This is a genomic window from Paenibacillus sp. J22R56, assembly GCF_056269375.1.
In genome coordinates, this window is record NZ_JBWDNV010000001.1 from 346,030 (window position 1) to 403,700 (window position 57,671).

General features: G+C 51.3%; 43 protein-coding genes (2 of these 43 only partly in view). 8 read left to right on the forward strand and 35 right to left on the reverse strand.

All coding sequences use genetic code 11. From position 1 onward, the window contains the following. The 17 genes from AC0YNT_RS01470 to AC0YNT_RS01550 form a co-directional block, all read right to left on the reverse strand. Positions 1-4,367 carry the 5' portion of an InlB B-repeat-containing protein gene (locus AC0YNT_RS01470; RefSeq protein WP_475803019.1) on the reverse strand. It extends 1,621 nt beyond the left edge of the window, so the window shows 4,367 of its 5,988 coding nt (coding positions 1-4,367); its start codon is at positions 4,365-4,367; the stop codon falls past the left edge of the window. Between the two features lie 376 nt (positions 4,368-4,743). Further along, a complete protein-coding gene (locus AC0YNT_RS01475) occupies positions 4,744-5,913 on the reverse strand; it encodes a glycoside hydrolase family 172 protein (RefSeq protein WP_475803020.1) in 1,170 nt (389 codons plus the stop codon). After that, on the reverse strand, positions 5,900-7,042 hold the full coding sequence (locus tag AC0YNT_RS01480) for a glycoside hydrolase family 172 protein (RefSeq protein WP_475803021.1): 1,143 nt from the start codon (positions 7,040-7,042) through the stop codon (positions 5,900-5,902). The genes AC0YNT_RS01475 and AC0YNT_RS01480 overlap by 14 nt, the downstream gene beginning before the upstream one ends. 55 nt (positions 7,043-7,097) lie before the next feature. Beyond that, positions 7,098-9,197 carry a glycoside hydrolase family protein gene (locus tag AC0YNT_RS01485; RefSeq protein ID WP_475803022.1) on the reverse strand — a complete coding sequence of 700 codons (2,100 nt, stop codon included), beginning with the start codon at positions 9,195-9,197 and terminating at the stop codon, positions 7,098-7,100. Between the two features lie 30 nt (positions 9,198-9,227). Beyond that, entirely contained in the window at positions 9,228-11,120 is a 1,893-nt protein-coding gene (locus AC0YNT_RS01490; RefSeq protein WP_475803023.1) for a heparinase II/III domain-containing protein, read from the reverse strand. Positions 11,121-11,186: 66 nt separating this feature from the next. After that, positions 11,187-12,074, reverse strand: coding sequence for a carbohydrate ABC transporter permease (locus AC0YNT_RS01495; protein WP_475803024.1), 888 nt, complete (start codon positions 12,072-12,074; stop codon positions 11,187-11,189). 21 nt (positions 12,075-12,095) lie between these two features. Further along, positions 12,096-12,995 carry an ABC transporter permease gene (locus AC0YNT_RS01500; protein ID WP_475803025.1) on the reverse strand — a complete coding sequence of 300 codons (900 nt, stop codon included), beginning with the start codon at positions 12,993-12,995 and terminating at the stop codon, positions 12,096-12,098. 72 nt (positions 12,996-13,067) lie between these two features. After that, on the reverse strand, positions 13,068-14,825 hold the full coding sequence (locus AC0YNT_RS01505; RefSeq protein WP_475803026.1) for a type 2 periplasmic-binding domain-containing protein: 1,758 nt from the start codon (positions 14,823-14,825) through the stop codon (positions 13,068-13,070). A gap of 106 nt (positions 14,826-14,931) precedes the next feature. Next, positions 14,932-16,602 carry a response regulator gene (locus tag AC0YNT_RS01510; RefSeq protein WP_475803027.1) on the reverse strand — a complete coding sequence of 557 codons (1,671 nt, stop codon included), beginning with the start codon at positions 16,600-16,602 and terminating at the stop codon, positions 14,932-14,934. 6 nt (positions 16,603-16,608) lie between these two features. Then, a complete protein-coding gene (locus tag AC0YNT_RS01515) occupies positions 16,609-18,402 on the reverse strand; it encodes a sensor histidine kinase (RefSeq protein ID WP_475803028.1) in 1,794 nt (597 codons plus the stop codon). Between the two features lie 201 nt (positions 18,403-18,603). After that, positions 18,604-18,774, reverse strand: a complete 171-nt coding sequence (locus tag AC0YNT_RS01520) for a hypothetical protein (protein WP_475803029.1) — start codon at positions 18,772-18,774, stop codon at positions 18,604-18,606. Positions 18,775-18,958: 184 nt separating this feature from the next. Continuing rightward, on the reverse strand, positions 18,959-21,112 hold the full coding sequence (locus AC0YNT_RS01525; protein WP_475803030.1) for an alpha-amylase family protein: 2,154 nt from the start codon (positions 21,110-21,112) through the stop codon (positions 18,959-18,961). 96 nt (positions 21,113-21,208) lie between these two features. After that, positions 21,209-23,686, reverse strand: a complete 2,478-nt coding sequence (locus tag AC0YNT_RS01530; RefSeq protein WP_475803031.1) for a glycoside hydrolase family 2 TIM barrel-domain containing protein — start codon at positions 23,684-23,686, stop codon at positions 21,209-21,211. Next, on the reverse strand, positions 23,683-23,832 hold the full coding sequence (locus tag AC0YNT_RS01535; RefSeq protein ID WP_475803032.1) for a hypothetical protein: 150 nt from the start codon (positions 23,830-23,832) through the stop codon (positions 23,683-23,685). Before AC0YNT_RS01535 ends, AC0YNT_RS01530 begins: the two co-directional genes overlap by 4 nt. A gap of 116 nt (positions 23,833-23,948) precedes the next feature. Beyond that, a complete protein-coding gene (locus AC0YNT_RS01540; RefSeq protein ID WP_475803033.1) occupies positions 23,949-25,100 on the reverse strand; it encodes a right-handed parallel beta-helix repeat-containing protein in 1,152 nt (383 codons plus the stop codon). A gap of 132 nt (positions 25,101-25,232) precedes the next feature. After that, positions 25,233-26,423 carry a glycoside hydrolase family 88 protein gene (locus AC0YNT_RS01545; protein WP_475803034.1) on the reverse strand — a complete coding sequence of 397 codons (1,191 nt, stop codon included), beginning with the start codon at positions 26,421-26,423 and terminating at the stop codon, positions 25,233-25,235. Positions 26,424-27,028: 605 nt separating this feature from the next. After that, positions 27,029-28,633 carry an alpha-amylase family protein gene (locus AC0YNT_RS01550; protein WP_475803403.1) on the reverse strand — a complete coding sequence of 535 codons (1,605 nt, stop codon included), beginning with the start codon at positions 28,631-28,633 and terminating at the stop codon, positions 27,029-27,031. A 173-nt stretch (positions 28,634-28,806) separates the two neighbouring features. Between AC0YNT_RS01550 and AC0YNT_RS01555 the strand changes: the two genes are divergently transcribed. Then, positions 28,807-29,700: an AraC family transcriptional regulator gene (locus tag AC0YNT_RS01555; protein ID WP_475803035.1), complete on the forward strand. Its 894-nt coding sequence runs from the start codon at positions 28,807-28,809 to the stop codon at positions 29,698-29,700. A gap of 260 nt (positions 29,701-29,960) precedes the next feature. Here AC0YNT_RS01555 and AC0YNT_RS01560 read toward each other — a convergent pair whose 3' ends face one another. From AC0YNT_RS01560 to AC0YNT_RS01580, 5 genes are all read right to left on the reverse strand, one after another. Then, positions 29,961-30,185 carry a DUF6199 family natural product biosynthesis protein gene (locus AC0YNT_RS01560; protein ID WP_475803036.1) on the reverse strand — a complete coding sequence of 75 codons (225 nt, stop codon included), beginning with the start codon at positions 30,183-30,185 and terminating at the stop codon, positions 29,961-29,963. Positions 30,186-30,471: 286 nt separating this feature from the next. Then, positions 30,472-30,684: a hypothetical protein gene (locus AC0YNT_RS01565; protein ID WP_475803037.1), complete on the reverse strand. Its 213-nt coding sequence runs from the start codon at positions 30,682-30,684 to the stop codon at positions 30,472-30,474. Positions 30,685-30,716: 32 nt separating this feature from the next. After that, positions 30,717-31,127 carry a DUF5412 domain-containing protein gene (locus AC0YNT_RS01570; protein WP_475803038.1) on the reverse strand — a complete coding sequence of 137 codons (411 nt, stop codon included), beginning with the start codon at positions 31,125-31,127 and terminating at the stop codon, positions 30,717-30,719. 369 nt (positions 31,128-31,496) lie between these two features. Next, the gene (locus AC0YNT_RS01575; RefSeq protein WP_475803039.1) at positions 31,497-31,919 is read right to left on the reverse strand and encodes a GNAT family N-acetyltransferase; all 423 of its coding nucleotides are present in this window, start codon (positions 31,917-31,919) and stop codon (positions 31,497-31,499) included. 169 nt (positions 31,920-32,088) lie between these two features. After that, positions 32,089-33,540, reverse strand: coding sequence for an ArnT family glycosyltransferase (locus AC0YNT_RS01580; protein WP_475803040.1), 1,452 nt, complete (start codon positions 33,538-33,540; stop codon positions 32,089-32,091). A gap of 235 nt (positions 33,541-33,775) precedes the next feature. On the opposite strand from AC0YNT_RS01580, the gene AC0YNT_RS01585 reads away from it, so the two are divergent. Continuing rightward, positions 33,776-35,119, forward strand: a complete 1,344-nt coding sequence (locus tag AC0YNT_RS01585) for an FAD-binding oxidoreductase (RefSeq protein ID WP_475803041.1) — start codon at positions 33,776-33,778, stop codon at positions 35,117-35,119. A 61-nt stretch (positions 35,120-35,180) separates the two neighbouring features. Here the strand turns inward: AC0YNT_RS01585 and AC0YNT_RS01590 are convergent, their stop codons facing one another. The 3 genes from AC0YNT_RS01590 to AC0YNT_RS01600 all read right to left on the reverse strand — a co-directional run bounded on the left by AC0YNT_RS01590 (position 35,181) and on the right by AC0YNT_RS01600 (position 37,751). Then, positions 35,181-36,473: an Ig-like domain-containing protein gene (locus tag AC0YNT_RS01590; protein WP_475803042.1), complete on the reverse strand. Its 1,293-nt coding sequence runs from the start codon at positions 36,471-36,473 to the stop codon at positions 35,181-35,183. Positions 36,474-36,637: 164 nt separating this feature from the next. Next, on the reverse strand, positions 36,638-37,084 hold the full coding sequence (locus AC0YNT_RS01595; RefSeq protein ID WP_475803043.1) for a hypothetical protein: 447 nt from the start codon (positions 37,082-37,084) through the stop codon (positions 36,638-36,640). Positions 37,085-37,172: 88 nt separating this feature from the next. After that, a complete protein-coding gene (locus AC0YNT_RS01600; protein WP_475803044.1) occupies positions 37,173-37,751 on the reverse strand; it encodes a GNAT family N-acetyltransferase in 579 nt (192 codons plus the stop codon). Positions 37,752-37,933: 182 nt separating this feature from the next. Between AC0YNT_RS01600 and AC0YNT_RS01605 the strand changes: the two genes are divergently transcribed. Continuing rightward, the gene (locus tag AC0YNT_RS01605; protein WP_475803045.1) at positions 37,934-39,196 is read left to right on the forward strand and encodes an MDR family MFS transporter; all 1,263 of its coding nucleotides are present in this window, start codon (positions 37,934-37,936) and stop codon (positions 39,194-39,196) included. Between the two features lie 59 nt (positions 39,197-39,255). Here the strand turns inward: AC0YNT_RS01605 and AC0YNT_RS01610 are convergent, their stop codons facing one another. Next, entirely contained in the window at positions 39,256-40,320 is a 1,065-nt protein-coding gene (locus tag AC0YNT_RS01610) for an ATP synthase beta subunit C-terminal domain-containing protein (RefSeq protein ID WP_475803046.1), read from the reverse strand. Positions 40,321-40,513: 193 nt separating this feature from the next. Between AC0YNT_RS01610 and trpB the strand changes: the two genes are divergently transcribed. Both trpB and AC0YNT_RS01620 read left to right on the forward strand, forming a co-directional pair. Next, positions 40,514-41,677, forward strand: a complete 1,164-nt coding sequence (gene trpB / locus AC0YNT_RS01615; RefSeq protein ID WP_475803404.1) for a tryptophan synthase subunit beta — start codon at positions 40,514-40,516, stop codon at positions 41,675-41,677. A 237-nt stretch (positions 41,678-41,914) separates the two neighbouring features. Then, positions 41,915-43,270: a dipeptidase gene (locus AC0YNT_RS01620; RefSeq protein ID WP_475803047.1), complete on the forward strand. Its 1,356-nt coding sequence runs from the start codon at positions 41,915-41,917 to the stop codon at positions 43,268-43,270. Between the two features lie 77 nt (positions 43,271-43,347). Here AC0YNT_RS01620 and AC0YNT_RS01625 read toward each other — a convergent pair whose 3' ends face one another. Next, positions 43,348-43,749 (reverse strand): hypothetical protein, encoded by a 402-nt coding sequence (locus tag AC0YNT_RS01625; protein WP_475803048.1) that lies wholly within the window; start codon positions 43,747-43,749, stop codon positions 43,348-43,350. A 135-nt stretch (positions 43,750-43,884) separates the two neighbouring features. Then, complete coding sequence (locus AC0YNT_RS01630) at positions 43,885-44,706, reverse strand: MetQ/NlpA family ABC transporter substrate-binding protein (RefSeq protein ID WP_475803405.1); 822 nt, start codon at positions 44,704-44,706, stop codon at positions 43,885-43,887. Positions 44,707-44,928: 222 nt separating this feature from the next. Between AC0YNT_RS01630 and glsA the strand changes: the two genes are divergently transcribed. Next, entirely contained in the window at positions 44,929-45,876 is a 948-nt protein-coding gene (glsA, locus tag AC0YNT_RS01635) for a glutaminase A (RefSeq protein ID WP_475803049.1), read from the forward strand. Between the two features lie 61 nt (positions 45,877-45,937). Here glsA and AC0YNT_RS01640 read toward each other — a convergent pair whose 3' ends face one another. The 6 genes from AC0YNT_RS01640 to AC0YNT_RS01665 form a co-directional block, all read right to left on the reverse strand. After that, positions 45,938-46,729 (reverse strand): HNH endonuclease, encoded by a 792-nt coding sequence (locus tag AC0YNT_RS01640; RefSeq protein WP_475803406.1) that lies wholly within the window; start codon positions 46,727-46,729, stop codon positions 45,938-45,940. 62 nt (positions 46,730-46,791) lie between these two features. After that, positions 46,792-47,748, reverse strand: a complete 957-nt coding sequence (locus AC0YNT_RS01645) for a 3'-5' exoribonuclease YhaM family protein (RefSeq protein WP_475803050.1) — start codon at positions 47,746-47,748, stop codon at positions 46,792-46,794. Between the two features lie 122 nt (positions 47,749-47,870). Next, on the reverse strand, positions 47,871-48,596 hold the full coding sequence (locus AC0YNT_RS01650) for an S-layer homology domain-containing protein (protein ID WP_475803051.1): 726 nt from the start codon (positions 48,594-48,596) through the stop codon (positions 47,871-47,873). 83 nt (positions 48,597-48,679) lie between these two features. Next, positions 48,680-49,897: an MFS transporter gene (locus AC0YNT_RS01655; protein ID WP_475803052.1), complete on the reverse strand. Its 1,218-nt coding sequence runs from the start codon at positions 49,895-49,897 to the stop codon at positions 48,680-48,682. An 18-nt stretch (positions 49,898-49,915) separates the two neighbouring features. Next, the gene (locus tag AC0YNT_RS01660; protein WP_475803053.1) at positions 49,916-51,043 is read right to left on the reverse strand and encodes a Gfo/Idh/MocA family protein; all 1,128 of its coding nucleotides are present in this window, start codon (positions 51,041-51,043) and stop codon (positions 49,916-49,918) included. Further along, the gene (locus AC0YNT_RS01665; protein WP_475803054.1) at positions 51,043-51,861 is read right to left on the reverse strand and encodes a sugar phosphate isomerase/epimerase family protein; all 819 of its coding nucleotides are present in this window, start codon (positions 51,859-51,861) and stop codon (positions 51,043-51,045) included. The genes AC0YNT_RS01660 and AC0YNT_RS01665 overlap by 1 nt, the downstream gene beginning before the upstream one ends. Before the next feature lie 370 nt (positions 51,862-52,231). Here AC0YNT_RS01665 and AC0YNT_RS01670 point away from each other — a divergent pair, with 370 nt between their 5' ends. Both AC0YNT_RS01670 and odhB read left to right on the forward strand, forming a co-directional pair. Further along, positions 52,232-55,111, forward strand: a complete 2,880-nt coding sequence (locus AC0YNT_RS01670; RefSeq protein ID WP_475803055.1) for a 2-oxoglutarate dehydrogenase E1 component — start codon at positions 52,232-52,234, stop codon at positions 55,109-55,111. A gap of 6 nt (positions 55,112-55,117) precedes the next feature. Next, entirely contained in the window at positions 55,118-56,353 is a 1,236-nt protein-coding gene (gene odhB / locus AC0YNT_RS01675; RefSeq protein WP_475803056.1) for a 2-oxoglutarate dehydrogenase complex dihydrolipoyllysine-residue succinyltransferase, read from the forward strand. 486 nt (positions 56,354-56,839) lie between these two features. On the opposite strand, the gene AC0YNT_RS01680 is transcribed toward odhB, so the two are convergent. Next, positions 56,840-57,671: the 3' portion of an ArsR/SmtB family transcription factor gene (locus AC0YNT_RS01680; RefSeq protein WP_475803057.1), read on the reverse strand. The gene runs 83 nt beyond the window's last position; the window shows 832 of its 915 coding nt (coding positions 84-915); its start codon lies beyond the right edge, outside the window — the gene reads right to left on this strand; the stop codon is at positions 56,840-56,842.

Below are 57,671 nucleotides of genomic sequence, written 5' to 3' on the forward strand. Positions count from 1 at the left end.
ATACCGTCCACCGGAGCGTCGCCGTCGAACAGCCTTTGGCTGTCGTTCAAATAAAAACTTGTTCCGTCGATGCCGCTGTCACCCTTAAAGTCATATTCAAGGGTATAGTCGATGCCCGGGTCAAGGCTGATCCCGGGGAGTTGATACAGGTTATTGCCGGCGCCCTGCGTAATTTCTACCGCCTTATCACCCTCGTCACCCTCTGGACGGTCAACGATCGCTGCTCTGTCGCCAGCCCATGCTCCTCCGCCGACACTGTTACTGTCGTCGAAGTTCTCGTCGTACAGGACAGCGTATCCGTCGCCCGGCTCTATCTCGGCGAACGAAGCCGTCACGGTGACATCCTCGCCTGGCATGGTAAACAGGTACTTGTTATCGCCGAGACTGGACAGTCCTGCGGCGCTGCCGTTTACTTTGAGCGAGCCGCTCTGCATTTTGTATTCGGGGTTCGGAGAAACAGTGAGGGTGACCAGCTCGCCCTCTATCGCCTGAGCTTTATTAGCTGTGACGTTTCCGTTCTCCAGCTGGCCGATCGTAATATTGTGCGTCACCGGCTCCGTTGTAGAAGCCTTCACAATGACGAACACCGGCTTTTCAGTAACTCTTACGGTCACCTTTCCGTCAATGAGTTGAGACTTTATAGAGGTGGTGGAACCGGTATCGCTCTTGTCAACCAGCTCGACCAGCGTTACGTCCTCGATATCCGCTTGAGGGATATCGGAAAGATCAAGCTCGTAGTCCACATCGTTGCCGTCAACATCGCCCTTGGAGGTTCCTAGCCAGAGCGCGTAGCCCTTGCCGTTATTTTTGTCTTGCTCGTCTTTTCCGGCGTTCGCGTCCTCGAAGCCAAACTGAAGGACGTTCAACGCGTTCTCGGGAGTGGTATTGTTATTGGTGAAGGCATTGCCCGATGTGTCCCATGCTTCTACTTTTTTGGTATAGGCGGGAGTCTCCACTTCTTTCTCGAAGCGCATATCGCCCAGCCAGTTGCGCATAGCCGTGACATAGTACCATGAAGGTTTCTTAGCGTTTGGACCCTCGCCTAACACTTCTTGGGTATCCAGATACCCGCTGGTATTGAATTTGCCGGCGGTACCCGTTCCTGAGCCGCGCAGCATGAACTGCTGGGCACGATCCACACCCCAGGACGCCAGGAGCAGGAATTCCCTGACGATCCAGCGACCTTGAATCTCAAAACCGCCGACTACGTTTTGCAAGGTTGCCGGATTGTCCTTTCCAGGGAAGCTAGGATAAAGATCCGGATTCAATTCGAGCTCGGCGTTGACGCCGGGATAATAATCCTGATTCGCTTTGGCGGTGGTTGCCGTGCCTTGGGCGCTGTCCCAGCCCAGCTCGGAAATCCACACCTCGGCTTTGGGATAATACAGCGCGCGAAGATTCTTAACCCAATTCATGCCGTACTCAAGGGGAACGTCCTGGCTCCACGTTTGGTTGCTCCATTGGTCTTCCTCGGGCGCGACGCCGCCGATCGATCTGCCGTTCGCTACGTCTTTGGAGTCGGGGGTGTAGTGGTGCACATTCAGTACGTCTACCGGGAACTGCTCGAACCTGTACAAGAAGTTTGCCTGTTCCTCGGGATTTTCCTCTCCCAACAGAGCTTCCTCTCTCGTATAGGGATCCTGCTTCTCAGTATCATGTTTCCTGTAGTACGAACCGCCCTCGAAGAAATAGTTGATATCCAGGTAATCGTCCTCGGTTCTGTAAGTCAGGAACCACTCTGTCATCTCTTCCAGGAATTTGAGGTCGAGACCGCCTACGCCAGCTATGGACAGCTTGGCATTTGGGTCGGCGTTCTTGATGCCCACGCCGGAATAAGGCTTGCCGGTGGCTTTCTCGGTGTAGATGTAATTCCCGCTCCGGGAGTTAACATCGATATCCGTATCATGTATCCACGACTTCATCGAGTTCATATGGCCGTCGTAGTCCGCGCTGGTCATGGCCGCGAACTCATAGCCGTTCACTCCCTTGAGGTTCAATTCGTTGCCGTTCTCATAAGTCTCGATCAGGTTCAACCCGATTTCCTTGGAGGTGCCTGGGGCAACGTGCACCAGATCGGGATCGATGGTGCCGCCCTCCTCCGTGCTCTTGGCGCTTCCATATCTAGCTACGTGCTGCCATAGGCTCATGGCGTGGCCCAGATAGGAATCGGGGTTTTCTCTGTCCCCATCACCCTGGTAATTGGGAATGCTGTACGCGGGATCCGTTCTTTCGGCGTCTCCGACATGCAGATTCTGCACATCCAGATATACCTCCGCACCGGCGGCTTTCATGTTCCTGTAGTAAGCGTCAAATGCGCCCCAGGTGTTGACGAACGCTACCAGTGGCCTATCCGGATCGTCGATCATACGCGGATCGTTATCGCCGGCGTCCAAGTCGTTCCCGGCCATATATTCCGTCCAGGACCAAGTGTGGTATTCTCTCGTCGTTCCGCTGACTGGGACGACGCTGCCATTAAGGTCAGGATCATTAAAGAAGCTGTTGGTGCCGACAAACGTACCGAAGTCCGTGTCCGATTCGGGCACAGTCTGAGGTTCTTTGTCCCAGTCAAGAGGTACGATGTCCCTTTTGCCGGTATCCGCGATCAGCGGTTCCAGCGGAAGGCCGAGAATAACAAACTCGGATAAGTTGACGTCGCGGTCAACTGTAATGATATCGTCCGCGAAATTAACATATTTGTACGTACCGCCGCTCAGCTTTTCGATTTTAATTTTCGTGGCGTTCTTAATCTGATCGTAGTTGTAGCCGCCTCCGAAGCTGGCGGGGCTGGTGAGGTCCATTCGCACCCAGCTGTCGTCGTTGTTCATGGCGTAGGTGAACAGCTCCTCATAATGGCCATCCACATAAGCGGACACCTTGACAGAACCGCCCGCGACCTGCCACTCACTGGTCTGGTTCGCTATGGCGTCTGATGTGGCACCATACTCCGCGCCGTCAAAGAACCAGATCTCCTGAAGCGTATGCTTCTGATTGAGTGCGATCTCTAGCGTGCTGCTGCCGCCCTCGCCCGTTCTCCATACGCTGTCATTAGTCGGAAGCGCTTTCACTTCAGCGCTGAGTTTGGGTGAATAACCGTTCGGCGCTGCGGCGCTGATCTGCTCAAACGTCTTGAAGTCCTTATAGTGCTCGTATCCGTCAAACAGCAGGTAAGGCGATCCGTCGCCCTCAGCCTTGCCGTCGTTACCCAGCCAAGACCTCTGCACCGCCGCCACCTTGCTGCGGGTGATGGGCTTGCCGACCATGATAAAGCTAGAAAGGTTTACGTCGGTATCGAAGTTTCTGTATACGTCAGCGCCTTCCCACCAGTTGTATTTATCCTCGCTCACCTTTTCGATTTTGATTTTCGAGACTCTTTTGATCTCATCGTAGGTGAGGCTGGTATGGTTGGCTAAATCGCTGAGATTCCTAAGGTCTACCTGCACCCAGCTATCATCGTTGTTCATATCATAGGAGAACAGCAGCTCATACTTCTCCTCGTCTTCCAGATAGCCGTACACATTAATAGACCCGCCAATGACCTCCCATTTGCTGCCTACGCCTTCAGGATCGTTCGGAACGTCGGGAACAGGGTTATCCGGATCCGTAAAGTTCCAATATGCCGAGGGGCGGTATGCTCCGCCGTCAAAGAACCATATTTCCTCAAGCTCATGCCGCTGTTTAAGATCAATCTCGAGGACTCTGTTCGTGTCCCATGCCCCTCCGGCCCCCGATCTCCATAACTTGTCGGTATTGCCGTTCGGGATTAACTTGTCCTCTTGGCTTAGGATAGGCCAGTAGCCGGACGGACTCGCTGCGCTGATCTGATCGAACGTCGTGAAGTCCTTATAGGTCTCATATCCGCTGAACAGCAGATACGGATTGCCGGGGGTCGTATCCTCGCCTTTCGTGCCCAGCCAGGATCTATCCACGTCGACAACCTCTTTGTCGCCTATGGTGACCCATCCGTCGGTATCGCCTTCGACAGCGCTCGTCACATTAACGGTCAGCTTGCCGGACTGGGAGATCAGGTCGCCTTTTTTGTCCTGCGCTTTGCTTATAAGCGTGTATTCTCCCGGCTCGTTATAGGCGGTTTTAAAGGTAAAGGTTTGCGAATTGCCTTTTTTGATCTGTTTGATAGCCCAGGTGTTCTCTCCCGCAACTATGCTGATATTGTTGTATGTACCCTTGCTGCCATTATTGGATGCGGTAACCGTATAAGTTACCGTCTCGCCCGGTTCTACGGATGTTTTATCCGCATTCATGGACACGTCGATCCCCGCCGCAGTGCCCGCAAAAGCCTGGACCGGGATGCTTGTCGACAACATCATAATTATCGTAATCATAACTGCCAATAGCCTTCGTTTCATCATTTTCCCTCCTTATAAAAATAGTGAATCCAGGTGTGCCCTACAAAACGCCTTTTTTGGTGACCCCGCGGAAACAGACCGGGCTAACGATTCCGGGATAAGCGGGAACATACGCAGCGAACTTGAAAACACCCTTCCTTCCTGTGAAAATGATGACTGGCCCGGTGCGTATAAAGTAACACATTCTATTGGTGGTATATATGGCATTTCATTGCCTTTCGTTTACTTTTTATAGCTTTACGGAAATATAGCCGGAAATCACACTGACAAGCACGAACGATCAAAAAAAAAATGCGGCGACCGCTCTTCGGTTGAATACCGAAACTCGATCGCCGCATAATGAAATAACTATTTTCACTTGTCCGTTGTTCGTCCGTTGTCACCGCGCATCCAATCCGGCGATTCTCGACTTCACGTCCGCGAGCTCGGGCAGATTGGAAGCCGGGCTGTCCAGGTAGAAATACGCGCAGCTCGACCAATCGTCCTCCCGCTCGAAATTGCCGTAATCCGGAATGCTCTCCGGCGCGTCTGCAGCAAAGTCGATGATCCGCTCGCCTTCGCGAGCCGCCATCGCTCGTACGCCAGACTCCTTGAACTTGTCGCGCGTCTGCGGATCCCAATAGCCGATCTGCTGCATCGTTACCTTAATATCGCGCTGGAAGTAGACCGGGTCGGGCACGTGATAGCGGTAAAAGCAGAATGCCATGCTCATCCTGTCAGCTACATGGCAGCCTTGATACAGGTTGTTGAACGTCCCCTGCTCCCAGCCGGTGCCGATGTAATCTTCCGTTCCTGTGCTGCAAAGGCTCGGGTAGTCATCGTCTCCATCCAGGTAGATTTTGCATTCGCCTTCGCCCCACCAGGATAGGCCATACCGGGATGTATCGGGCTTAACGCCGATGTTCGTGCCGAGGAAGCGGCCGCGGCCCTGCAGCTTCGGCAGAATCTCATAATCCCGCCGCTGCTTCGTCGGATATTCCCTCCGAAAGTGCGCGTGGAAGTACATAACGTCCGCCGCATGGCGGTCTCCCACCGTATAATCGACATCGTAGAAAAACATCCTCAGCGTCTCGTCGCCATCATTGGTCACCGCGATTTTCATCCCGGTACGGAACGGCATCGGAACGGCACAGTTAAAACTCCTGCCTTCCGGACTGCTGAACAAAGCCGATTGGAACGGTGTGACGAGACCAAGACCGGTGCCGAAAAAATCGCCGAGAGGGGCGCTAACCGCAGACTTCACTGAACCGTCCCAATACATGTCGAGTCGGAGCGAACGCAGCATGCGCGGGCTTCTGTCGTTTAGCGTGATCCAGATGCGCCGGACGATACCGCTGACCCCTTGCTCCTCGGCCAGTACGACTGTCTCTCCGGGAGCGATCGGCAGGAACGGCGAGCCTTTGCGACCGCTTCCGGCGCGGGCTGCGGAACCTTTGGCACCCGTCCGGTTCTCAGGGCACGCCCAGCGCGTCTCCACCCCTTCTGGCATCGCGTAAAGCGCATTCTCTCCAAGCGCACCGATTTCCGTTCCCATCCTATTTTGTATCATCCGACGTCTTCTCCTTTCGTTCATTGCCCCACAGACGCGTGCCGGCCCCTAGCGCTTGCCGCCATTCGTGACGCCAGAGATGGACGTCCGGAATCGTAATTTCCGGCATATTCTGGCGCTTATCCTTTGCCGGGAACGCCGGGAAAGGTTTATGCGGCTCCACCTGGTACCAGTACGAAACTGTGCTCAAATCGAGCGTCAGGTTGTTGTCGTGTCCGTGCTCGATGCTCGCGCGCAGCGACTTTTCGAAGTAGACCGGTTCCTCCAGCATGAACCGGTAACAGTGCGTCCTGCCCATCCAGCCCAGCTTATCTGGCACGCGGGCATAGCCGAAATACGGATGCAAATAAACTTCGTTCGGGCACCAGGAGCTGTTGAAGAAATCTTCCGTCCCCGTACCGTGCAGCGAGCCCGGCCAGTCTTCGCCGTCGACGAGCCACATGTCATCGCCTTCGCCGTACCACATCGGGCCTGGATTTTCCACGAAATAGTTGACCCCGACGAAATGGCCTTTGCCTTCGATATCGGCGAACAAATAATTGCTCGCGTCGCTCGGATTTTTGCCTTCCGGCGCGACGATGCTCCATTCCGTCTCCCCGGCTTCCGGATGCACCTCAGTCAGCTCGCGGTTCCACCAAGTGTGGAAACGGCCCATCGAAGCCGGCATCTCGCGGTGCTCCTCATAGTCAATGTAGTAATAGAACGACCGGATCGGTTCGTCGGATTCGTTCTGCAGGGTAATCCGCGCGCCGCTGCCAAAAGGCATCGGGAAATAGCAGTTCAGCGCTTTTCCCTTGGCAGGTGCGGCCGCCAGCGGCAGAGAGATGAAATTGTACTCTTCGCCCCAGCCTTGGCCGAAGAAGTCGCCGAGAGGCGCCTCCACGCTCGGCTCCGTTTCTCCGTCCCAATACATGCGCAATACGGCATTGCGGCGGATCATCTTATCAAGCGTGTTGACCGTAATCCAAATATGCTTGATGATGCCCGCGCCGGGAATGTCCGCCAGCACGGCCGTCTCGCCCGCCGGAATCGTTACGTAATCCTGGTTGCCCCCTGTGCGGTCGTAGCTCGATACCCGTTTGGTGCGAATGCCGTCCTTGATCTTGTAGATATCGTTAAGTAGGCTCATCCTATATCGCTCTCCCTTTACCTCGTTATTGTGTCCGTCAGCAAGGTGCCCGGCGCTAGCCGCGCTCGACTCCGACTCGGTCCAGGAACGCCTCTCCGTAATGGGCGACAAGCCTCATAAAGCTTTCCGCCGCGGCGCCGTTCCCCCAATCATAAATCGTGAATTCGCCCATGTAATCGTCGGAGGCGCTCGTCCGGCCTCCGTGACCGTAATTTTCCATCATGAATCCGTAGTCCGCTTCTCCGAAAAAAGGCCATGCGTGCTCCCAGCGTGCCTTCGCTGCCGGATTCTCCGGACAGTACATCAGCGCGAACGAGACGCGGAGTGCCGCGATTCCCCGCTCGACATACTCCTCGGCTCCCAGCTCCAGACCGTAGCGGATGATCGTCTCGGAGAACAGGCTTTGGCGAGCGTCATTCCACTCTCCGTCTGCATTCATGACGCCGAAGCCGCCGACCGCCGGAACGAAAATATAGGGCGGCTGCCACGAAGCCTGCGTCATCAGCAGCTCGTCAAGGCAGCGACGGCCGAGTTGCAAATACGCGGGATCGCCGCTCGTTCCGTAGCTGCCCAGCAGCGCCTCCGCCGTCCAGAACATCGAGAAGTTGCACTGCTTATACATGTTGTTGCGCGCAACCTTCCGGCCGATCAATTCGTCACGTCCGAACGGGCAGCAGGAATAATAGGTTTCGAAATCCTCCCAGCGCCCAACGGGCACCACGTGCACAGCGACCGCGTCCATCGCCTGCAGCGCAGCAGCGCGATACGATTCATTGGCTGTCATTCGGTATAAATTCAGTAGGAATGTAACGGACATCGACGTCTCCGGGCTGTCATCGAGCACACCGTAAGGCTCGTGCGTCTTCTCGTCGATCCAGCCAGGGAAGAAGCCGCGCTCGTCCTGCAGTCGCAGCAGCGCGTCGCCGTACCGGACAGCGTATTCGAGCAATCGCCGGTCAGGCTCCAGCTCTTCATGCCAGCGAAGCATCTGCAGGGCGGTCCAGCTCATATCGAGCACGTGCAGAGGCGCGTCCTTAACGACGCCGGTAAACGGATTGCGATTCGAATTGCCCCAGTAATGAGTGTGCCAGCCTTTGGATCGATTGATCTTCCTGCCGTTCTCTTCCACAAACTCCATCTCCGCGGCGAGGACCGATGGGAAGAAGCCGCCGTTCTGCGGAGCAGCAAGCGCCAGCTCCTTCGTTTGCCGCGCGCGCTCGACGTAGTCCTTGTTGCCAGTACGCTGGCCGAAGCGGAATAGCCCTTGCGCCGAGCGCAGCGAGCTGAACCATGCCTGGTTCCAGACGGAGCGGAGCTCCCGTTCGCTCGCCTCCCCCGGATAGTTCGGACTTTGCGTTACGTTAACGATGAAGGCCGGCGCTCCTACTTTGCGATCGCCGAGGTCGATGCTTTGCCAAATGGCGTCTTGCCAGCCGCGGAATGCCCACTCATACGCGTATTTGGCGTACGGCTCGAGAGAGCCTCGCAGCGGTTCGCCGGAGCGATACAATTTGCCGCCCCAGCCTTCCCATAGGAACGCCAGCGCTTGTCGCCACGGGTTCGCGAGATCATCGGCTTCGGTCGACACATTCACATAGAAGCCGAATTCGAGCTCGCCCGCCGGGAATACGGCGCCCGGCCGCCGAACGTACAGCACGTGCTCCCGCACGGCGGTGGCGGACAGACCAAGCGTCAGCTCATTGCGGGGAGCATCCAGATCCATGTACCAGCGCGGCGACTCGGCGGCGCCGGACGCCAAAGTCTCCGGCATCACCAGCATCGCGTCCAGGTCAGGGACGATCGTCAGCAGCCGTTCGCGGTCGCCCGCGATCAACGCCGGTGATCGGAACGAATGCTGATCAACTACGTGATCACCCGTCGGCGTCAGATGCGGCGACCAATGAAACGTCGGCGCGAACGCCGGGCGGATCGTCACGCGCCAATCGTCCTGCCGGATATCCTCGGTCAGACGGAAGCTCAGGCGGATCTTCGCCCGCCCCGGCTCTATATAGACGATGGACGTCCGGGGAAGCTCTCCCCCGAGCTCACCATATTCAATCGAACCAATAAAAGGGGCGTATTCCGGGGCGAGCATAAGACTAACTGACGCGTGCGATGCACCATCGCCTTGCGATCGGTCGGATAAGTTCGACATCAAGTTTTCCTCCTGTTAAGCGCGATCGGATCAGCCCCGATCAAGCGTAACGGCGATCATTCTCTCGCCGCCAGCGATCGGCTGCCGTTCCTCCAATACGATGCGGTACATACGGTCGCCCCAGTTTCTTCGCAGGCGGCTTTCCATGTTATCGATCTTCTCGAATCGCGCGCGAAGAAACTCGGCGTCGTAGCGGACGACCGCCTGCTTGCCTGGCGCATAAGTCAGCCGGATCTCGCCGCTGTCTTCGCCGTGAGCCGCAGGTTCGCATGGCGTGATTAACGAATGGAAAATCTCCGCCGGAGCGCCGTCCTTCATGACGAATACGTCTCTGACCGTCACTGCCGCGACGCCGTCCCGATCCAGCCGAACCGTGCGCTCCCAGGTTGCGATGCCGGCCTCTTCCGGATACGCTTCGGCGATGTCCATTCGCAGCTCGGAGCAGCTGCCTTGCAGCGAATATTCCGCATTTCGCGCCTTGTACCGCTCGCCGCTCTGCTGCAGCACCCCTCGCACCGTCGGCAGGTTATGGTACTGCGATTGCAAGTACCACAGTTCGTAGCGCAGCGCGCTGAACGTCTGCGCCTTATATTCCTCCGTGCCAAGATCGATGAGCAGCGGATAACCGTCGGCGAAGACGAGGAAGCTGCCGACGTCGTTATGATTGTGGGCTTCCCCGTTATTGCCGCCTTTGGCCGCGACGTACAAGCCTTGCTCGGTGCCTTCCCGCTGCCTTGCGGTCATCACTTCGGTAACGTTGAACCAGGCATCGCGAAGATAGGGAGCATTGGCTCTCTGCGCGAGCCGCTCTTTCTCGACGAACAAATCCCGCGTATAGCCATACAAGTTAAACCAAATTCGCGTGCTTGGATCGCCGCTTGGCGGCAGGCTGGCGCCAAGACGAACGAGCGAATCATCTCCCGCGCTGAGGCCGTAGCGATACACGCCCCCGCCTCCCGGACTCGCTTTTACATCGCAATCAGCGAAGGCGACATAATATTCTCCATGAATGTGAACTTTGGGCATATAAGCGCCAATATCCTTAACGATCTGCTCCCCGAAAATGTCGAAACGTCCTTGTGACGCCAGCCACAGCATCTCCAGACATTCATACAAACCTCCCGCCGCCGCGCTCCAATAAGACGGTCCTTCGTCGCAGCAGCCGTCGGCCGGATAAGAGGCGATGAATGCGTCGAGGCTTTTGAGCACCTTGGCAATTCCCGCTCTTCTGACGTCCGGGTCCTCCTCGATAAGCAGAAACCCCGCAAGCACCGGGCCATTACACCATGGATTCCAGTTGTTGACCCGCTCGCCCGGGGTGAAGCCTTGCCACCAGTAATCGTCGTGCTCGAGGTAAGGCTTCAGCATCCGATCCTTCGTCTCCGAAACGATGCGCTCGTTGATTCGCGAGCTGATTGCGTCAAATTTGCTTCCTAGCAAATAGCGGGTCCATAGCAGCAGCCGAGCCGTTTCCACAGAGGACAGCTCGACTCCGTATTCTGTACGACTAGGAAGGCTCTCTTGCTTATCGAATTCCTTCCAGTGGCTCCGATGGCCCGGGAACACCCAGGTCGTCTCCTCGCAGATGGCGAAGATCCCGTTCATGATTTGATCAAGGTACTTGCCTTCACCTTCCATGCATTCGGCGATCACGAGAATGCCAAGCACACTTCTCCGTTCGAAATAGGCGAGACTGAGGCGCGACAGGTCGCCGCTTGTCCAATAGGCACGATAGTCCGACACTTTAAGAACCGGCCAACCGTAATTTGCATAGCCGTCCGCAAGTCGAAGCCAATTCTCTCTCTTCTCGCGCGAGATTGACCCCCAGGCTTCACGGTCTTCCTCTTTCGGAAACGGCGCGTAGGGGGCCTGGCCGAAGCCAAGCTCCTCAAGCCGTGCTGAGCCGTAACGTTCATATAACACCCTTCTTTCGCCTCCCCATCTCTGTTAGAAAACCGTCCTGTTCTGATGAACAGGACGGCTTATCGGCTATTCCTTGACGCTTCCGAGCGTCATGCCGCTCATGAAGTACCGCTGCAGGAACGGATATACGCACAGCACCGGCACCATGCCGAGGAAAATTTGAGCCGCGCGCACCGATCGATCATTTAACTGCGACAACAATAGCAGCATGGAAGGATCGGATATGGTAGACATATCCATACGGACGATAATCGTCTGCAAGTAGCTGGCAAGCGGATAGTGGATCGGATCGTCCATATAGATCAGTCCATTGAACCATTCGTTCCAGTGCGAAACGATCGCAAACAGCGTTACCGTAGCAATCGAAGGCATTGAGAGCGGAATGATGATCCGCCAGAGCGTCTGCCAATGTCCGGCGCCGTCGATGAACGCCGACTCCGACAACTCCTTCGGCAACCCTCTGAAGAAGTTGAGCATCAGAATGACGTTAAAGATAGGCAGCGCACCCGGCAGCACAAGCGCCCAGATACTGTCGAGCAGGTGCAAATTACGCACGATCATATAGGACGGAATCAATCCGCCTGAGAACAGCATCGTGAAGACGAAGAACCAGGCATATCCCGTTCGGAACTTCAGACTCGCTGCTTCCTTGGACAGCGGATAGGCCGTAAGCACCGTTAGCAGCATGTTAATGCTGACGCCTAACAACACGCGCTGTACGGAGACGCCCGTCGAGACAAGGAACTCATGCTTCTCCGCAACGAACTTGTAAGCCTTCCAAGAGAAGTCGACCGGCCATAGCGTAACTTTGCCCGCTTCAATTGCGGCGGCCGAGCTTAAGGAGACAGAGAAAAGGTTCAATAAAGGCAGAATGCTGATAAGAGACAAAACGGCAAGGAAGGTATAGTTGAAAACAACGAACAGCTTGCGACTCCATGAGTAGGGTTGAACCATGACAATCCTCCTTGCAGCTGGTCAGAAAATGCGATAATTTGCGAAACGATAAGCCAGGAAATAGGACAACGCAATGAGGACGAGCGAGATCACTGACTTAAATAGTCCGACGGCGGTCGCCACTCCATATTGAGCGCTGGCCAGGCCGATCCGGTAGACGTAAGTATCGAGAATGTCGCCGGTCGAATAGACAGATGGGTTATAGAGATTGAAGACTTGGTCGAAGCCGGCATTCAGCACGTTCCCGAGCGCGAGCGTCGTAAGCAATATCGTAATCGGAATGATCGCGGGAATCGTCACGTGAAGCGTTTGTTTCCAGCGGTTCGCGCCGTCCAGGACGGCTGCTTCGTACAAAGACGGATTTACGGCAGTGATTGCAGCCAAATAGACAACCGTTCCGAAACCAAATTCCTTCAACACGTCGGTCAAAGCCAGCACGTAAGGAAACCACTTATCATCGCCAAGGAAGAACACTTTATCGAATCCGAGCCACCCGATGAATTGATTGACGATCCCGGAAGTTGGAGAGAGCACGTCAATCAAGATGCCGGCCATAATGACCCAGGACATAAAGTGCGGCATATAGATAATCGTTTGGACGCTGCGCTTATAGTACTTCTTCCTGATCTCATTCAGTAGAAGCGCGGTGACAAGCGGCGCGAAGAGTCCACCGATAATTTTCATGAAAGCAATAAATACCGTATTCCGTAGCACTCCTCTTGTCTCGGACAAGTTATAGATATATCGGAAATGATCCAATCCGACCCACTCGGAGTGAAAAATCCCTTTAACTGGGATAAAGTTCTCAAAGGCGATGACGATGCCGACCATCGGGCCGTAGCTGAATAACAGCACGATAATAATACCCGGCACCAGCATAAGGTGCAGCGGCAATTCCAATCTCCAGTTTCTGCGGCTCAATAGATTTCCCTCCTGCCTGGTTACAAAGAGGGGATAGCGGCTAGCGGCTAGCCCCTATCCCCTTGTTGCGTATTATTGAACCATGCCACTGGCGTTGACTTCGTCGAGAATACTTTGACCGCCGGAAGCAAGCCAATTCGCTGCCCACTCATCGAAGTAATCAAGCGGCTTGGAACCCATGATAATTGAAGTCAACATCTTGACTTCTTCGTCGCGAAGCGAAGGACCTTTCGCGATCATCGTCGGAGTCGGGTTGCCCACATACGCCGATGTGAACACTTGCTTGTTGTCTACGTATTGGCCGAGGAGGCTGAATACGCCGCCTTCCGCCCACAATTTGTTCGCGGCCCACATTGTTACGTCGCCCGCCTCGAATTTAGCTACTTGATCGTAGTAATTCTTCTGTTCGTCATTCAGCGCCGATGTATCGCCGGATTTCTTCGCTGCTTGAACCGCGGCAGCCGCCCTCGGATTGTTGCCCGGCAAGCCCCCGTTGATCGGCGCAAGTCCGAATTCGCCGTAGTCTTTGCCATCCACGGTAACCGTATGGTAATTCTTATCGAAATGTCCGTAAATTTTCTCAATATACGTATTGAGCAACAAGAACGGAGCTTCCGGATGTTTAGACTTCTTGCTAACGACAAAGTAGTGCGAAGGCAATCCGCCCATGCTTTGCGAGAGCGCCGGCTGATCGTCGGACGACACGAGCGGATAGATGCCCCAATCCGCGCCTGGAACGTCCTTGTACATATTGTTGATCGGCCATGTCGGCACCCAGAATGCGCCAAACGTTATTCCGACTTTTCCAGACGTAACGAGTTCTGCTGACTTATTGCCGTCGATGACGCTGAATTCCGGATAGATTGCGCCTTGCTTGAACAAGTCGGCCAGCTTGCCGAGAGCGGTCTTCACTTCCGGTTGAACGTCGGCCCACTGCACCTTGCCGTCCGCGCCTTTGATGAAGTTCAGACTCGTGCCCGTACCCTTGGTCGGATTAAACGGATATGCGTGGTAACCGTTGAAGAAGCCGTCAAGACCGGACCAGCCGTTGAACAAGTTGTTGTCGAGGCTTAATCCGTACGTATCGTTCTTGCCGTTCTTGTCCGGGTCGTTCTTCGTGAATGCCATGGCGATATTGATGACATCGTCCATCGTCTTCGGCGGCTGAAGCCCCAGATTGTTAAGCCAGTCTTTGCGAATATAGATGAGCTGGGTATCGGCGGCTTCTCCGCCGTCTGCCGGAATCCCCATGATTTTGCCGTCCACCGTCGCCGCTTTGAGACGCAGGCTATTGCTTCCTTCGAACGAACTCTTCGTCAGACCGGAAGCGTACTTCGCGTACACATCGGTCAGATCCGCGATCGTGCCGGCTTGTACGAGGATCTGGAACTGCTGAGCGTCGACATTCATGAAGTCAGGCATATCGCCTGAAGCCATCGTTACTGCGATCTTGTTCTGATATTGCTCAGCATTTACTTTCCAGGTATTCTTCACCTTAATGCCGAGATCGCTTTCGAACGTTTTGGTCCAAATGTTCTCGTCGTACGTTTCACCAGGCGCAAGTTCAGCTGCCTGATTGAGGGAGCGTACCGTCGTTACTTCGATCGGAGGATCGTACTTGCCCTCCGGGCCGCTCGGAACGGAATTTCCAGGCGTTGCCGCCGGGCTTTCTCCCGTGCTCGTCGATGCGCTTGGCGAGTTGCCGGCGTTGGAGACTGCGTTGCTGTTATCGCTGTTAGTGCAAGCTGTTACAGTTGTCATAAGAAGCAGCAATGAGAGCATTGCCGAGCCCTTCACTTTCGCTTTCACTTTCGCTTTCTTCAACACCATCTGTATGCCCCCCTGTTTCCTGGGTTAAATGTGGTACGCTTTCAGTATGAGGCAGATCCGACACAGCGAATATAATAAACCGTTTACATTCCTTATCCTTTCATATCTACTTGAGCGAATCGCGGTATTCCTGAGGCGTCAACGATGTCGTTTTTTTGAAAAACCGGGTGAAATAGGATGCAGAATCGTACCCAATCCGCATGCCGATCTCATGAATTTTAAGGTTGCTCTCGCCAAGCATCCGCTTCGCTATTTCGATTCTCCTCCTCGTGATATAGTCGCTGATGGTATGGCCCGTCTTCTGCTTATACAATCTGGAGAGGTAAAAAGGCGTCAAATAGACGTGCTCAGCCAGGCGGTTCAGCGACAGATCCCCTTCGATTTGCTCCTCCACATATTGATGAAGCTGCTCGACGACTTCACTCGTCTCCTGCTCATTGCCGCCTTCCATGCGTTCGAACAGCAATTCCGCCAGCTCGCGGAAAAAGCCGGAAGCCTCCCTCCACGAACGATGCTCGCGGATAGAGAACAGCTTGCCCGGGATGGCGTGGCCTCGGACGTCACCGAGCGCTTCGAACCGATTCAGATGCGGGATGAAGATCGCGGACAGCTCATAGAACACCTCGAGCGGCAAGCCCGCCGCAAGCGTCGCCGGCTCCCCGACGGCTTCCGTAATCTCGTCGAACAGCTGCTCGAATTTCGCCCGTTCCTTCTGCACCAAGTATTGGTCGAGCATCCGGATGCGCTTGACCTTGCTTCGCGCCTTCTCGTCCCCGCTTTCCTTCGCCCGGTCGTCCGACAGCAGCATCTGGCTGCCGAGTCCAAGTCCGCGGCCGAACAGCTGCGACAGCCGTTCGTATTTGGACGAGAGCATGTCCCACTCGAACGGCTCGCTCGAGACGACGAACGAACACGCGAGCTTCAAATAGCGGCTGCAAGCGTCTTGCACCGATTCGAGCATCCCAAGCAAGTAAGCGTGCAGGCCGGCTTCGGGATCGACTTCCGCGGACGTGCGCAGCGCCGAATTGCCGACGATCGCCTGGCGGTACCCCGACTCCGCCTTTGGCTGCAGCAGCCAGATCAGCCGCTCGTGATTGCCTCTGAAGGACGTCAGGTGGAATTCCAGCGCTACGAATTCTTCGAAGATGTTGTTGATCGAATAAGCGAACAACACCTTATCGCCTACCGTCCTATCCTCCCGCCAGCGGTCGATCCGGGCGACGGCCATGACGACCGGCAAGTCCGGATCGAGCGGCACTTCAAACTGCGCGAACCGCTCTCTCCGCGCGGCGGACGACGAAGCTTCCCCTTCCAGCAGCCCGGTCAAATACTCCTTGCGCAGCGCCGGCAGCGCCAGCTTTAGGGAGGAGCGAGCGCTTTCAATCAGGCCTTCGTAGGTCACTTCCTCGGCAATGACGCGAATCGCCTTCTTGACAGAGGCGACGATCGAATCGTCTCCTTCCGTCTTCAGCACGTAATCGATCGCTCCTCCGCGAATAGACGACTGGATATAGCCAAACTCGTTATAGCCGGTCAGGAAAATCGACTTGCAGCGCGGCCAAAGGCGCAGCACCTCCTTCTGCAGCTCGATGCCGTTCATCTCCGGCATTTCGATATCCGTCAGCAGAATGTCGATGCGCAGCTTCCGCGCGACCGCCAGCGCTTCCAGTCCGTCAAACGCTTGATAGACCTCCAATGGATAGTCGGACTGCGAGAATAGCTCGCTTAAGCCTTCGACGATAATCGGTTCATCATCTACGATCAACAACCGGTACATGGCTTTTTAATCTCCTTTCGCGTCTAAAGTATCTGAAGGTTCCACAGGTTTGCCCGAGAACTGAGGCATCGGCAGCCTCAATGTCGCTTTCATGCCGCCCATTTCGCTGCGGGCGACGGACACGCCATACTCGGCGCCGAACCGGATCTGCAGCCGGCGGTGAACGTTCAGCATGCCGGTATATTCCATACCCGCGCGCTGTTTCTCTAAATTCGCTTCGAGCTGCTGAAGGTCGGCGTTCGTCAGCTGCTCGCCGTTATCCTCGACCGAAATGAGCAATTGTCCATCCCGCTCAGTCATCTTCACGGCGATTCTGCCATCCCTGCGCTTAGTCTCGAGCCCGTACTGGTACGCGTTCTCGATGAACGGCTGCAGGATGAGCCTCGGTACCCGCATATCCCCGCAACCTTCGGGCAGTTCGCTGAAATCAACGGTAATGCGGCTCTTGGCGAAGCGGATGCTCTGAATTTCTACATACGAACGGGAGTGCTTAATCTCCGCTTCGAGCGGCACATCATCGGAGCCGTTGCGGGTTATGTATTGGAAATACTCCCCAAGATGCTGACTGAACCGAATTACGCTGTCATTATCGTGCATCTTCGCCAAGCGGTATAGGATAAAGTAGGTATTATACAGAAAGTGCGGATTGATCTGCGACTGCAGCTGCTTCAGCTCCGACGTCTGGGCGCGCAGCTTCTGTTCGTAAACTTCCTGGATGAGCACCTTCAAATTGTTCGTCATCATATTGAATCGTTGGAACAGGTATTGGAACTCATCGCGAGACTTGGGGAGCGGAATCGGCTCCATCATTCCCGCCTCTACCTTCCGGAATCCGGTAATCATTCGATGCAGCGGCTTCCGGATGAGCTGATAGAGCCAGTAAGAGTAGGCGACGATAAAAACGAGCGAGACAAACGACAGCAGCCACAGCAGTATCCGGTATTTGTAGATCGGACCGAGCATTTCGACCGATGGCACGTAGGCGATCAAGTAGTAACCAAACGTAGGCGAACGCTTATAGGCGACGAAATATCCCGCTGAAATTTGCTTATAGCCTTCATCTGCGCTGTCCTCTGGACGGTTTTTCAAGTAGTTCAAAAGCTCTTTCGTAATTCCTTCGTCTGTTTGGTTGCCGAGGCTCCAGCCGTTCTCCGGATTGACCAGCATCGCTCCCGCGTTCTGGTAGTCGGAGAAGTTCTGCAGCGACTGCTTCATCGCCTCCTGGTTGATCTCGATCGAAAGCGCGAACGTTTCCTCCATGTTCGGCAGATCGGAACCGGGATAGGCTACCGCCATGAACAGCCGGTCTTTCCAGTAATAATTGCCTACGCCCCGGAGTTTAGCTACGGAGGCAACAGCCTCATAATCGGGATTGATCGTGTCGCTGATCGTTTCGTTGCTCGATATCGTGCGCTTCAGTGTCAGAATGTGAGCACTTACGTTTTTGATGTAGAGGCTCGAGTACTTGATCTGCTGGAGCTTGTCCTGGATGCGCTGCACCGTCTCCGTCCATGCTCCGATCGACATCGTATTGCTGATAAATGCGGCGTGTTGGATGTCTTTGTCTATAGCATATTGCTGCAGCAGCCCACTCATCTGCTCATTTCCTGCCTCAAGCGAGCTCAGGTAGAAATCGACCCGCGACTGGAGCGATTTCGACAGCTCCTCGCGGACGCTCTTCTCGCCTAGCTGATTCATCCAAAGACCGATTCCGTAGATCGGAGCGACCACAAGCAGAAAGGCTATGATCAGCTTCGGAAATATCGTCATTCTCCACTGTTGTTTTCGAAAAATCTTCATTTCGAGCCGCCCCTTGCGTATAAAATTCGGCATCTTATCTGTGGAACAAGCATAAAAGCTTCCTCTGCGAGAAACTTCGATCAATTAAGCTTTGTCCGAATCGCGGATCTCGCCGTTCGGCAGCACGATCAGCGTAGGTACGCCGGCCCGTATGGCTCCATCCGTTACTTTTGGCAGGGCCGCCCGATACCCAGAACCCGTTCATAGACAGCCGATATCGGCTGTCGCCGTCACATCTACTGTAAGCCAGGATTTGCCCGAATCCGAGATGCGGAACGTTCTGCGCAAATATGTTCGCTCTTGCCTCGTGCCGGACGCCGCGTTCTTATCCAGCCATATCCATTTGGCATGCCATTCGCGATTCTCCTCCATCCCCTGTCACCCCTCTCAAAAGTCCAGTATTTGTGATTGTATACAGATCGTACCACCCTATTATAAAGCGCTTTCAAAAAGATTACGACCCATCCAAGTGTGCGAAGTTCCAAAAAATCAATGATAGGATTTTGTTGATAGACATGACGAAAGGGCTGCCCGCCTGGACAGCCCCTGCCGTTTTTTATTGTCGTACGAACATAAATCCGACGATCTCATTAAGTTCATTACCGCTTATGCTTACGGTCACGTTTCCGTTATGATCGGAAGTCGAAGCCATACTCGTTTCACGCTCTTCTTGATGACGGAATTCAATAACAGCTTCGAAGGCTCCCTCAATGGTAAGAGCACCGGGAGAAAACGGGATACAGGCGAGCTTGGAGCATTGCCAGATGTCCTCATTGTCTTGAGCGATAAGCGCCCACTCCCCCGTGAAACGAATACCTGACACTTGTGGAAAAGCCGTCTCATCGCCTGACGTATGCCGTAATGCGAGAGCCGTTATCCTGTCACCGCCCTGATGGGTTTCCACCCGTCCCCATGACCGGATGACCGGCTCGCGGCTCACATCTCCGAAATCGGCGTCAAGCCATAACGGAGACCAGCCGCTGCTGGGCCTGCGCCACCTGTCCAGCGCAAGCCAGCGGAGCCGCTGTGAATCGGTCATCGCCTTACCGGTACGATCGATAGCTCCGAGCGTTAAGCCATTGGTGCCGACAACGGCGGTGTTGAGTAAAATCTGCTCCAACGTCTCCCAGTAATAGCCTGTCGATGTATTGATCAACATGCCATGGCGCGCCGCAAGTGCCGACCACATGCAGCGCTGATTGTGCCCAAGAGCCTCATATTCCGCACTATCTCCAGCGTCGCCTAGATCATCGATATTGATCACGTCGAAGTGATAATGCAGCAGCGGATGCAGCCCGTAATAGATTATCGCGATATCCGGCTTTGCCTCCTTTGCCGCGTCCGTAATGATCTTGAGCAGCTCCGAGCAAAGCCGTTCTCCCCGCAATTCCGGACAACGCGGCACGCTTACGTCCGGCCCGGGCAAGCCATAGCCGAAATCCAGCTTCAGAGCTGCAGGCTTCAGCCGGTTGATGACGGTCCTGGTACGTTCGGTTAGAAACGATCTGGTCCGCTCCGAGCTGGGATCCAGGCAGTAATGATAGGACTCGCCGTATATCGGATCGCCCGACCATCGCCAGAGCCTCGGCTTCCCGTCCATTCCGCATAACAGATCCCAATCGGTCAGGCCAAACGCCTCAGGCTGGTCAATCCAGCCGATTGACTGCCATACCGCAATTTCGAAGCCTTCTGCCCGCATATGCGCAATGTCCCTGTCAAACTCCGGAAACCGGTTATAGTCCGGAATTCCGCTGCTGTCGCAGGTCTCCCAATATTCGTCGAGCACGATCATATCGGCAGGGGCCGATCGCGAAACCCGTTCCGTAATGGCCTTTAGATCAAACTGACCTTCCTTGAAATCGCCCCATGTACATACAAACGATTTTGCTTGAAGGGGCGATTTAGGACCACTTACCGGAAAGGTTTGATACAGCCGGTCATAGGCATCGTATCCATTCATCCCCCAGGCAAGTCTGAGCGGTTCACTCCATCTTCGATTCAGCAGGTCAGGCGCTTCCCACAAATCCTCCCTGTATAAATACTGCATACAAGCAGTGGCGGATTTTAACTGCAACGATAGCGCCGCATCCGGGATTGCTCCAGGTCCAAACGACAGCCATCCGTCACCGCCACCCATCGCCGCAGCATAAAGCGGCCTCGGATAAGCAGCCGCATAAGACGTTCCCATCGCATCGCCAAAGCTTCCGAGAGGCAGCAGCGAATCGCCCATATCAAAAAAACGCCAAAAGCTGCGCGTCGGATTCGTGCCTGCGCACGGCAGGCAGTACCCTTCCGCTTTCCAGTTCGGCCAAAAGGGCTTGGCAAGCGATGGTGCGCACCGGCGTTGTATGTCCGTCATTTCCTTCGTTCCAAAATAGAGCGCTATGATAGAGGTCGGCTGATGCCATACGACTTCCAGACTGGAAAATCGGATTCCCCATGCTTCGGTGTTCACCTGAAGGGAGCCTCTTCCTAATTCACCGAATTCAAGCGCGATCTCAGAGCGAGAATTCGAAAGCGTTGACACATTCGAGATAATCGCATCCGTATAAAGAGTCTGTCCGTTTTCATCCGAGAGCTCAAACGAAGGCAGCAGACTTCCTTGCCACACGATGCGGCCATCCCGTTCAAGTACGGCCTGGTCGTTATCCGTATTCCAACAAAACAACATTTGTTGCGCAGCGATCTTAAAGTCCGGCAATAGGTTCACCTTATCCTCCCATTTCATCTCACGCATATGTATATTGCTCTACCTTGACGGACGCGTATGCGATGGAATCGCTGGTTGTTATCGGCTGGAGCAAGCCTATTCATGCTTGTCACAAGGCAACATCCAACTCGCTGAAGATAGCCCTGGTGCCGAAGCTTCAATGGCAATCGCTCCCGGATCCCGTCCCGCTTGCACGATGGCGGCAGCGATTCCGCGGTAGGCGCGGCAGCCCGAAGAACGGTAGCTCTCGCTGCTCGTCACGTCCGCCGAGTAAACGCCGAGCAGGCTTCCGCTGCCTTGTACCGTGACGGAAATCAAATGCGCAGCGTCAGGCACAAGGTGGCCATCCTTGTCGACAACAACAATTCGCAGCTCCGCGAAGTCCCGTCCGTCCGCGGACAACCCTTCACTGTCGCAGCTCAGTTCCAGCCGCGCCGCGCCTCCTGCAGTGACCAGTGTGTCCTCGCATATTCGCTGCCCTTCGTTCAGGCCCACGGCAGTGAGCGTTCCGGGAATATAATCGACGTCCAGCTCGATCGCGCGGTAACTCTCCGTATCCTTCGCCAATACTCCGAGCGAACGCCCGTTCAGGAACAGCTCCGCCACATCGCAGTTGGTGAAGACATATACAGTCTTACGCTCGCCTTCGTTCCAGTTCCAGTGAAACTGTGAATTCATGTAAGCGTACGTTTCGCCGGCAACGGGAACGGGTTGCTTGACGGCGAGGCGAACGAACGGCTCATCGTCCCAGATGCTTCTACGGAAGTAGTACTCTCCTCGCGGTGTGCCGACCGAATCGATGAGCCCGAACCCCCAACCGCGGCGCCCTCCCGCAAGCGCGGAGATATCGAACGTATAGCCCAGTGCGGAGTCCTCGCCGAGCACGTCGGCGCCTTCTCCCAAATAATCGATGCCGACCCACAGGAATTGGCCAATGACGTAGGGATTCTGCATAATGCGCTTCCAATGCTCTGGCTCGAACTCAGTCTCTGAGCCGAGCAGAGCCAGATTCGGACGCTCGGCATGTAAATGTTCGTAGTACGCGTCGCCTTCCCGGCTGGCGACATAGTTATATCCCGGCACGTCCACCAGATCCATGATGCCTTCCCGCAAGCGCAGCAGGTGATTGCCTTCCGCGCATACGGTCACGGGCCGGGTGTCGTCCTCCTCCTTGCAAATCTCAACCATCCTGCGCAAGATTGGGATTCCTTCGTCAAAATAGAGATCCGGAATTTCGTTGCCCACGCTCCACATGATGACGCTCGGATGGTTGCGATCCCTCCGCAGCATCGCCCGAAGATCTGTCTCGTACCATTGGTCGAAGTAAAGATAATATCCGTAGGCGTTCTTGCCATATGGCGAGTCCGAATAACCACGGTCCCAGCCTAATCGCCATTCATCAAATGCTTCGTCCATGACCATCATCCCCAGGTAATCGCACACATGATAAAATTCCGTCGGAAAAGGGTGATGCGACGTGCGGACCGCATTGCAGCCGGCTTCCTTCAGCATGGCCAGCCTGTTCGCCCATGTAGGCGTCTGAACTGCCCCGCCGAAAATCGCCGCGTCCTGGTGCAGGCAGACGCCTTTGATTTTCGTCTCGACTCCGTTCAGCTCGAAGCCGTTCCCGGCAGTAAACGATAACGTGCGAATGCCAAGCGGGGTCAGCGCATCGTCAGCCGGCTCGTTCTCGACGAACAGAACGGAGTGGACCCGGTACAGATTCGGCTGATCCGGACTCCAAAGAGCGGGTTTGGGCACACGCATCCGCTGCTCGAACCGATGTTTGCCGAACTGCGGCACGATCATCTCCGACTCGGCTACGGCCACCTCGCGGTCTTCCGGATCGAGGATCGCCGTTCTTAATCGGCAGCTCTTGCTAATCTCGTTATTGTCCGCCATTCCATTCCCTTGCCAGACAAAAGCGTTCCACTTCGTCTCGGGATAACGGCCCACGGAGATGTTCGTTGCGACCGATATCGCGGCGCCCTCGGAGTCGATGGACTCCGTTCTGGCGACCACGCCCCATACATCAATGTGCAAGGGGGCCGTGACAATCAACTGCACGCGGCGAAACAGCCCGTTTCCTTGATAGGATCGGCCAAATGGCTGCAGAGAAGCGTCCACCTTGACCGCAAGGACGTTCTCCTCCCCGGCGGGACGAAGATAAGGCGTAAGATCATACCAGAATGGCGTAAATGCGTAGGGATGCGTCCCCAGACAGCGGCCGTTCACCCACACCTCGGCGTTCATCGCGGCTCCATCGAACATCAGGTAACGTTTGCCGCCGACATGCCGCTGCGGAGAAGCGAACGACGTTCGGTACCACAAAACGCCCGAGCGAACGTACCCGTTCGTCGGATAGGCGGCATTGAAATCCGACTCCGCCGAATCATCGTGCGGAAGCTGTACGATCCGCCATGCCGAGTCGTCATAGAAGGCAGCTTGCGCGCCTGGAGCGTCTCCCGCATGGCAGCGCCAATTTTCCATTAAAGATGTAATGCTGCGGTAATCGGTGCCGTCAAGCATCCGCTCCACGTACGAGATGGTCGGTTCTATTCTTCTATGTGTCATGTTCCACAAGACTCCTTCGCAAGGTCTCTCTCGTAATCCGCTTCTTTTTCTTCGTTATTCCATATCGGCGATCCGCACGAGATCCCGCTTCTGCGCGGAACGCTTCGCACCGGGAATGCAGGAGTAAGCGCTGATCGTATTTTCACCCATACCTCCGCAGCCCGCCTCGGTAATCTGCAGTTGTCGTAATTCGCCTATCGTTAATCTCCTATGCCCGTTCCGCCAGTGAATGGGTCAAGCGTCTACCGCACTTTTTTCCAGCCTACTCCACATTCGCCAGGAAGCGATCTGCTCCATCCGCCAGCCAGATGTCCCCCGTCTGCCTGCCCGCTCCCGTATCGCGGATAAGATTGTCCTTCAGCTCATTGTCGACGGACCCAGCGTTCACGATGAATCCGAATCCGTCGTTATTCTCGATCACGTTGCGAAGCCACTTGTTGCGGTTCGCACCGTTGGATGCTTTCTCCGTGCGGTAATAAACGCCGCCATTCCCATTGCAGCGTATGACGTTATCGGCGAACCAATTGTCAGAGTCCCTATGTCCGATCGAGATGCCAGACACGGCGTTATGCTCCAGCACGTTGCGCTCGAACTCGCCGAACTGGACCCGCCAGCAGACGAACAGCCCCGTCGTGCCGTTGCCGCTGCACGTATTGTCCTTGACGCGAGAGGAGTGCGAGCCGGCACCGGGATGCAGCCCCGATCCTTTGCAGCCTCGAACGTCGCAGTGAAGCACCGAGATATTCTCGGTAATCTGCCAACTGATACCATCACCGTTGAAGTCGTGCACGAAGACGCGCTCGATCATGCAATCGCGTGCCTTCTTCAAATAGATCCCGCCCGCTCGGCAGCCGCCAATCGGCTCGTTGGCTGCCTTGTTACCGTCGATTGCAAGGTCGCGCACGCGAACCTGCTCGACGTCCACCGCCTCGATAATCGAGCAGGCATTCGTTGCCATGCCACCGTCGTCCGATCGGTAATCGCGCTCCAGGTGCCGGTCAAAGCGCAGCACATGGCCGTCCACCGCCGTAATGACCGCCGTGCTTTCATCCCAACCCCATTTTTGCGACTCGTCGAAAATTTGTAGGCCCATCCCGACGTGGAAGCCGCTCGGGTCCGCCACTTCTACGCGCAGCTCGCCGTAGTCGGCGTCGACGATAAACGGGCTCTTGAAGCCGTCCGTCTTACGCAGTACCGTCTCCGGTCCGGCGCCGGCCAACGTGACCCGATCCGTCAACCGAATCGGTCCGTACACGTCATACACTCCTGGGTCCAGCCGCACGATGCCGCCGCCATGCCGGGTCGCTTCATCTACCGCCGATTGAACGGCCATAGACGTGAAACCCGGATAGTTGCTTTGCGAACCTCCCGCAGTCACTTCAATCGTACGATTGCGCAGCATCGGATCTCTCATCCCCTACATCCTCTCGTTATGAAAATATCAATTGCAGCTCCGCAGGCTCAAGGAGCCCCTGATCGAGCAAGTCGTAAGCTTCCGCCGCAGGCTGCCCTAGCATCGGCGCCCTTTTATCTCCGATTTCTTCGTTTACCAGAATAGCTCCTTGCGTCCCCGCAGCTTCGCGAGCGCTTCAACGAAGAAATAATCACCATAGATCAGCGATTCGTCTACATACACGCCTCGTGAGTAATAACCTGTCGCATGCAGCAGAAGGCCTTCATGCTCGTCGCCCCATTCCGCATAGAGGTCGCACAGCGACCGGACGATCCGCTCGGCTGATATCCGGCACCAAGCGGCGTCTTCGACTCCCGCTCCTTCGCCTGCTTTCAACAACTCGGCCAGCTCCAGCAGACCGGACGCCGCGATCGCCGCGGCGGACGAATCTCTCGGCATCGACTCCCGGCCAGCTTCCGGCAGGAAGAAGTCCCAGTAAGGGACGGCGTCTTCCGGCAACCGTGCGACGAAGAACCGAGCGACCCGCAGCGCGGCTTCGCAATACCGCGCCTCGCCCGTGTACCGATAGCTGAGCGCGAAGCCGTACAGTGCCCAGGAAGCTCCGCGCGCCCAAGCGGAATCCGCCGCGTAGCCTTGCCCGGCCAGCGCCTCAATCGGCTCTCCTGTCTCCGGATCATAGCGGAAAATATGGCAGACCGAACCGTCTGGGCGAAGAAAATCGCGCAGGACGGAGTCGGCGTGCCGGATCGCGATATGCTTGTACCGCGGATCCTTGATCTCGCGACCGGCCCAATGCAGCAGCGGCAAATTCATCAGACAATCAATGATCGCCCAGCCAGTATGATCCTCTTCGTCCCAATTCGGCCAGGCACGGATGAACTCGCCTTGCGGATTGTACCTTCCGGCAAGGAGGTTGGCCGCGATGAGTGCATGCCGCTTCGCGTCCGCATCTCCCCCGCGCCCTGACGCTTCGGCCAGACGATGCTGGGCAACGCTGCTCAAGCTGAACATGAAGCCGACGTCGTGATGCAGCAGGTCGTAGGTCTGCAGCGTATCCGCTAGCTGCCGTTCGCACGCTTGGGCGACTCGTCGGAGTTCCTCATCACCGTTCTCGCGGTACGCAAGCCACAACAGTCCCGGCCAAAAGCCGGCGACCCAGTCATGCTCAGGTCCCCTGACATAACGTCCGTCTTTCGTCCCGTTCGGAAAGGCGACTCCGATCGTCCGGGCGCTCCGGCTGATTTTCACTTCCGCCCTGCTCCAAGCCTCTTCCGCCCAGACCAAATCCAATTCCACGCCAGGGTACAACTTCTGCTCTGACATGCTTCCATCCCTCCCGCAGCTTCCCTGCCTTCCAGCGAGAAGCGCAACTTTAATTCTCCTTCCACCATCTGAGACACTAGCTTCAGCACGATCCGGTGAACTTCCGGCCCCAATTGTCCCGGAGATACCCGTGAATATCGCCAGCGCGTTTCGAATCCATTCAACGATCCATGCGCAGCATCGGCCAATTGAAGTCCTGGTTCCCCGCAGCAAGCGATGTCCATCTTGCCTTCAATTCGGGAGCAAGTTTCTCCCAGGCTGCCCGATCCGCTGCCGGCGGGAACGGCCGAATGGACTCCGTGCCAAGCAGCGCTTGATCTTCCTTGCCTAACTGCGATGATTATCTTAATTTCTCTGGCTTTGCCGTATTCGTACTTATTATAAAATCGCTGAACTGCCGTACCTATAGTAATCTTTATTGAATCGCTGTCTTTTCATATCCTTTTAACGGACTTTGAAACAAACGCGGGCTTGCGTATTGGCAGGAGATAACCTCCCGATAATCGCAAGCCCGCGTTCGTTTTTTTAGTGAATCTTATCCTTTACAGCCTGATCGAACAAAGCCCCTTCGTTGAACAATGCCGACGGGAACCCTTGCTCCAGCTTCACAACCACCAGCCGTTGTCTTTCTCCTCCAACGTTTCCCCTGTAACCTGGTTCCAAGCGAATGTCGTCTCTTCTCCGTTCAGCAGCCAGCGGCTCGGGCATGTCGTGTGCAGCCAATCGAGCGGTTCCGCCGCCGGCCGTTCGACTGCCGCCAGCTCGAATGCCCGCCGAAGCTCGGTCTCCTGCTCCTTCGTCAAGACGGACGGATCCGCCGAGACGAACAACGGCGTGCCGCTGCCAGCCAGCAAGCGAAGCCACTCGCGATTCAGCTCCCATGGCACGTCGGCCGTGAGACCGACGCAATCCGCGTCATGGCTGAAAAACGTTCCGTGCTGCGGCATTCGGAAGCCGAGCGTATTGACGCCCATATAGCGCGTCCTCTCCCACCACTTGCCGCTCGTATCGTCACCGGTCCGCTGAATCGAGAACAAGCCCGCTGCCAGATGGCCGAGCGTATTGCAGCCGATCACGTCGGCCTCTCCAGCCGCTTCCGCAATCGTCCGGTATAGCTCCAACGTGATCTCCGCGGTCGTCCTCGATCGGTCACGGAACGGGTACGGCAGCGTGTTCGGCCTGGAACGCATCGTGAATCCCCATTGGCCAAGCAGGTCGTACGTCGTAAAATCGTGCTTCAACAGTTCGAAGCCCCATCCAACCATCGTGCGGACCGCCTCACGGATCGATTCGAGCGCTCCGGTAACGGTCGGATCGAGCACATGGCCACCACTCGACGAATAGCGAATCCATTCTGCCGGCACCTCCTCCGCTGTCAGTAGCGGCCTGCACCAAAGTCCAGGCTTGACGCCAATCTCCTTCATCTCCCGTGCCAACCGCTCCATATCCGGGAACTTGCTGTTACCCGTCCAAGGCCCGCCATTGCAGGCTCCCCCTCCACTTTTCGACTGCCAGCCGTCGTCGATGACCATATAGGGTCGATTGACGACGTTCGCCGACAGAGAGGATATGAATCGCGAATCCTCGAGAATATCCCGGTGCGAGCTGTTGCCATAGGCGTAGTACCAGTTGTTTCCGCCATAGACCGGCTGCTTCGGCATTCGGGGACGGTCGCACAAAAGCGAGCAAAACCGTCGCGCCGCCACAATGGGCCGTTCTCCTTCCGTTCCCGGATCCGTGACGATCTCGGCGATTGGCAGTATGCGATTGCCTAAGCGGATGCCTTCGCTGCCGCAGGAGACGTCGGCAGTCAACGTCAGACCATCGGGATCAAGCTGCCAGAAGCAGAACGCTCCCGCTCCCGTTTTCACCCCACAGCCTGCCGTCCGGACACCGTCATGAGCTAGAAAATACCAAGGCAGGACCCTCTCGGGCACCAGCCCGCGCCATTCCAAATCGCCGTATGCCCGCTCCCAATGATCCCCCAAAACGAGCCAATTCCCTTCGACTCGCTCGTCCCACCGGAGCTTGACGGCTCTCGGCGCAGCCGCTGGCGCCTCCAAAGTCACTGCTATGAGGCCATCATCGTTCGTTAGACGAACCGTAACCCCTTCGGACTCCCATGTTCCAGGCTGAACCTGCGTCAGCGCCCGCCATCCGCCGTCCAGACGAACGAACGCGGCGGAAGGGCTCTCCATTCTTTTAAACATCTTCACGGCTTCGACCTCCTTCAAATGTTGCGCAACTGCTCGCAAAAGCGAATAATAGTAACGTATCCCAAAAGTATAAACGGCTTTGGTAACAGTCGTTAGGACGAAAAGGGTCCGATCGGGGAGCAAGGTTAACCAACTGGGACATGATTCGGTTCGAAGGAGATATTGCAATGGCAGATCACCATTGGGAGGACTATGTGCCTTTTCCAAACAGCAAATCGGAAGCGTACCTATATGGAGCCCACTCCGCCGCCGTCCCTGCGGGCTGGACCTGCGGGAGGCACCTGCATCACCTAATGTTCGAGCTCAACCTCGTTCTCGAAGGGACACAACTGGCCGAAATCAGCGGAATCCCCTACCGCCAGGAAGCGGGAGACCTCCTTCTCGTGCCCCCGATGCGACTACACTCGTTCCGATCCGAAGCACCGCTCCGCTATTTCGTCCTTCATGTGCAGATCGACGACCCTGCCTTCCTGCAACGGTTGGCCGAATCAGGCCTGCTGCTCATTGATCGCGGCCACCCGTTGAACCGCAAGCTGGTCGCAGCCGTGCAGGCCCTCCGGGAGCGCATGACGCAGGGGGCCTCCCGAATCCGCCTCTATCGATCGCTGTACGAGATGCTCGATCTGCTAGAGAGCGAGCTCAACCGCATCTTGCCGGTACCTGGCGCTTCGAAGGAAAACCTTTCCCTTCCCGCTCGAATCGCGAGGGAGATCGAAGCGTTCGTCGCCGTCCAAGGGGACGAGGACCGGGAGAAAGAAGAGAATTGGATGGAATCCATCGCGCGCCGGCTCGGCTATAGCCGCAGGCATTGCTACCGGTCATTCATGGGCACGTTCCGTATGTCCCCGCGCGATTACTTGTTCGTACTGCGACAGCAAGAAGCGATGCACCTTCTGCTCAGCGGAGGGGATTCTCTGGAGCGAATCGCCCTCCGTATCGGTTACGATAATGTTCAGAGCTTCATCCGGCAGTTCTCCAAGTGGACGGGGACGACTCCCGGCCAGTTCCGCAAACAGAAGCAGGATGAGCTTGTCTATTTGACGCGTTTGGAAGTTCGTTAACATTCCTGAAGCCAGCTCCGAGAGAGCATTCCTTTTCTAAGAGAGATTGATATAGCTCGGAGACCCGTTGCGAGATGTGATGCCATCCATGAACGGCATCCGGACGTCCTTCAGGAACAGGTCGGTATGAACCATTTTATGTACTATGTCATTCGCGAAAAAGGCGAAGTCTATAACGCCCTGAAGTCCTTCTTCCGCAAGCCGGAAGGCGTTGTGGGGTAAAAGGAAACCGGTCGTCCTGGGGACGACCGGTTTTTAGTTTAGATAAAAATATCAAGAATTTCTGCTCCAACAAGGGGAATTCCAATTAACAAAAAGAAAGCACCAAATATTCGATGAAGGAGAATGACAAACTTGTTAGGTTCTGAAGTAGCAAAAACAAATTTACCATCTTTCATTCTTAACATGAATTCACTAATATACCATACTTTCTTCGGCCAAAATACATTCACTGCGCCCACAGTTGCAATAATTAATCCGATCATGAAGTTTTCCTTTTCTAATCATGTTCATTCAACTCTTTTATTTCAGTTGAAGTATAATTAAGATCCCCATCCCGACGATTAAAAAAATAACACTACTGATCCGAACTATTTTCAAACGATGCTTTTTCGCCATGGATTGAAGTGATCTAATATCTTCCCAGCCATTACTCCCGTCATTAATCATATTGGATGTCCCGAATCTCCAGATCAATTTAGGAAAGATTAAAAGTATAATCGCAATAAGTAAGAGAACGATGGCTGTAACCATCTCTTGAGCCCACCTCTTTTATACATCTCGAATTTTCCTCTCTTTTTCTTTCCAATTCATGCTGCCAAATATAAGTCCCATAGCGATTCCAGCGACATAATCATAATAATCCCAAGGTCTATGAAAAATTTGCTTCGCAATGAGCATGAAGATGATGTAGAAAATCTGGCCTACTATTGCTTTTCGAAAAAGATACTTATATTTCTCACGCCTCAAGTCACTAGCCCCCAATACTAGCCTCCTCCTAACCTCTTATTACTACATTACTGAGTTCTAAAATCATATTTCTCATACGGTAAATTTAATTCATGCCCGTTAATTTCTACCGTATCATTATCAATCCAGACCATTTTTGCGGATTGCTCATGGTAATTCCAATAAATATTTTTAACTCTATGTGCATTTGTATTAGTAACCAACTCTGCTCTTACCGCAAAATCGGTCGTCGCCCCACCATTAGACAAATAAGCTTTAATTGTATAGTGTCCGTCCGGCGAGCTCGATTGCGAGATAAACTCACCTTTCGGCAGTCTATTTATATCCCAAAATGTCCAATAGATCCCATATCCAATGAAACATATGACTAGAAAAACAATAGAAAACAGCACTACATGCACTTTTCGTTTGTTTCGTTGCATTTCAAGCTTTGCAGCTTCATCATCAAAATAATCCATGTTTCCTCCGGATTTCTATATAGGATCATAGGCAATTATTCGGCTGCACAATCGTCATAGCATAAGAGGCGGATTCAAATAATGTGATACCACCACATAGTTCATAAAATCTACGAAGGTCAGCTGGTAGGATATGATTATACTTGAAAAGTATCGGCTGATTTGATGGAGGTAATACTTTACAATCTTCTATACGCTTTATATCCTCAATTAGTTCATTAATCAATAATGTCACATCCTTTATCTGTAATTCAGTTTACAGTAACTAACTACACTAGGGACAAAAAAAAAGACGGCACCAATTCATTCTGGCACCATCTTAAAAGTAAAAGTTTATCAATAGAAAATCACCCTGTTCAATCAAAGCGATTATTCAAACACCGTAATCATCCCCGTCATCCCAGGAGAATGATCTTTGAATCCAAACTGTTCATAAAACTTATCATTGCCATGGGAAGCAAATAATCCAACGAAGGCAAGCCCATCCTTATGGCGGCGTTCCTTTATATAATCTAGCAAGCGCTCTACAATTAGCTTTCCTAAACCATTCTTCTGATGCTCAGGTGCAATCGCCACGTCCTGGATATAGAAGTACATGGCTCCGTCACCAACAATCCGTCCCATGCCAACAATCTCTTCCTTACACACGACAACGACGGCGTAAAGAGAATTGTCAATTGATTGCTTAGACATTTCTATATTAATGTTTCCCCACCCGACAGCTTCCCATAAAGTCTTGTGTTCGAGTACAGTAGGGAAACGCTCAATGATTTCATATTTGTTTTTAGTCATATTTACCACCCTCATCAAATGAATTGGTGGCTGTCCTAAACAACCACCTGTTATGGTTGGATCCCGCGGTTATACTCCATGTTTTTCATCTCCCATCCATATTCCTATATGACACTTTACTTTAATATTAAGTAGAAAGAAACCCTTTTAGGTATTATAGAGCAATATTCTATAGTCCAACTCCGCGCTCTTTTTTACGGTTGTAAGCAATCCCCAAGCGCCTATCTTGTATCCAGCTGAACACCTGATAAGCCCCATAGCTCTGCAACAAAATGAGTACTGGTATAAAATCCAGCCGATAACGTGGTTGATTTTCCACTAACAAATGTGCGCCTATGTAGAAAAGCAATAAACCCAAATACAACAATGCCCCGTTCCCCTTACCTGTTCGCCATAAAGCCATCATGCTAATAACACCAAATGCGCACATCAACACATACATAGGGCCTTCCCATCGTTGCAGTTTTTGTTCCAGCTCCCAGTTGTCCAATCCCCGCAAGCTCCAATAGGCGGCTGAATCCGAAGAACCCCACATGATGGAAAGCTTTCTGCCGAGGAGTGCCGCGACTTCTGACTTATCTTCCAGACGCTCTTTAATCTTAATAAGTTCCGCTTGATAGCGCTCTTCCCCATATGGATATTGATTTACATAATTCGCATCCTCTTTATTCCAACTGCCGTTCGTTTCAGCATTTAAACCAACCATAAACTTCCAATATTTTTCTCCTTCAAATAAGGAATGCTGGGTGACACCAGAGGAGATCAGCGATGCGCTGGCAAGCAACTGCACCAAATAATAAACAATGATTAAACTGCCAAGCCTGCCCGCCATCATACCTGCCTGCCTCTTAGCGGAACGACGCCATAGCTGCCATAACATCGGCAAGACAAATAAAGCAGCCCCCGCCAAGTAGACAATTCCTATTGGCCGCATGAGATTCCCAAGTCCGATAGCTAACCCCGCAAGCAACCAATGGATGAACGACTCCCTGCCTCTAAGCAGTAAGAGACATCCTAGCATAAACAGAAACACCGATATATGCTGATTCGTCAATACCGAGCACATAAGTATATTCGGTATATAAAAGAGATAAATAAGTGCAGCAACTCTACCGTAATTCTCGTTATTAAATACCTTTTTAGCCGAATAATAGAGAATGGCAGCTGTCCCAATGCTGAACAGAACGTTAAACAACTTGAGTACAATCAGGTGATTGCCAAACAGTTTAATAACCGCAGCCTCATACATCGTAAATCCATGCTGGTAAGGAAAGCTGATATAGTAGGGCGAATCGCTATAGGCAAAGTTCCCCGAAGCCGCCTCTTGAGCCGCATTGTACATGAAAAGAAAATCTGATTCCGGTAAGGCTGGATTCCATAGGATCCAAGCTACGCGGCAGGCCAAACCAAGCGTTAGAAAAACAATAAGGAACATTTTTCTGCTCAAATGTTGGGTTGCCCAATAAATCACGAATACAACGACAATAAAAGTTACAGCTAGTGCCGCGAGCATCTTCCATACGGAATCATAGATACTCCGTGTATTTGCAAATGATGAGACCAGAATGGTCAGAAAAAATACTCCGCCTGCTGCAGAAAGGATACGTGTGCGAAAAGTCATAATTACCCCTTATCTCATTTATGATTATCCGAGTATGTTACCATATTTTGCTTCTCGTGAGTATGATTGTAACGAACTACTTTCATTAGGATGCCGGAGAGGCGTCCATGCATTAGCGTGATTTTTTAAACGTTTGCGTTACTTTTGCCTATACCATCCGCTAATCTCCCTCATACGCTATACGGTACCTGCCTAATCTCAAATTATCGTCATTTACTTATAGGGAGATGGACACGTGAAATCAAAGACGGGGCTTACCGGGCGAGTGATTTTTAAAGGAGATCCAGGTTATAATGCGGCGCGTAAAAACTGGGATCCTCATACAGACAGATTTCCGAAGGTATTTGTTTTTGCACAAAGAACACAAGACGTAGCAAACGCGATCAAATGGGCTCGTAAGAACAATGTCCCTATTCGTCCAAGAAGCGGCAGACATGCTCTGGAGACCAATCTTTCGCAGGTTAACGGAGGCATTGTCATCGATGTCAGCGAAATGAAGAAAATTACGTTGAATAAAAAATGTAGAACTGCTGTGGTAGAGTCAGGTAATCAAGTAGGCAGAATTGTTGATACCCTTGCGCGGCAAGGCTTTATAGCTCCCTTTGGCGACAGTCCGTCTGTCGGGATCGGCGGCATCACAACTGGCGGGGGTATCGGTCCGTTGCAACGGACGACTGGTCTGATCTGCGATAATCTTATTGCAGTGGAAATGGTTGATGCGAAGGGCCGAGTGATTCGCGCGAGCAAAAAACGCAACTCCGATCTTCTATGGGCTACCCGCGGGGGAGGCGGCGGCAACTTTGGCGTATATACCAAATATAAATTCAAAGTACTGCGCGCTCCAGCCAAAGCTACCGTATTCAGCGTTACTTGGCCATGGAACCAGTTCGAAGCCGTCGTCAAGAAATGGCAAAGGTGGGCTCCAGGCACCAGCACCAAACTTGGTAGCGAGTTATCCATCGGTCCGAAAAAAGGCGGCAATGTAAGTATGCTTGGGCTGTTCCTGGGATCTAAAACAGAAGCTCTTCGCTTCTTAAAGCCTATCCTAAGCGTTGGAACACCTACGCCAACAATCAAGTATCTTCCTTACCTTGAAGCCACGAAATTTCTACTTGCTCCTGACCCTGTACTTACTCAAAAGTACAGCAACCAATTCTCCAGCGGCTTCGGAAATCATCCATTCCCTGATAAAGCATTTAAACCTATACGTGAGTTCTTAGAGAAGGCTGAGGCAGGAACTCCAGCCGGGTTCTACTTCCTCAACTGGGGTGGAGCTATTCGTAAAATCGCCCCTAGAGCTACCGCCTTCTATTGGCGTAAACCAAAATTCTATGTCGAGTGGAACAGCTCATGGGTGAAGCCATCTCATGCTGCGAGAAATATAGCCCTAACTCGCAATACACGCAAGAAGCTGCAGCCTTATATCGTAGGATCGTATATCAACGTGCCTGACCAAGGCATCAAATGCTCCGGTCCGGTCTACTACGGCAAGAACTATCCTAGACTGCGCAGGGTAAAAGCGAAATACGATCCGCAGAATGTGTTTAACAACCCGCAAAGTATTCCTCCTGCAAAATAACAAAAACAGCGGCTCGACTAGAATTAGTCGGCCGCTGTTTTTTTGTGCTGCGTTAGTTCCATTAATCCGTATTATTCCGGATGATAATGATAACTTTAATTTTTGTTATATTTTTAGCATTCTTAGGCTTTACCTTAATGCTGACTGTCGCTTCTTCTGAAGTCAACTCACCATTACTCACCGTAAAGGTAAAGCTGTCCTGTCCGGTATAACCAGCAGCTGGCTTGTACGTATAAGCTCCAGTAGCGGCATTCACTTTTACCGTGCCATGCTTAGGCTTTGTTGCTATGGCAAAAGTCAGCGTTGTCCCTGGATCCACATCCGTTCCGCTTAATGTACCCTTTAATGCTTTGCCCTTCTTGGTCGAAGCCCTTGCATCATTAGCTATTGGAGCATGGCTATCAGAGTTAACCATAATAGTTACTGTTGCAGGCGATGATATGCTGGAACCATCACTTACCGAGAAAGTGAAGCTGTCCTGTCCGGTAAAGTCAGCTGCAGGTGTATAAGAATATGCCCCTGTTGCCGTATTTATAGTCAAGATGCCGTGTGCTGGATCTGAGACTTTCATGAACGTTAAATCATCTCCATCTGGATCAGTACCGCTCAGTACTCCTTCCAACACAGTATCTGCCTCCACCGTCGCTTCTGCTGGAATCGCTTCGGGTGGATCGCTCAAGGCAGTTACCGTAATTTTGATGGTCACAGGTGCAGAATAAACCACTCCATCATATACCTTAAAAGTAAAGCTATCCGAACCGCTATACCTTGGATTTGGCGTATAGGCATAGTCACCTGTAGAGCTGTTAAGTGATAGAAGCCCATTAACCGGAGCTGTTGCTACCGAATAAGTCAATGTCGTTCCCGCATCCAGATCAAGTCCGACAAGCTTACCAACTATTTTGGTATCTTCAATCGTAGAAACAGATCTGGCAACTCCCCATGGCACATCATTGATGGAGTTTATTGTAATCGAAACAGTCGCTGCAGCCGATAAAGCTGTACCATCCTTAGCTATAAAAGAAAAGCTGTCACTTCCGTAATAATTCGGCAGAGGCAAATAGGAATATGTACCATTAGATTTAAACTCAATGGAGCCGTGAGATGGTCCAACTGCTACTTCAAACGTTAAAGGATCACCATCTGGATCAGAACCATAAACCTGACCTCTCAAAAAAGTATCTTCATCAATGGTTTCACTTGCCGGTGTTGCGGTTGGCGCACTACCCGCAATTGTTTCTTGCACGGTCTCCTCGGCCGCAAAGGCGTACTTGCTCTGCAATGTGAAGCCTCCTGAAAGCAGCAAGGTGCTGAATATGAACAGATAAGCGATGTTTCGGATAGAGCTTTTCATAATCTCTTTCACTCCTCTCTTGACTCACAATTATTCTAGAAGATTATTCCATTTCATTCGTGAGCCATTTGCCGCAATTCAGTGATTCAGCAGACACAAAAAAAGCAGCCTCCCGACTGCTTCGGATGGACTATGTCCACTACTGCATTTATGTGCTTTGTTGGTTAGTTTCGAAAATAACCATCGAGCTTCTTCAATTTAGAGAACTTCTTATCATAGGTACTTCGTTCGAGAAAATTGTAGTATAGCTCTTTTGCCCGATCTTTTTGATTAAGATGCAAATAAGCCATAATGACATGAAGAAGTTCCGAATTATAATAAAATTTTAACGGCAGTGCGATTTCGAATGATTGATCAAAATAATGTACCGCCTTGCTATACTCTTTCTTTCGGTAATATCTCATGCCAATCATTTTAAATAAGCTGGCTTTTTCCTTATCATCTTTCATTAGATCTACTGATTTAATGAGATACGCGAGCGCCTTATCTTTCTGAAACAGCTTATCCCAGGTTAGCGCTCTCATCAAGGCTTGTTCAGCTGCCTTAACCTTTCTGATTCTGAAGTATAGAAAGCAGATTATTGTAAAAACAAAATAAACTTTTAATAGCATTAGACCTATCCCCTCAAATCTGATTTATAGCATGAGATATCTGCAAATTATAGAGGGAAATATATCCACTAAATTAAGTCCAAAATATTTAAAACTCCGCTCCCCGAACCTTCGCAAAAATCATCGTATCCCTGAGCGAGCCGTCATTTGCGCATTTGTCATTTCTCAGGATACCTTCCAGCGTAAAGCCTGCACGTTCGGCTACTTTGGCACTCCGCTGGTTACGGGCATCACAAAGAATCTCGATCCGGTTCGCCTCTAGAACTTGGATAGCGAAATTCGTAATCGCATCTACCGCTTCCGTTATGTAGCCTTGTCCTGCATAGGACGTACGTGCCCAATAACCAATCTCGAATGAACGTGCCTGCCAATCCATCCGGTGAAGACCGCTACTGCCAACAAGCTGTCCTGTTTCTTTATGAATAAGAAGAAGACGTAAATCTGTCCGCGCCAGATATTCCAGCCGTGACTTCCGAATACCAATCTCCGATTCTTGGAGGGTAGGTATGTTTTTCGCCCAAGGCATCCATGGCAACAGCTCTTCCCTGCTTTCAATAACCGCTTCATTAACGGCCTCACCATCTCCGTACAATGGAGCACGGATTACAAGTCTCGCACTTTCAAAGCTTTCAGGTATTGATAGTAAAATTGGATTAACTAGGCTCATCTTATTCCTCTCCTTTATTACTTGGATAAGTGCTATATCCTTGCCATCGATTCTATATTCACACAATTATAGGTCCTGTTATCCGACGTCGCAATAATTCCTTTTTGCACCACTTGCTCCCTATTCCAGCAAACAGTTATGATGGTAGGATTGACTATCACAACTAGAGGGTTCAGGACATCATGAGAATCAAACATTGGGACAAAAATTTAAAAGTCCGCTTAATCGGAGAATCAAGCTTTAACATTATTTTTTGGGTGTTCTTTCCGTTCTTATCCATTTATTTCGCACAGTCGTTTGGCAAGGGCTTAACCGGTCTATTGCTCACTCTGTCACAGGTTTTATCCGTTCTTGTTAATTTGTTTGGAGGCTATTTCGCAGACCGGCTTGGACGTAAAACCGTCATGGTGTTTGCCGCCAGCGGGCAGGCTGTAGGTTACGGTATCTTCGCGTTAACGGCATCTCCTTGGCTGACGATCCCACCGATCGGATTCATAGGATTTACATTTGCTAGCTTATGCGGCACCTTGTACTGGCCTGCCAGCCAAGCGATGGTTGCAGATGTGGTGCCGGAGGAGCATCGCTCCAGTGTGTTTGCCGTCTTTTACACTGCGGTCAATATGGCTGTCGTTGTTGGTCCTTTGGTTGGCGCTGCCTTCTTCCTTAACTCTCCATTCATCATTCTGCTTGCTGCAAGTGCAGTATGTCTGATGGTCGCATTATTGCTGGCCCGGTTCACGCGAGAGACTTTAACGCCAGAAAGTATGCTAGCCAAACGAAGCGGCAGCGAGCCTTGGTATAAAGCTGCTTCCACCCAGCTGCAAGACTATAAGGTTATTGCGTCGGACCGCGTATTCCTGCTCTTCATTATTGCTGGTGTACTTCTGTCGCAGACGTTCATGCAGCTAGATCTGTTGTTCCCTGTATTTCTTAAGGAGACGATTCACTCCACCACCGTATTTGCATTTGGAGACTGGGACCTGCAATTATCCGGCGAGAAGCTGTTTGGTTTAATCGTCTCGGAAAATGGACTATTCGTCGCGCTGTTTACTGTAGTAGTGACCAAATGGATGATGCAGTTCACGGACCGATTTGTTTTTATCGGGAGCGCTCTCTTGTATGCAGCAGGTATTGCGATGTTTGGCCAAATGTCCACATTCTGGGGCTTAACGGGGGCAATTGTTGTCTTTACTCTTGCCGAGCTTATGACAGCAGGACCTCAGCAGACGTTTGTATCCCGGCTTGCACCTGAGCATATGCGCGGGCAATATTTTGCTGCCTCCAGCCTGCGATTCACAATTGGACGTACACTAGCCCCAATGTCTATTCCACTTAGTGACTGGATAGGTTATGACGACACCTTCGCCTTATTAACTGTACTTGCCGTTGTGTCAGCAGGAATCTACTACTTTATGTTTAAGCAATTTGATAGACAGCACATCTGAAAACACAGCATAAAAAAGGTTGAACCCAAGATGAGGGTCCAACCTTTTACAATTATCTATTAACTTCTAACCTCGAGCCGTCCTTTGAAAAACAACTCCGAAGCTTCGGTATCGTCCAATTCGCCATCCAGAATTCGCTTGACGTCCTCCAGCGTATCGTAGAGCGGCAGCCACTCTCCAGGTTTCTGCGTATACGGCTCGGAGACAAAAAACGGCTGAGCTAGATAGGATTCCAGTCTTTCTCCACGGTTATATAACTGCACATCGGAGTCCGCTATTTTCTCAATTCCATGTACACTCACAAGCGATCTTAATTCCCGATAACGACGAAGCAGCTTTCTTGCACGTTGTTGTATGGTAAGGTGTACAGCATCTAGATAAGAGCCTTCCAAAATGGTTGAGGTAGAAACAATAGGATCAATAGCAGGATAAATACCTCGGCTGATTAAATCTGAATCAAAACGTAAGAACGTATCTAGCGGGCCATATGCGTCTGCTGCTGATCCATCCGCAGCCTCATATGCCATATCGACTAATGCAACTGTGATTGGTCTTGCACCTGCTTCTTTCAAGCTGTCTCTTAAAGTCAATAATTCACCCGATAGAACCGTACTGCGGTCAACGCCAAGCAAAATATCCTTCTCTTCACGAAGGTTTACGATCTGTTTGTACACATCATCTCTTGACGAGAGAACAAATTCAGATTGTTCTTTCACATGGTTAATTCCCGGTGCATCCGTGCCAGGATCCCAGAAAATTGTGGCGTATCCACGTTTGTTCAGTCGATGCATAAACTCCGCAAGTAAGACAAGCTGCCCCATATTTGGCCTTGCTACAAAACCTACCGTTCCGCCGCGCACGACCGGTGCCAATAAATCCAGTGCCTTAATTCCGGTTTCAATCATCCTCATCCCGCTCCCTCTAATAATGAGTTCATCAAGACTTGCGCCTGCTAATGTTGCTAAAGCAACCAACGTTCGAACTTCTGCACGACCAACAGGAATCTTCCCTGTGCAAAGATTAGAAACGGTTGCTGCTCTTAGACCAGCTGCCCGTGCAGCTGAGGTGAGATTGGGAACACGACGACGTAATAGCGGAACGTTAAGCTGTAACTCTTCATCCATTTTTTAACACCCCCTTACTCTATATAGTAATCACAGTTACTCTAAAGCGCAACTATAATTTGTAAAATATTGTGAACATCAGTTGAACATCTTACTCTCAAACTGCCTTTTTTAACAAGCCATTTCCTATCATTTATGCTACGATAGGATTTGAATTGGTAGAGTACATATTCGATCGGAGGCGCTTTCAATGATGAGTCAAGAACAAGTGGCTGAAGGATATTTTGGAGAGTTTGGGGGCAGCTTTGTTCCACCTGAACTGAAGGAAGTACTAGACTATTTAAGCGCGCAGTTCAACAAGTTTAAGGACGACCCGGAATTTAAAGAAGAGCTCGAATACTACCTCAAAGAATATGTTGGCCGCGAGAATCCGCTGACTTACGCGGAGCAATTAACGGACGCTTGGGGCGGGGCGAAAATCTACCTGAAGCGAGAAGACCTGAACCATACCGGTGCTCACAAAATCAACAATGTTGTTGGGCAAATTTTGCTTGCTAAACGGATGGGTGCCAAACGCGTTATTGCCGAGACTGGCGCTGGTCAGCACGGTGTTGCAACGGCAACTGCTTGCGCCATGTTCAACATGGACTGCGTTATCTACATGGGTGCGGAGGATACTCGCCGCCAAGCGCTGAACGTGTTCCGTATGGAGCTGCTTGGAGCAACCGTTATACCTGTAGACAAAGGCCAAGGCCGCTTGAAGGATGCAGTAGACGAAGCGCTGAATGATCTCGTTGAAAACTATAAAAATACATTCTATCTCCTTGGCTCGGCCGTAGGACCACATCCCTTCCCTACGATGGTTAAGCATTTCCAATCGATTATTAGTGAAGAATCGAAGCGTCAGATTTTGGCCAAAGAGGGTCGTCTCCCTGACGCCGTTATCGCCTGCGCAGGCGGCGGAAGCAACGCCATAGGCGCATTTGCTCATTACATAGATGAACCATCCGTACGCCTCATTGGCGTTGAGCCGGATCAAGCTCCAACCTTGACCGAAGGCGTGCCGGGCATTATCCACGGCTTCAAGTGCCTCGTTCTGCTTGATGAAGAAGGTAATCCAAGAAAAACATACTCCATCGCTGCTGGACTCGACTATCCAGGTATTGGACCGGAGCACAGCCATCTAAAAGTTAGCGGACGTGCAGAATACGTAACAATCAGCAATGAAGAAGTACTGGCAGCGTTCCAGGAGCTGTCCCGTACGGAAGGCATTATCCCTGCGCTCGAAAGCGCACATGCGGTTGCTCATGCGAAGAAACTGGCGCCTACGATGAGCAAGGACCAGATCATCATCGTCAACTTGTCCGGCCGCGGCGACAAAGACGTTGAGCAAGTGTTCCACATGCTGAATAAATAAGATGTATCTTATAGCAGCTTCTGCCCATCCGGCAGGGCTGCTTTTTTTTGGCTGCCGTGAAGCGTATACTGTAACTAAGCTTTGGTAATTGAGCTTACGAAGTATGAATCATACGATTGGCCCTAGAAGGCCAATTAGGTATTAATTCATTTGGTCCATGCTTACGAAGCATGAATCATTACGATTGGCCTCTATAAGGCCAATTGGGTAACAATTCATTTCAGGAGGTACATATCGATGAGTTATGAAACGTATTTTAAAGAATTAAGAGAACAGCAGCTGGGGGAGCTTAAAGAGTTTTTAACTATTCCGAGCATTTCAGCACTGTCTGAGCATAAGCAGGACATGATCAAAGCCGCTGAGTGGGTGGCTGGCAAGCTTGAGCAAGCTGGACTCGACAATGTGAAAATTCATCAAACAGCCGGACATCCAATCGTTTATGCCGAGCATCTGCATGCTCCTGGCAAACCAACTGTGTTAATTTACGGCCACTACGATGTGCAGCCGGTTGATCCACTCAACTTGTGGGAGACGCCGCCATTTGAGCCAACGGAACGCAACGGTAAGCTGTATGCACGTGGGGCAACCGACGATAAAGGTCAGATTTTCCTGCATATCAAGGCGATTGAAGCACTGTTGAAACAGGAGCAACAGCTGCCTGTAAACGTGAAGTTCTGTATCGAAGGCGAAGAGGAAATCTCAAGCCCAAGTCTGTTAACGTTCCTGCAGGAGCAGCAAGATAAGCTGTCAACTGATGCTGTACTGATCTCGGATACTTCTCTCATTGAAAAAGGTAAGCCGGCCATCTCCATTGGCCTGCGTGGACTTTGCTCGCTGGAGCTGACCATCAACGCTTCGAATACAGACCTTCATTCTGGCACTTATGGCGGCGGCGTTCCGAATGCTCTTCATGCCATGGTTGAGCTCCTTGCTTCTCTTCATGATAAGCAGGGTCGTATTACAGTTGAAGGCTTCTATGAAGGCGTGCCTGAATTGACGGCTGATATGCATGCAGAATTCGAGAAGCAGAACTTCAATGAAGAACAGCTTAAGCAAACGCTTGGCCTTAGCACCACATATGGTGAAGAAGGCTACTCTTTTGTGGAACGTACTGGTGCCCGTCCAACCCTTGAACTAAACGGCGTATACGGCGGCTTCCAAGGCGAAGGCACAAAGACCGTTATCCCGAAAGAAGCACATGCCAAAATCACCTGCCGCCTGGTTGGCCAGCAGGATCCACAGGTTACTCTTGACCGCATCATTGCTCACCTACATGCGAATGTTCAGCCAGGTGTAACGTTGAAAGTGAAGCCAGGCGAAAAAGCTCGCGCCTTCGATATGGATCCATCAATCCCGCTTCTCCAAACAGCTGCGGACGCGTATGAAGCTGTCTACGGCACTCGTGCACTCTTCACAAAAGACGGCGGCTCGATTCCAATTGTGGAGACGTTCTCCCGTCTTCTGTCTGCACCTGTTATTATGATGGGCTTTGGTCTGCCGGATGAGAACCTCCATGCTCCTAACGAACACTTCAATCTGGAGAACTTTGATAAAGGCCTTCTGACGATTGTGGAGTTTTTGAAAAGAGTTTAATAATGAATAAACAAATGCCGTCCCATTAATTAATGGGACGGCATTTGTTTTAAGGGTAGCAGCTTAGCGTATGCATTTTATTTCAACTTCTTAATCGCTTTCATCTCTGCTTCCGTATAGCTAAAAGATACAAACATGACGTTATGTGCATACAACGCTGTTTCCTTCATCCCATAGGTGATATCTTTGTTCAGTTCCTCCTGGTACTGTTTCAGCCCTTTCTTCCTTTCATCATCAGATGTATATAGGTACACTTTGAGTCCTTCTTCTCGTAAATCATCATCTGTATGCAGAATTACAGCAGGAGCGGTGCCATTATACACAACACTCTTTTTCACCTCAGAGGGGCCAAGTTGTTCCGTGTATTTCACGCCAGCTTTAGTAAAGGATGATTCAATATCGTTTATCGTGAGGTTATGGGATTCTGAACAACCTGACAAGAGAAAGAGCAAACCTATTGCACCATTCGCGTATCTCACCAACAATCATCTCCCAGCCCATTAACATCAGCTTTTTAATTAACAATGACGACTGCTGATTAGAGCTTGTTACATCCTTTACAAAACAAACAAAAATGGCGTACAAATTGATCATCAATTCGTACGCCATTCCATTTATTCAAATGCTGGCAATGCAATATCGCTGTAGTTGTCTTCGAGGAATTTCTTCACTTCTGGACCAGTCATACGTTCAGCAAGCTTCTGGATCGGAGCAGAATCCACATTGTCTTCACGTGCTACCAACGTGATGACGAAGTCGGAGTCTTTACCTTCCGTAATTAGAGCATCATTCTTTGGTGTAAGCCCTAGCGGCTTCGCGTATGCCGGTGTCATGAGGACCATATCGACGTCTTCAATAACACGGGCCAACATGAGCAGATCGACTTCCTGGAACTTATACTTATGCGGATTATCAACAATGTCGGCCTGTGTTGCTTTGATGCCAACGCCTTCTTTCAGCTTAAGCAAGCCGTTGTTCTCCAGCATAACAAGCGAGCGTCCGATATTGGACGGGTCGTTTGCAATCGCGATTGTTGCACCTTCTGGAAGTTCTTCGATTTTTTTATACTTTTTCGAATAGCCGCCGTATACCGCATTATAGATCGCTTTTACCGGCACAAGCGTGCCTTTGTTTGTGGCATTAAAATCATTCATATACGGAACATGCTGGAAGAAGTTCGCGTCTACCTCTTTATGTTGAAGGGCTGTGTTTGGCTGAACGTTATCCGACAGCGTCACAATCTCCAGGTTAATACCGTCTTCTTTCAGTAAAGGCTTCACCAGCTCCAGGATTTCACTCATCGGCGGAATAAGTACCGCTACCTTCAGGTTCACTTCCTGCCCATCTTTTCCTTCGTTTACTGCTTGATTGTTCTGCTTGTCTGCATTATTATTTTGACCGCATCCTGCGATAATCGCCACAAGAAGTGCGAGCATGACGAGCCCTGTTCGTTTCTTTCTCACTTTCCATTCCTCCCGCTTTATCTATCCGGCTAGCTTATTATCTCTCTATGCCAAATTTGGCAGTCAGCAGCCTGTAAAATCATAGTCTAAGCGAGTCCAAATCATAAATCAATCTATAGATTCGCTCGCACTGTTCGCAATTTGGAATATGAAATATAATTGAAGGATTACACAACGGATTGGAGAAGAGTGGCTATGTCATTCACCGAGCAAGAAAAAGAAATATTAAACCGCCAGCTCCCGACTTGGGTCGAGGCGAGCAAAGTACGTTCCGCCTACGGCAAGACGGCCGCTTATATTCCTGAGCTGGCGAAAGCCCCTCAAAACGCGCTTGGTATCCATCTGATCGATACAACTGGCAATACCATTTCGAGCGGTGATTGCAGCCTTTCTTTTACAATGCAGAGTATTTCCAAAGTGTTCACGCTTATCCTCGCATTGATGGACAATGGGGAAAAAGCGGTGTTCGAGAAGGTCGGCATGGAGCCAACTGGTGATAACTTCAATTCAATGCTGAAGCTTGAACTTGTCCGGCCGGGAATCCCGTTCAACCCGTTGATTAACGCCGGCGCTATCGCCATCTCGTCTTTGATTCATGGCCAGAATGCAGCTGAGAAATCTTCACGAATTCTCTCCTTCTTCCAATCACTCGCAGGCAACGATACATTGACCTATGATATGGAGGTTTATAGGTCGGAATCGGATACGGCAAACCTGAACCGATCGATGGCTTATCTACTGAAGGATAATGGGGTTCTGGAAGGGCAAGTCGAAGAGGTGCTGGATGTTTATTTTCATCATTGTTCTATACAAGTGAATTGCAGTGATCTTGCGCGTATGGCCCTTGTGCTGGCGAACAACGGAACAGACCCCATCACAGGAGCCTCCCTTATTCCGCGCCGTTATGTACAGATTGCGAAGACGTTTATGGTTACATGTGGGATGTACAATGCATCAGGCGAATTTGCGATTCAAGTCGGTCTTCCAGCTAAAAGCGGGGTTTCTGGCGGGATCCTCACGATGGTGCCAGGTCGATTTGGTATTGGTGTCATTGGCCCAGCTTTGAACACCAAAGGCAACAGTATTGCAGGCGTCCATCTGCTCGAGACGCTGTCTCGTGAGATGGATTGGAGCTTATTCTAGAACGCAGAACAGGGAATACGGAACGAAGTCAATCCTTCGGTTTCCTTACTCCCTGTTTCTTTTACAGATCACGCATAAATTCCTCAATATCTTTATCTGCTTTTGACTGATTGCAATCATTACACGCGCATACACAATTGTCCGGTGTTGTATGGCCGCCCTTTGCCCTCGGCAGCATATGGTCAATCGTATCGCCGTATTGTCCGCAGAAATGACAGGTGTAACTGTCCCTCGTCAAGATATAGCTTCGGAAATCCTTGTTGCTGAACAAACGCCGGATCGTTGTCCGGTTTACAATGACAGCAGCCCGCTCCTTCACAAGCGTAACAGCTAATTCCAGCTCAATCTCCTGATGCCAGCGCCGCCCTTTATCCGTTTTGCCGCGCATCCAGACCGTTCCTTTACGTGTTGTTCTCAGCAGACTAACATCTGACGGAGAATGGTTCGCCGGCAAAGGACGGGGACGGGGCTTTAAAATATTGGCTGCACCCCTAGGCGAAGTTTTTGACCTCGGACGTCTAGGCGCAGTTGCAGTTGGTGCAGTAGGTGCCGGTGCTGAAACAGCCGTCCCCAAATCGGGTACGGTAAGAGAAGCAGCTTGGCTGACTGCTTTTGCAGCTTCAGCTTCAGATACCAGCGAGTGCTCCATCTGATTATTAGGCGGCAAGGCAGATTCTGCATGCGATATCGTCGCAGCCGGAATTCTGCTAATATGCTTACGGCAGGATCGGCAAGAGCCACGCCGCGAGCCTGTTCCGGAACGTCTGCCCGTTCGGCGTAGGAAATCCGTTACCGGCTTTTGCTCCATACAATGCACGCATTGCTTATATCGGCTTTGTTCGTTATCGGTCATCGGCTGTACCGGTGCTATCACCGGTGTTTCACCCCATTACCTGTTTATAATAATACGGATTCTTACAGTTTCATCCGATAGACTGGCTTGTTCTCCAGTCCACGTATAACAGGGGTCCACGGTTCACTTTCCGGTGTCGTTAGCAGAGCATCCTCTACCATTTGCAGCTTGGCATCCATGGCATCAATATGATGCAGCGCTACCGCCTCGGCCGTCTGCGGCTGAACGGGGCTTCCCCACTCTCCCAGATTATGATGAGACAGCACCATATGTTGCAGCCCGAGCACTTTCTCCGACTGTAAATTTATATCGCAGCGAATCGCTGCCTCCGTAATCCATGTCGAAGCAAGCGAAATATGTCCCATCAGCTTACCCGAAAGGCTGTAGTCGGATACGATGCCAAGCTGCGCGATCATCTCCTCCGGCTTTGCAATATCATGAAGAATAATACCCGCCTTAAGCAGATCAGCATTTAGAAACGGCCGCTGCTTACATAGGAACTCCCCAATCTCCAGCATTCTCGCCATATGATAGGCTAGACCCGCAAAATACGCATGATGATGCGTCTTCGCTGCTGGGTAATGCGTCAGCTTCTCTTCGACCTTAGCTACACAATAGTCCACTATGGTTTTAATCTCAGAATCCTGTATACTGTCTTTCGCTTGATTAATCGTATCAATGAGTTCATTAGAAGCAACGGGTGCCGAGCGGATGAAATCCGTCAACGTAACGCCGTCTTCTGGTGCTGCAGGACGCATCCTTGAAATCTTAATTTGCAGCTTCTCCCGATATAAATGGACATTACCCTGAACTTTAACAAGCCCCATCGGGAAGAAGGTTTCTTTATCCTGCTGTGAGACATCCCAGAACTTTGCCCCCAGCTGCCCGCTGGAATCCCCTAGTACGATATCGAAATAATCCTTAGGTGTCGTTGCATTAGTCTGCTTTACATCCAGTTCCTTCAACAAATAGAAGCCGGTAAAATCATCTTGATTACGAAGATCTTTAATTTGCGTCATTCGTGTTCCTCTCTCCAACTGTTCATGATGCTCCTATTATACTATGAAAGTATGCATTGCGGAGCGGCAAAAGAAAGAGGCTGCCACTAGACCTGAAGTCTAGTGGCAGCCTCTGTTCATATTTATTGTAAAGCTTCCGGAGTTGCTGAAGCTTCTGGTGTATTTGGAGCTTCAGGAGTCTCAGGGTCAACCTGACCGTTATCCTTATGCGTCTCAACAAACTGATGCGCATCGTACAGCATTGCTGCCGCTTCTCCACGATCTACAATCTCCTGCGGATGGAAGTTGCCTTCCTCATCAAGCTTTGCAATCTTATACAGCAACGCACGCTGAATCGTTCCCTGATAATCTACCGTAATATCCTTCTCATCGAGAATGTTAATGTACATCTTAATGAGCGGGTATTGGCCGGTCTTCTCCAGAGCCTGCACCAGATAATGCGTGAACTGCTCACGGGTAAGCGATTTCGACGGATCGATATCAGCAGGAAGATCCAGCCCGTTATAATGAGCGATTACGAAGCTCTCTGCATACCAAGCATCGTTTTTCACGTTTGTGAAGAATCCTTCTGCCGTAGGAGCTTTCTTGAAATCGATAGCAGCAAGACTTAATTGCATGGTCCGAACAATAAGTTCGATCCCTTGCGCACCAGTCAGGCTTTCTTCCGGATGGAATTCCGAATTGGATACCCCTTTCACAATCCCAAGCCCTTGTAGAGCCTCGATCTGTGCCCGGCTGCTCGAGTTCGCAATATCCTTGAAGCCTGAATCAGCGGCAAAAGCTTGACCCGACAAAGACCCGAACAAGACAGCGGCCGAGATTGCCGCAGCGGTTAAACGTTGTTTCATTGTAATTGTCCTCCTTCTGTCTCTAAGCTGAATGTGTAGAGTAGTGTTCAGAGATTTGGACGAAGGTACCTCGGAAAATGTTGCTAAAAACTTATTTCTCGACTTGTCTCTTTTGACGCAGTCATTCTCATATACACATACAGCAGGGCAAAGCCTGCTACACCCACCAGCGCCATGCCCGTACCTGCCCAATAAATAGTCTCCGGACCTTTCTGTTCAAAAAGGTATCCGCCAAGAAAACCAGCAGCAATTCCAGACAAACCACCCCAAGTCAATGCATAGACCGCCTGCCCCGAAGCACGCAGCTCGGCTGGCACAATAAGAGCTGTCAACTGCGTCCCAATGTAATAGAAAGCACCGAAGGTCAAGCAATGCAGCGTCTGGATAAATATAATCTGTACCGCATCGCCCGCTCCCGCCATGAGAAACCAGCGTAATGCATACAACAAGCTTACAAGAATCAGACAGCTAATCATCGTACGTGCATTTTTCGTCAGATAACGGTCCAGCAGCAGAAAAACTGGGATCTCGAAAATCGAGGACAAGAAAGCCGACCATCCAATCAGATCCGTGTGACCACCAAGATCCGCCATATACAGGCCAATGAAGGTTGTGTTCATTGAATTCGGAATCGAAATCAACAGTCCAATAACAAGAAACGCAAGGAATGCCCGGTTCCCCAGCATCCGCCTATAGTTCACTTCAACCGCTGTCTTCGGTGACGCACCTCGCGGTAAGGTAAAAGCGAAGCCTATTGCCACAAGCATCATTAAGCTGTAAACGAGCGACAACCGGTCAATGCCGATCTGCCCGAGGATAGGTCCTGTTATAACGGCTAGTACCGCCCAGCCAAGTGATCCCCAAAGCCGGAAAGCGCCAAACTTATGACGAGTCCCCTCAATACTATTAAGAATTAGGCTGTTGCTTTGCGAGAATAATGGCATTTGGAAAAAGAAAAACGCAATCATACAGCCAAAGATGAGCGTGTAGGAATGAGATAGAAACACAAACTGCATAACCACTAGATTACCGATCAGCATCATAATGAGAATTAACCGTATATTCCGCGTCCGGTCACTCAGGTAACCCCATAATGGATTCGCGATTAAAGAAACAATTGGTCCACCCGCCATCAACGCTCCGATTTTTAAAGGAGTAATGCCAATGGATTGCAAATAAAGCGCAAAAAATGTACTGTATACCGCTATTGTTCCATAACTGAAAAAGTTAAAAGCCTTTATCGAGCGAAAGCTCGTCTTCGCTTCCTTCGTATCGGTATCTCCCTCACTCAAGATGTCCACCGCCATTTTCGTAAAGGTTTATACAGGAATAGCTGTCGAACTGGAACGAGTCGTCACTTCTTCCGCCGTCACTTCACGGCCAAGCTCTTCAGAGAGGTAAATCCCTTCACTGATCAGCATCGTACGCAGAGCAATCGCCGCCGTCGGCAAGAGTGGAACTCGGCCCTGCAGCGCTGCAATCCAGTGATGCTGCGAGGAGTCATAAGCATCTTCATTCTCCCGAATCCGATGCCAGCGCAAATCCATCATGTCGAGATCAATCGTACTGTCCAGATCGATATCGCATACGGTGCTGTGATAGCTGAACGGCTGGCTGGCTTCTCCCGGCAAGCCATTCGGAAAACGTACGCCACCTTCCGAGCCAAGGATACTGCTTCCCTCAAAGCCTCCCATATGAACCGACCAGGCTTCAATCAAATCCAAAGTGAGACCACCCTTGAAACGAATGAGACCAGTAGCCAGCTCTTCTACATTAAAGCCGCTGCGTTCTCTTCGTTCCTCCAGCATCGCCATCTCCTGATAGACCTTACCCGAGATCCGTTCAACCTCTGGATTGCCAAGCAAATAAAGAAGCTGAGCAATATGGTAGACCCCCATATCCAGCAAAGCTCCTCCAGCAGCCGTCTCCTTACGAGTGAAAAATGGTGTGCCATAGCCATCCACATAAGGACGATTTCTGCGGCGGAAGCCCGTAGACCGCGCATGATACAGCCTGCCCAGCTTGCCGGCGTCAATTAATGTTTTGGCTGCTTTCGTATCTTTACCGTACAGCGTAAAGAGCTGAATATGCAGCATTTTACCTGTCTTTTCTGCTGCTTCAACCATTCGTCTGCCGTCCTCGTATGTACCGGCGATTGGTTTCTCGCAATAGACATGTTTGCCGGCTTGGAGCGCAGCAATTGTAACCGGAGCATGGAAGTTATTATGCAAGCATACGTCAACGGCCACGATATCTTCCTGAGCGAGCAGCTGATGGAAGTCTGTATAGCTGTTTGGTATGCCAAATTGCTCTGCCACACGCCTTACTTCTGCTTCATTCACGTCGCAGACCGCAACGATTTCTACACCTGCAAGTAGGCGATACTTCTCAATATGCTGCTTGCCGATCTGTCCAACACCAATAATCCCGACTTTAATCGTCTCCATTACGCACTGCCCCCTCGGTCCGCTTCGTCTGCAAGCAGCTTCTTCACCATGCCCAGCAGTCTCTCTGTCTCCAGATACTGCCGCTTAGGCGCATTGTATTCGATCCCCCAATACCCTTTGTAGCCAGCATCCTTTAAGGTTGTAATCGTATCCAAAGCATTGCCCGAAACGGCAGTTTGCTCATCAAAATGAGTATGGTAAGCCCATGGTGCAACCAGCTTATCGCCTTCTTCTTGATCCGCTCTCCAGCGCCCAAGATGGACGAGAAAGCCAAAGGCCGGATGATCAACCGCTTCGGCGATCCGCTTCATTTCGCGCGGCAGAAGCGAGGCTCCCATATGATTTTCCGGGCCAATAAGAAAACCGTTGTCTGCAGCAAATTGTGCGAATTCCTGATAAGTCCGGACCGTATATTCGAATTGTTCGTCCGTCATTGTTTCTACGTCATGATAGCTGCCGCCTGTATCGATGCGGACAGTCTTCGCGCCAAGAATAACCGATGCGCGGAGATGCACAAGCGCATTCTCATGCAGCTTCTTCCTAACATCGGGATTCGGATCCCATAGATGAGCACCGTCAACTGCAAAATTGACAACCGACATTTCCTTCTCATCCAGCGCTTCACGGATTTTGCGGATATAACTCTCATCTGCAAGCTGATAGATCGGCCCTGTATTTCGATCGATGAAAAACCCGTTCCATAAATCGGCTACGTCCAGCTTATAGCGGTATTTAACCGTTTCCAAATAACCAAATACATCCATCTTGCCTTCCAGGTTCGTGTTGTTAAACGAATAGCCTCCAATTGATACGTTCACGATTCCTCACTCCCGCTGATCAATATGTCCATCCCCTTCCATTATAGTGCTTATAACTGATGGAATAGGGTTACTTTTTTCCACGAAACGGGGGAAATTTCTATTGGTCAGGCCAAATCGTTCTCGAATCAGAATACAACTTTATTAGAATCGACAGCTTTCCACAGGAAAAAGGTGTTGGATATTGGCGATATGAGCATAATAAGAATGAAAAATGCCGCTCGCAGTGCTGAATCAATCTATATTCAAGATAATAATGATACATATTCGTTATTTAAGTTTTGAGGCATGTTTATACTATAATGAATGTATAAGAAAGTTCTATTTTCCGTCCCTTGAACTTCAAAATCCTAGACGGAGGTATCTGTCGATGTCATCTGGCAATTTGCACAAGCAAGACCCTTGGGCTTCCTATTACGGTCCCAATCTTGGATATGTCCAAGAACAATATGAACTTTACAAACAAAACCCTGAATCTGTTATCGCTGAGTATCGTGAGCTGTTCGAACTTCATGGTGAACCGCCTCAATACGCAGGACAAACAGCACCTATCGTTGCAGCACAGTCTTCTGGCGGAGCGGCAATCGATGCGAAAGTTCTTCAAAACCTAGTAGCGGCTGGTAAGCTTGTATGGAACATACGCGCTTTCGGCCATTTAGCTGCGGATATCGATCCACTTGGTATCAGCCCGAAAGTAAGCACCAATATGCTTGAACTTGAAACATACGGCTTAACTCAAGCTGATCTGGCTGCATTGCCTGCTGAGCTTGTTTGGACGAAAGCACCTGCTGATGTTAAGAACGGCTGGGACGCAATCGAAAAACTTCGCAAAGCCTACACAGGTACCATTGCTTACGAGTTCAGCCACGTTCATAACGAAGAAGAACGTGCATGGCTCAAACAGCGTGTAGAAAAAGAAAATCCATCAAACAAGCTGAGCACAGATGAACGCAAGAAGCTGTTGACGAAGCTGTTCGAAGCTGAACAATTCGAAGATTTCCTGCAGCGCACATTTGTCGGCCAAAAGCGTTTCTCGGTGGAAGGTAATGATGTACTCGTTGCCCTTGTCGATGAAATGGTTCACGAGCTGTCCAATGACGGCGTTAAACATATTTTGATGGGCATGGCGCATCGCGGCCGCTTGAACATTCTAGCGCATGTGCTTGGCAAACCTTACAGCAAAATTTTCTCGGAGTTCCATAACGCATCTAACAAAAAGATGAGCCCATCCGAAGGCTCGATCGGCATCAACTACGGTTGGACCGGCGACGTGAAATATCACCTTGGCGCTAACCGTTCGATCGGAACCGGCGAAACAGTTAAGACCCGCATTTCACTTGCGAACAACCCGAGCCATCTGGAGTTCGTCAACCCGGTTGTCGAAGGCTTCACACGTGCAGCACAAGATGACCGTACAGCAGCAGGTTATCCGAAGCAAAACCTGGATGCCGCTGCTTCGATCATTATGCACGGCGACGCTGCATTCCCTGGTGAAGGCATCGTAGCAGAGACATTGAACTTGTCGCAGCTGAACGGTTACTCGCATGGCGGTACGCTTCATATTATCGTCAACAACAAAATCGGCTTTACAACGGAAAGCCATGATTCCCGTTCGACGCATTATGCGAGCGACGTGGCTAAAGGCTATGAGATTCCAATCGTTCACGTAAACGCTGATGACCCGGATGCGGTTATTATGGCGGCTCGTATGGCAAGTGAATACCGTACGAAATTCAAGAAGGACTTCCTGATCGACCTGATCGGCTACCGTAAATACGGACATAACGAAACAGATGATCCGGAAACAACGCAACCGACAATTTATAAAAAAGTAAAAGCTCATCCAACTGTAAGCCGCGTCTTTATCGACAAACTTGTGGCTGAAGGCGCAATTACCGAGCAAGATGCAGAAGGCTTGAAGCAAGAAGTAATCAACCGCCTGAAAGCAGCTTACGAGGAAATGAAGAGCCGCGAAGGCCAAGAGCCTGTCCACCAGACACAAGGTTTGCCAAATGAGCTGTCAACTGGTGAAGCAGTAGCTCCTGTATCGGTTGAAACGCTTCGTGAAATCAACGCAAATCTGTTGAAATGGCCGGAGAAATTCAACGTTTATCCGAAGCTGCAGCGCATCTTGGAACGCCGTGCAACTGCTGTGAACGACGGTGAGAAAATGGATTGGGGCCATGCCGAAACGCTTGCTTTCGCTTCGATTCTGGCAGATGGCAAACCAATTCGTCTCAGCGGTCAAGACGTTGAACGTGCAACATTCGCTCACCGTAACCTTGTGCTGCATGATGCTGAGACTGGCGATACTTTCTGCCCGCTTCATCATCTTCCTGAAGCTAAAGCATCGTTCGCGATTCATAACAGCCCGCTTTCTGAGGCTGCTGTACTTGGCTTCGAATATGGTTACAACGTACACGCTCCAGAAACAATGGTTATCTGGGAAGCACAATACGGTGACTTCACGAACGTAGCGCAAGTTCTGATTGATCAGTTCATCTCCGCTGGCCGTGCAAAATGGCAGCAAAAATCGAGCCTGATCATGATGCTTCCGCATGGTTACGAAGGTCAAGGACCAGAGCACTCCAGCGCTCGTCTGGAACGCTTCCTGCAGTTGTCCGCTGAAGAAAATTGGACGGTTGTGAATCTGTCCAGCGCAGCGAACTACTTCCACCTGCTTCGCCGCCAAGCTTCGATCACAGAGAGCGATGCTGCTCGTCCGTTGATCATCATGGCACCTAAGAGCTTGATTCGTAACCCGCGTGTTGCTTCGGAAATTTCCGAGCTGAGCAATGGTACGTTCAAGACAGTTGTGGAACAAAAAGGTCTCGGCGCTCATCCTGACCGCGTAGAACGCCTCGTTCTCGCTACAGGCAAGATGGCGATTGATATCGATGAAGCGATTGAGAAGAATGGCGATAAAGAGCTGGATTGGCTGCATGTCGTTCGTGTTGAGCAACTGTATCCGTTCCCTGATAAAGAAATCGCAGCAATCCTTGAACGCATGCCAAATCTGAAAGAAATTGTTTGGGTACAAGAAGAGCCGCAAAACATGGGTTCATGGTTCTACATGGAACCACGCCTGCGCAAAGTTGCACCAGCTGGTGCAACAGTAAGCTACATCGGCCGTCCAGAGCGTTCGAGTACAGCAAGCGGCTTCCAACAAGTTCACAGCTTCGAGCAACAGCACATTTTATTGCAAACATTAAAATATAGTCCGTCGTTGACATATAACACTGGGAGGTAAGCTCACGTGCAACAAATTATAGTACCGGCAATGGGTGAATCAATTACAGAGGGCTCGATCTCCAAATGGGTAGTAAAAGTAGGAGACGCTGTTAAACAAGGCGACGTGCTTCTTGAGCTTGAAACAGACAAAGTAAACATCGAAATCAGCGCTGAGCAAGACGGCGTTCTGCAAGAAATTACACGCAACGAAGGCGACACCGTTCAAATCGGTGAAGTTATCGGCACAATCGGAGCTGGCAGCGGCGCTGCTGCTCCGGCACCGGCCGCTCCTGCAGCTGAAGCAGCACCTGCACCAACTGCTGCTCCAGCTACGGCAGTAGCTCCAGCACCTGCGGCTGCACCGGCTACGGCTCCTGCAGCTACTGGCAGCCAATTGAATGTTTCCCCTGCGGCACGCAAGCTTGCAAGAGAAAAAGGCATCGACATTAACGAGGCACAATCGACGCTGGGCCGTGTTGACCTTCGCTCGGCTGCTCCTGCACAAGCAGCAGCAACTGCTCCGACAGCAAAAGCAGCTCAACCTGAGTTCACATCGAACAAGCCTTACGTTCGTACGAAAATGTCCCGTCGCCGTGCGACAATCGCGAATCGCCTTGTTGAAGCGCAACATACAGCAGCAATGCTGACAACCTTCAACGAAGTTGATATGACTGCGATCATGGATGTTCGTAAACGCCGCAAGCAATCGTTCCTGGACAAACACGAAGTTGGTCTTGGCTTCATGTCCTTCTTCACGAAAGCGGTTGTTGGCGCATTGAAAGAGTTCCCTAATTTGAATGCTGAAATCAACAACGGCGATATTATCGCTAAACAATATTACGATATCGGTATCGCGGTATCGGCCAAAGAAGGTCTGGTTGTTCCGGTTGTTCGCGACGCGGACCGCTTGAGCTTCGCGGAGATCGAAAAATCGATCGTATCCCTGGCTAAAAAAGCACGCGACAACTCGCTGGCGCTGGACGAGCTGCAAGGCGGCACATTCACCATCACTAACGGCGGCACGTTTGGATCGCTCTTGTCGACTCCAATCCTGAATGCTCCGCAAGTTGGTATTCTGGGTATGCACAAAATCCAGCTTCGTCCGGTAGCGATTGACGCTGAACGTTCGGAGAACCGTCCGATGATGTACATCGCCCTCACTTACGATCACCGTATCGTTGATGGCTCGGAAGCAGTACGCTTCCTGGTAAAAGTAAAAGAAATGCTTGAAGATCCAGAAACCCTTCTTTTGGAGGGCTAATAGGACAGGCTGTACCCTTGGGTACAGCCTGTTTTTTTGTTTCGTTCATCTCACTACTTGGTCTAATATTCTTACGATCGCTGTGCTTTTCGGATTCCCTGATTCAACTTTTTCAATGTTGGAATCAGAAAACCAAGGCGAGCGCTCCGCTTCTCCAGAACATTAGACCACTCCGTTCGACTAAACCAACCAAAAGGGCTATACCCAAGGCTAAAAGCCCGCGGGTATAGCCCTCTTTGTACAACAGGAATCGTTCCTGGCTGACAGCCCAGGAACGGAAATTAAAAAGAGGACTGCTAGGTTCCAGCAGTCCTCTTTGCTGCCTCCCCTTCCGGGTGAGCAGCTTTGGAGCGAAGTAAGTAAATGTTCTGGAGAAGCGTAGCGCTTGCCTTGGTTTTCGGATTCTGACATACAACCCTAGTTCAAAGAATCCGAAAACCACAGCAATCGTAAGAATATTTACTTACGTAGCGACACGCAGCGACACTAGCTGTAGTGCACCCGGAAAATCATATCCTGATTGTAGTTGCCGAAGCCTTTGCCGAATAACGTTAGGCCGCCGACATGGACGGCGTTGTCTTCGACGGCGAGTCGGAACACCCATTGATTACGGTTAAGCTCGATTTGATCGATACCGATCTCCGAAATTTTTTGACCATCGATGTAGGTGCCGTTCTTCTGGACGCGGATGATCTTGAGCAGACCATATTGATTGACAAAGTCCTGCCACCAAGCAGGCGTATACTTGCCTTTCACATCGCCATAATCCCCGGGACTCGTCCACATTCCGATCCGGACGCCATTCAAGGTAAATACAATATCCGATGGCCAGTTCTCGTTGTAACCTGGTGCCTCCGAGCTGATCTCAAGAACGATCTCTAACTCTTCCGGACGCTGGCCAGGCAATAAGTAATTAGGGATTTTGTACTCCACATACCCTTTGCCAAACCATAGAATTCCGGCATTCATCCGCTCCGGTTCAATAAAATATCGCGGATCGTCGAATTGACCGATGACCTTCTCCGTGGTGGCAATACCGCAGGTCGGATGGACTTCAAACTCGGTATAATGCCCAATGGGAATGCTGATCTCATGCGTTTTCTTCGGAATAAATCCAGTCTGAGGCAGATCAATCTGAATGCGGGAGGCGGAAATCTCGCAAATCTTATGCGTCCCTCCCTGCTTTCTAATCATCTTCGTCTGGATAAGTCCGGCCTGCTCCAGCTTACGAACATGCATCGTCACGATCGCGCTGCTTAATCCAAGCGAGGCTGCGAGCTCCTTCACGTTCATCGGTTCAGGTGCTGCTGCGAGCAGA

What these genes read in the sequence shown, in the direction of transcription:
- AC0YNT_RS01475 (WP_475803020.1), bottom strand. Translation starts at nt 5,913, where the DNA reads ATGATACAAAATAGGATGGGAACGGAAATCGGTGCGCTTGGAGAGAAT.
- AC0YNT_RS01480 (WP_475803021.1), bottom strand. Translation starts at nt 7,042, where the DNA reads ATGAGCCTACTTAACGATATCTACAAGATCAAGGACGGCATTCGCACC.
- AC0YNT_RS01485 (WP_475803022.1), bottom strand. Translation starts at nt 9,197, where the DNA reads ATGTCGAACTTATCCGACCGATCGCAAGGCGATGGTGCATCGCACGCG.
- AC0YNT_RS01495 (WP_475803024.1), bottom strand. Translation starts at nt 12,074, where the DNA reads ATGGTTCAACCCTACTCATGGAGTCGCAAGCTGTTCGTTGTTTTCAAC.
- AC0YNT_RS01505 (WP_475803026.1), bottom strand. Translation starts at nt 14,825, where the DNA reads ATGGTGTTGAAGAAAGCGAAAGTGAAAGCGAAAGTGAAGGGCTCGGCA.
- AC0YNT_RS01510 (WP_475803027.1), bottom strand. Translation starts at nt 16,602, where the DNA reads ATGTACCGGTTGTTGATCGTAGATGATGAACCGATTATCGTCGAAGGC.
- AC0YNT_RS01515 (WP_475803028.1), bottom strand. Translation starts at nt 18,402, where the DNA reads ATGAAGATTTTTCGAAAACAACAGTGGAGAATGACGATATTTCCGAAG.
- AC0YNT_RS01520 (WP_475803029.1), bottom strand. Translation starts at nt 18,774, where the DNA reads ATGGAGGAGAATCGCGAATGGCATGCCAAATGGATATGGCTGGATAAG.
- AC0YNT_RS01530 (WP_475803031.1), bottom strand. Translation starts at nt 23,686, where the DNA reads ATGACACATAGAAGAATAGAACCGACCATCTCGTACGTGGAGCGGATG.
- AC0YNT_RS01540 (WP_475803033.1), bottom strand. Translation starts at nt 25,100, where the DNA reads ATGAGAGATCCGATGCTGCGCAATCGTACGATTGAAGTGACTGCGGGA.
- AC0YNT_RS01545 (WP_475803034.1), bottom strand. Translation starts at nt 26,423, where the DNA reads ATGTCAGAGCAGAAGTTGTACCCTGGCGTGGAATTGGATTTGGTCTGG.
- AC0YNT_RS01550 (WP_475803403.1), bottom strand. Translation starts at nt 28,633, where the DNA reads ATGTTTAAAAGAATGGAGAGCCCTTCCGCCGCGTTCGTTCGTCTGGAC.
- AC0YNT_RS01555 (WP_475803035.1), top strand. Translation starts at nt 28,807, where the DNA reads ATGGCAGATCACCATTGGGAGGACTATGTGCCTTTTCCAAACAGCAAA.
- AC0YNT_RS01560 (WP_475803036.1), bottom strand. Translation starts at nt 30,185, where the DNA reads ATGATCGGATTAATTATTGCAACTGTGGGCGCAGTGAATGTATTTTGG.
- AC0YNT_RS01570 (WP_475803038.1), bottom strand. Translation starts at nt 31,127, where the DNA reads ATGGATTATTTTGATGATGAAGCTGCAAAGCTTGAAATGCAACGAAAC.
- AC0YNT_RS01575 (WP_475803039.1), bottom strand. Translation starts at nt 31,919, where the DNA reads ATGACTAAAAACAAATATGAAATCATTGAGCGTTTCCCTACTGTACTC.
- AC0YNT_RS01580 (WP_475803040.1), bottom strand. Translation starts at nt 33,540, where the DNA reads ATGACTTTTCGCACACGTATCCTTTCTGCAGCAGGCGGAGTATTTTTT.
- AC0YNT_RS01590 (WP_475803042.1), bottom strand. Translation starts at nt 36,473, where the DNA reads ATGAAAAGCTCTATCCGAAACATCGCTTATCTGTTCATATTCAGCACC.
- AC0YNT_RS01595 (WP_475803043.1), bottom strand. Translation starts at nt 37,084, where the DNA reads ATGCTATTAAAAGTTTATTTTGTTTTTACAATAATCTGCTTTCTATAC.
- AC0YNT_RS01600 (WP_475803044.1), bottom strand. Translation starts at nt 37,751, where the DNA reads ATGAGCCTAGTTAATCCAATTTTACTATCAATACCTGAAAGCTTTGAA.
- AC0YNT_RS01605 (WP_475803045.1), top strand. Translation starts at nt 37,934, where the DNA reads ATGAGAATCAAACATTGGGACAAAAATTTAAAAGTCCGCTTAATCGGA.
- AC0YNT_RS01610 (WP_475803046.1), bottom strand. Translation starts at nt 40,320, where the DNA reads ATGGATGAAGAGTTACAGCTTAACGTTCCGCTATTACGTCGTCGTGTT.
- trpB (WP_475803404.1), top strand. Translation starts at nt 40,514, where the DNA reads ATGAGTCAAGAACAAGTGGCTGAAGGATATTTTGGAGAGTTTGGGGGC.
- AC0YNT_RS01620 (WP_475803047.1), top strand. Translation starts at nt 41,915, where the DNA reads ATGAGTTATGAAACGTATTTTAAAGAATTAAGAGAACAGCAGCTGGGG.
- AC0YNT_RS01630 (WP_475803405.1), bottom strand. Translation starts at nt 44,706, where the DNA reads ATGCTCGCACTTCTTGTGGCGATTATCGCAGGATGCGGTCAAAATAAT.
- glsA (WP_475803049.1), top strand. Translation starts at nt 44,929, where the DNA reads ATGTCATTCACCGAGCAAGAAAAAGAAATATTAAACCGCCAGCTCCCG.
- AC0YNT_RS01640 (WP_475803406.1), bottom strand. Translation starts at nt 46,729, where the DNA reads ATGACCGATAACGAACAAAGCCGATATAAGCAATGCGTGCATTGTATG.
- AC0YNT_RS01645 (WP_475803050.1), bottom strand. Translation starts at nt 47,748, where the DNA reads ATGACGCAAATTAAAGATCTTCGTAATCAAGATGATTTTACCGGCTTC.
- AC0YNT_RS01650 (WP_475803051.1), bottom strand. Translation starts at nt 48,596, where the DNA reads ATGAAACAACGTTTAACCGCTGCGGCAATCTCGGCCGCTGTCTTGTTC.
- AC0YNT_RS01660 (WP_475803053.1), bottom strand. Translation starts at nt 51,043, where the DNA reads ATGGAGACGATTAAAGTCGGGATTATTGGTGTTGGACAGATCGGCAAG.
- AC0YNT_RS01670 (WP_475803055.1), top strand. Translation starts at nt 52,232, where the DNA reads ATGTCATCTGGCAATTTGCACAAGCAAGACCCTTGGGCTTCCTATTAC.